Origin of the sequence: Kitasatospora sp. NPDC087315, from assembly GCF_044744345.1 — a bacterium.
In the GTDB taxonomy this organism is placed as follows: domain Bacteria; phylum Actinomycetota; class Actinomycetes; order Streptomycetales; family Streptomycetaceae; genus Kitasatospora.
Window position 1 is genome coordinate 97,881 of the sequence record NZ_JBIUYD010000026.1, and the last position, 48,048, is coordinate 145,928.

Annotated in this window: 31 protein-coding genes and 1 pseudogene; 14 read left to right on the forward strand and 18 right to left on the reverse strand. The window is 74.5% G+C overall.

Going from position 1 to position 48,048, the window contains the following annotated elements; all coding sequences use genetic code 11:
- Window positions 1–128 precede the first annotated feature (128 nt).
- The 4 genes from ACIO5D_RS31155 to ACIO5D_RS31170 all read right to left on the reverse strand — a co-directional run bounded on the left by ACIO5D_RS31155 (window position 129) and on the right by ACIO5D_RS31170 (window position 6,327).
- A complete protein-coding gene (locus ACIO5D_RS31155) occupies window positions 129–1,028 on the reverse strand; it encodes a Gfo/Idh/MocA family oxidoreductase (RefSeq protein ID WP_363611577.1) in 900 nt (299 codons plus the stop codon).
- Between the two features lie 171 nt (window positions 1,029–1,199).
- A complete protein-coding gene (locus ACIO5D_RS31160; RefSeq protein ID WP_400655279.1) occupies window positions 1,200–2,837 on the reverse strand; it encodes an amidohydrolase in 1,638 nt (545 codons plus the stop codon).
- Window positions 2,838–2,926: 89 nt separating this feature from the next.
- Window positions 2,927–4,510, reverse strand: coding sequence for an APC family permease (locus tag ACIO5D_RS31165; RefSeq protein ID WP_363611576.1), 1,584 nt, complete (start codon window positions 4,508–4,510; stop codon window positions 2,927–2,929).
- Between the two features lie 368 nt (window positions 4,511–4,878).
- Entirely contained in the window at window positions 4,879–6,327 is a 1,449-nt protein-coding gene (locus ACIO5D_RS31170) for a carboxylesterase/lipase family protein (protein ID WP_400799272.1), read from the reverse strand.
- 523 nt (window positions 6,328–6,850) lie between these two features.
- Between ACIO5D_RS31170 and ACIO5D_RS31175 the strand changes: the two genes are divergently transcribed.
- On the forward strand, window positions 6,851–7,621 hold the full coding sequence (locus ACIO5D_RS31175; protein ID WP_400655273.1) for a TetR/AcrR family transcriptional regulator: 771 nt from the start codon (window positions 6,851–6,853) through the stop codon (window positions 7,619–7,621).
- A gap of 59 nt (window positions 7,622–7,680) precedes the next feature.
- Here the strand turns inward: ACIO5D_RS31175 and ACIO5D_RS31180 are convergent, their stop codons facing one another.
- The gene (locus ACIO5D_RS31180) at window positions 7,681–8,022 is read right to left on the reverse strand and encodes an IclR family transcriptional regulator C-terminal domain-containing protein (protein ID WP_400799315.1); all 342 of its coding nucleotides are present in this window, start codon (window positions 8,020–8,022) and stop codon (window positions 7,681–7,683) included.
- Between the two features lie 22 nt (window positions 8,023–8,044).
- Window positions 8,045–8,380, reverse strand: a pseudogene (locus ACIO5D_RS31185) (amidohydrolase family protein); the annotation flags it as partial.
- On the opposite strand from ACIO5D_RS31185, the gene ACIO5D_RS31190 reads away from it, so the two are divergent.
- The 3 genes from ACIO5D_RS31190 (at window position 8,325) to ACIO5D_RS31200 (ending at window position 10,415) form a co-directional block, all read left to right on the forward strand.
- Window positions 8,325–8,753: a hypothetical protein gene (locus ACIO5D_RS31190; RefSeq protein ID WP_400799275.1), complete on the forward strand. Its 429-nt coding sequence runs from the start codon at window positions 8,325–8,327 to the stop codon at window positions 8,751–8,753. The pseudogene ACIO5D_RS31185 and the gene ACIO5D_RS31190 sit on opposite strands and share 56 nt — an antisense overlap.
- A complete protein-coding gene (locus ACIO5D_RS31195; RefSeq protein ID WP_400799318.1) occupies window positions 8,754–8,921 on the forward strand; it encodes a PaaX family transcriptional regulator C-terminal domain-containing protein in 168 nt (55 codons plus the stop codon). It begins immediately after the preceding gene.
- A gap of 96 nt (window positions 8,922–9,017) precedes the next feature.
- A complete protein-coding gene (locus tag ACIO5D_RS31200; protein ID WP_363611530.1) occupies window positions 9,018–10,415 on the forward strand; it encodes an FAD-dependent oxidoreductase in 1,398 nt (465 codons plus the stop codon).
- Between the two features lie 181 nt (window positions 10,416–10,596).
- Here ACIO5D_RS31200 and ACIO5D_RS31205 read toward each other — a convergent pair whose 3' ends face one another.
- From ACIO5D_RS31205 to ACIO5D_RS31215, 3 genes are all read right to left on the reverse strand, one after another.
- The gene (locus tag ACIO5D_RS31205) at window positions 10,597–11,553 is read right to left on the reverse strand and encodes a rhomboid family intramembrane serine protease (protein WP_363611528.1); all 957 of its coding nucleotides are present in this window, start codon (window positions 11,551–11,553) and stop codon (window positions 10,597–10,599) included.
- Between the two features lie 261 nt (window positions 11,554–11,814).
- Entirely contained in the window at window positions 11,815–12,501 is a 687-nt protein-coding gene (locus ACIO5D_RS31210) for a ribonuclease H (RefSeq protein ID WP_363611526.1), read from the reverse strand.
- Between the two features lie 170 nt (window positions 12,502–12,671).
- Window positions 12,672–13,535 (reverse strand): alpha/beta fold hydrolase, encoded by an 864-nt coding sequence (locus ACIO5D_RS31215; protein ID WP_363611524.1) that lies wholly within the window; start codon window positions 13,533–13,535, stop codon window positions 12,672–12,674.
- 53 nt (window positions 13,536–13,588) lie between these two features.
- Between ACIO5D_RS31215 and ACIO5D_RS31220 the strand changes: the two genes are divergently transcribed.
- Window positions 13,589–14,188: a TetR/AcrR family transcriptional regulator gene (locus ACIO5D_RS31220; protein WP_363611573.1), complete on the forward strand. Its 600-nt coding sequence runs from the start codon at window positions 13,589–13,591 to the stop codon at window positions 14,186–14,188.
- A 266-nt stretch (window positions 14,189–14,454) separates the two neighbouring features.
- Here ACIO5D_RS31220 and ACIO5D_RS31225 read toward each other — a convergent pair whose 3' ends face one another.
- The 3 genes from ACIO5D_RS31225 to tdh all read right to left on the reverse strand — a co-directional run bounded on the left by ACIO5D_RS31225 (window position 14,455) and on the right by tdh (window position 17,879).
- A complete protein-coding gene (locus ACIO5D_RS31225) occupies window positions 14,455–15,366 on the reverse strand; it encodes a LysR family transcriptional regulator (RefSeq protein WP_363611522.1) in 912 nt (303 codons plus the stop codon).
- A gap of 271 nt (window positions 15,367–15,637) precedes the next feature.
- The gene (locus tag ACIO5D_RS31230; protein ID WP_363611520.1) at window positions 15,638–16,831 is read right to left on the reverse strand and encodes a glycine C-acetyltransferase; all 1,194 of its coding nucleotides are present in this window, start codon (window positions 16,829–16,831) and stop codon (window positions 15,638–15,640) included.
- Window positions 16,832–16,850: 19 nt separating this feature from the next.
- Complete coding sequence (gene tdh / locus ACIO5D_RS31235) at window positions 16,851–17,879, reverse strand: L-threonine 3-dehydrogenase (protein ID WP_363611518.1); 1,029 nt, start codon at window positions 17,877–17,879, stop codon at window positions 16,851–16,853.
- A gap of 510 nt (window positions 17,880–18,389) precedes the next feature.
- Between tdh and ACIO5D_RS31240 the strand changes: the two genes are divergently transcribed.
- On the forward strand, window positions 18,390–21,431 hold the full coding sequence (locus ACIO5D_RS31240; protein ID WP_400799321.1) for an AMP-binding protein: 3,042 nt from the start codon (window positions 18,390–18,392) through the stop codon (window positions 21,429–21,431).
- Between the two features lie 239 nt (window positions 21,432–21,670).
- Window positions 21,671–23,194, forward strand: coding sequence for a serine hydrolase domain-containing protein (locus tag ACIO5D_RS31245; RefSeq protein ID WP_400799278.1), 1,524 nt, complete (start codon window positions 21,671–21,673; stop codon window positions 23,192–23,194).
- A gap of 81 nt (window positions 23,195–23,275) precedes the next feature.
- Here the strand turns inward: ACIO5D_RS31245 and ACIO5D_RS31250 are convergent, their stop codons facing one another.
- The 4 genes from ACIO5D_RS31250 to ACIO5D_RS31265 form a co-directional block, all read right to left on the reverse strand.
- Window positions 23,276–26,527, reverse strand: a complete 3,252-nt coding sequence (locus ACIO5D_RS31250) for an amino acid adenylation domain-containing protein (protein WP_400799280.1) — start codon at window positions 26,525–26,527, stop codon at window positions 23,276–23,278.
- On the reverse strand, window positions 26,524–32,208 hold the full coding sequence (locus tag ACIO5D_RS31255; protein ID WP_400799282.1) for an amino acid adenylation domain-containing protein: 5,685 nt from the start codon (window positions 32,206–32,208) through the stop codon (window positions 26,524–26,526). Before ACIO5D_RS31255 ends, ACIO5D_RS31250 begins: the two co-directional genes overlap by 4 nt.
- Window positions 32,209–32,344: 136 nt before the next feature.
- A complete protein-coding gene (locus ACIO5D_RS31260; RefSeq protein ID WP_400799284.1) occupies window positions 32,345–35,404 on the reverse strand; it encodes an amino acid adenylation domain-containing protein in 3,060 nt (1,019 codons plus the stop codon).
- A 424-nt stretch (window positions 35,405–35,828) separates the two neighbouring features.
- Window positions 35,829–36,890 (reverse strand): ATP-dependent DNA ligase, encoded by a 1,062-nt coding sequence (locus tag ACIO5D_RS31265; RefSeq protein WP_400799286.1) that lies wholly within the window; start codon window positions 36,888–36,890, stop codon window positions 35,829–35,831.
- 66 nt (window positions 36,891–36,956) lie between these two features.
- On the opposite strand from ACIO5D_RS31265, the gene ligD reads away from it, so the two are divergent.
- The 3 genes from ligD to ACIO5D_RS31280 all read left to right on the forward strand — a co-directional run bounded on the left by ligD (window position 36,957) and on the right by ACIO5D_RS31280 (window position 39,564).
- The gene (gene ligD, locus ACIO5D_RS31270) at window positions 36,957–37,964 is read left to right on the forward strand and encodes a non-homologous end-joining DNA ligase (protein ID WP_400799288.1); all 1,008 of its coding nucleotides are present in this window, start codon (window positions 36,957–36,959) and stop codon (window positions 37,962–37,964) included.
- 74 nt (window positions 37,965–38,038) lie between these two features.
- Window positions 38,039–38,689, forward strand: a complete 651-nt coding sequence (locus ACIO5D_RS31275; RefSeq protein ID WP_400799290.1) for a GNAT family N-acetyltransferase — start codon at window positions 38,039–38,041, stop codon at window positions 38,687–38,689.
- The gene (locus ACIO5D_RS31280) at window positions 38,686–39,564 is read left to right on the forward strand and encodes an aminoglycoside phosphotransferase family protein (RefSeq protein ID WP_363611502.1); all 879 of its coding nucleotides are present in this window, start codon (window positions 38,686–38,688) and stop codon (window positions 39,562–39,564) included. The genes ACIO5D_RS31275 and ACIO5D_RS31280 overlap by 4 nt, the downstream gene beginning before the upstream one ends.
- Before the next feature lie 13 nt (window positions 39,565–39,577).
- Here ACIO5D_RS31280 and ACIO5D_RS31285 read toward each other — a convergent pair whose 3' ends face one another.
- A complete protein-coding gene (locus tag ACIO5D_RS31285) occupies window positions 39,578–40,759 on the reverse strand; it encodes an 8-amino-7-oxononanoate synthase (RefSeq protein WP_363611500.1) in 1,182 nt (393 codons plus the stop codon).
- Between the two features lie 257 nt (window positions 40,760–41,016).
- On the opposite strand from ACIO5D_RS31285, the gene ACIO5D_RS31290 reads away from it, so the two are divergent.
- Complete coding sequence (locus ACIO5D_RS31290; RefSeq protein WP_400799324.1) at window positions 41,017–43,509, forward strand: DEAD/DEAH box helicase; 2,493 nt, start codon at window positions 41,017–41,019, stop codon at window positions 43,507–43,509.
- Between the two features lie 132 nt (window positions 43,510–43,641).
- On the opposite strand, the gene ACIO5D_RS31295 is transcribed toward ACIO5D_RS31290, so the two are convergent.
- Window positions 43,642–44,463, reverse strand: coding sequence for a hypothetical protein (locus ACIO5D_RS31295; RefSeq protein WP_363611496.1), 822 nt, complete (start codon window positions 44,461–44,463; stop codon window positions 43,642–43,644).
- 225 nt (window positions 44,464–44,688) lie between these two features.
- Here ACIO5D_RS31295 and bioB point away from each other — a divergent pair, with 225 nt between their 5' ends.
- The 3 genes from bioB to bioD are packed head-to-tail and all read left to right on the forward strand — an operon-like array spanning window position 44,689 to window position 47,951.
- Complete coding sequence (gene bioB, locus ACIO5D_RS31300) at window positions 44,689–45,894, forward strand: biotin synthase BioB (RefSeq protein WP_400656760.1); 1,206 nt, start codon at window positions 44,689–44,691, stop codon at window positions 45,892–45,894.
- 21 nt (window positions 45,895–45,915) lie between these two features.
- Entirely contained in the window at window positions 45,916–47,220 is a 1,305-nt protein-coding gene (locus tag ACIO5D_RS31305) for an adenosylmethionine--8-amino-7-oxononanoate transaminase (protein ID WP_363611492.1), read from the forward strand.
- Window positions 47,217–47,951 carry a dethiobiotin synthase gene (gene bioD, locus ACIO5D_RS31310; protein ID WP_363611490.1) on the forward strand — a complete coding sequence of 245 codons (735 nt, stop codon included), beginning with the start codon at window positions 47,217–47,219 and terminating at the stop codon, window positions 47,949–47,951. Before ACIO5D_RS31305 ends, bioD begins: the two co-directional genes overlap by 4 nt.
- Window positions 47,952–48,048: the final 97 nt, after the last annotated feature.

A 48,048-nucleotide genomic window follows, 5' to 3' on the forward strand; every position in this document is an offset into this window, starting at 1 on the left:
CGCGGGGGGGGGCCCCCCCCCGGGGGGCGGGCGGGGGGGGGGGGGCGGGGGGGGCCCCCCCCCCCCCCCCCCCCCCCGGGGCCCCCGGGGGGGGGGGGGGGCGGGGGGGGGCGGGCCCCCCGCCGGTGTCAGGCGGACTCGATCCGCTCGACGATCAGCTCGCACAGCTCGTGGGTGCGCAGCGCGTCGCGGGCGGTGAGGGTCTTTCCGGCCCGGAGGGCCTCCAGGAAGGACTGCACCACCTGCTCGATGCCGCGTTGGCGGGCCACCGGGACCCAGTCGCCACGGCGGCGGACGGTGGGCTGGCCGCGGTGGTCGATCACCTCGGCGAGGTTGACCACCTCGCGCTTGGAATCCGCGCCGGAGACCTGGAGGATCTCCTCGGTCGAACCCGAGACGCGGTTCATGATGCCCAGCGCCGTGAAGCCCTCACCGGCGAGGGTGAGGACGACGTGCTCCACCAGACCGTTGCGGGTGCGGGAGCGGACGTCCACGTGCTCGATCTCGCCGGGCACCAGGAACCGCAGGGTGTCCACCACGTGGATGAAGTCGTCGAAGACCAGGGACCGGGCCGCCTCGGGCAGGCCCTCGCGGTTCTTCTGCAGGACGATCAGGTCCCGCGGGCGCTCCTTGGCGAGCAGGTAGCCCGGGGCGTGGCGGCGGTTGAAGCCCACCATGAGCGAGCGGCCGGTGCGCTCGGCGAGGTCCACCAGCCGGCGGGCGCCGTCCAGGGTGTAGTCGAGCGGCTTGTCCACGTAGACGTCCACGCCCGCGGTGAGCAGCTGCTCGACGATCGGGACGTGCTGGTCGGTGGCGGCGTGCACGAAGGCGGCCCGGATGCCGGAGCCGATCAGCTCACCGAGGTCGGTGAAGCGGTGCCCGGCGGCGATCCGGTAGGTCTCGCCGAGGCGGTCGAGCTTGGCCCGGTCCCGGGTCATCAGCCGCAGGTCCAGTCCGGGCAGGGCGGTGAGGACCGGCAGGTAGGCCTTCTGCGCGATGTCGCCGAGGCCGATCACCCCGACCGGCAGCACGGCATCGGGAACGGCGGTCTCACTCATGGAAGCTCCTGCTACGGGACGGACGGTCATCAGGCGGATCCACCCTACGCGTCGGGCACCGGCGACAGCCGGGGCCGTCCTCCGCACGTGTCACGTGCGGAGGACGGGGCGGGCGAGGGGCCACGGCCGGGACGCCGGACCTCACTCGGCCGAGTGCACCAACGCGCCCCCCGTATAGGTCCGGAGGACCCTGGCCTCGCAGATCTCCTCCGCCGGCGCGGCGAAGACGTCGCGGTCGAGCACCACCAGGTCCGCCAGCCGGCCGACCCGCAGAATCCCGGTGTCGTCCAGGCCGTTGACGTGGGCCGAGCCCGCCGTGTACGCGGCGATGGCGCTCGCCAGGTCGAGGCGCTGCTCGGGAAGGAAGACCCGGCCGTCGGTGGCTTCGGGCTCCATCCGGTTGACCGCGACGTGCAGGCCGGCGATCGGGTCGGGGCTGCTGACGGGCCAGTCGCTGCCGGCCGCGAGCGTGGCACCGGCCCGCAGCAGGGAACCGAACGGGTACTGCCAGGCCGCGCGTTCGGGACCGAGGAAGGGGATGGTCAGCTCGTCCATCTGCGGCTCATGGGCGGCCCACAGCGGCTGGATGTTGGCGATCGCGCCGAGCCGGGCGAAGCGTGGCACGTCGTCGGGGTGGACCACCTGCAGATGGGCGAGGTGGTGCCGGGTCGCGCGGCGGCCGTTGGCGGCCCGAGCGGCCTCGACGGCGTCCAGCGCTTCGCGCACCGCGCGGTCGCCCAGCGCGTGGAAGTGCACCTGGAAGTCGAGCCCGTCCAGCTCGGTGACGTAGGACCGCAAGGCCACCGGATCGACGAAGCTCAGACCGGAGTTGGCCGTGGCGCAGCCGCAGGCGTCCAGGTACGGGCTGCCCAGGGCCGCGGTGAAGTTCTCCGCGATGCCGTCCTGCATGATCTTGACCGAGTCCGCCCGGAAGCGGCCGTGGCGCAGCGCCGCCCGCCGGGCGACCAGCTCCGGGATCTGCTCCGCGCCCCGATCGCGGTCCCACCAGAGGGCGCCGGTGACCCGGGCGGTGAGGGAGCCGTCCCGGGCGGCGGCGAGGTAGGCGTCCGAGGGGTCGGGCTGACCGTTGAACTCGCCGAGCAGGGCGTCCTGCCAGCCGGTGATGCCGAGCGAGTGCAGCAGCGCCTGGGCCCGCAGCAGCCCGGCCAGCCGTTCGGCCGCGCTCGTCGGCGGGACGAGCCGGGCGACCAGGCCGGTGGCGCCCTCCTGGAGGACGCCGCTGGGCGTGCCGTCCTGCTCCCGCTCGATCCGGCCGTCGGCCGGGTCCGGGCTCTGCCGGGTGAGACCGGCGAGTTCGAGCGCGCGGGTGTTGGCCCAGGCGCCGTGGTGGTCGCGGTTCAGCAGGTAGACCGGGCGGTCGGGGACCACGGAGTCGAGCAGTTGCCGGGTCGGCAGGCCGCCGTCGAAGCTCTCCATCGACCAGCCGCCGCCGGTGATCCACGCCCGCTCGGGGTGGGTATCGGCGAACTCGCGGACGCGCCGGAGGTACTCGTCGACACCGGTGGTGCCGGTGAGGTCGCACTGGGCGAGCTCCACGCCGCCGTAGACGGCGTGGATGTGCGAGTCCTGGAAGCCCGGGAGCAGCAACTTGCCTCGCAGGTCGATCACTTCGGTCTTCGGGCCGATCAGCTCCCGTACCTCGTCGTGGCCGACGGCCGTGATCCGCTCCCCGGTCACGGCGAGGCTGCTCGCCCGGGTCCGGGCGGAGTCCCCGGTGTGGACGGGACCGTGGGTGAATACCAGGTCTGCCTGGTGCATGGACGTGCTCCAACTGGGGTCGGCGGTCTTCGGGGGGACCGCGGTGGGAAAGGGCGGCGCAGCGCGCGGACGGGACCGCGCAGCGTCCGTCAGACGGTGCGGGCCGAACTGCCGCTGCCGGCCGGGATGTCGGCGGCGAGCGGGCCGTCGTCGCCGGCCCGGCTGTCGGCACCGGCCCGGCTGTCGGCATTGCCCGCTCCGAACCCGGCGGTGAAGTACGGCGATCGGCGGTGCCAGCGGGCCCAGGCGGCGGCCAGCAGGCCGGAGCCGACCATCAGCACCGGGATCAGCAGCTCGAACCAGCCGTTTTCCGCGGAGAGTTCGAAGTGGTCGGCCGAGTCGTAGAAGCTCCAGGCGAGGTATCCGCCGACGCCGAGCAGGGTGGCCGCGCCGAGCAGCGGGGCGACGACCGCCCGCAGCGCCTCGACGGGCGAGGTGCGCAGCAGGGACCGGAAGCGGACGGCGGCGGCGACGGCGGTCAGGGCGTAGTAGAGGGCGACGACGATGCCGATCGCGTTGACCGTGGCGGAGATCAGCGAGCTGACGGTGGGAATGACCAGCGACAGCAGGGCGAGGGCGGTGGCGATCGCCGTGACCAGCAGGGTGCCCGCGGCGGGGGTCCCGTGGCGGGGGTGCAGGCGCGTCCAGACGGGTCCGAGGGTGCCGTCGCGCCCCATCGCGAACATTCCGCGCGCGGTGGGCACGACGGAGGCCTGCAGCGAGGCCATGGCCGAGAAGGTCAGGGCGATCAGCGGCAGTGCGGCGAGCGGCTGGTCGGCGAGCCGGTTACCGAAGTACGTCAGGCCCTGCGCCCCGTTGCCGACCAACTCGTCGATGGGGAGAACGCGCTGGAAGGCGGTGCCGGCGAGCACGAAGAGCAGCATCATCACGGTGAGGGCGATGAAGCCGCCGCGCGAGGCGTCGCGCGGGTCGCGGACCTCCTCGCCCACGCTGAAGACCGACTCGAAGCCCCAGTAGCAGAACACCGCGAGCACCATGCCCTGGGCGAGGGCGTGGAACGAGGGGATGGCCAGCGGATTGAACCAGTCGAGCGAGAAGGGCTGGTCGCCGGCGAACAGGCCGTATCCGCAGAAGCCGAGCAGCACGACGTACTCGAAGATCAGCAGGTACTTCTGCAGCCGGGCGGCGAGGTCGAGCCCGCGCACCGCGACCAGCGCCGACGCGATCAGCACGACCATGCCGAGGGCGGTGCACTGAAGGGTGGAGTCCGGGCTCAGGGACAGGCCCGCGACACTGTGCACGTCGGCCGCACCGAGCAGCTGGATCAGCGCGGATCCGGTCACCGTGGTGGTGTAGGCCATGAACACGACCGTGCCGAGGATGTTGACCCAGCCGGTCAGGAAGCCCAGCCAGGGGTTGAGGGCCGCGCCCACCCACCGGTAGCTGCTCCCGGCGTCGGGGTCGACCCGGTTGAGCCGTCCGTAGCCGCCCGCGATGGCGAGGACGGGCAGGAAGGCCAGTCCCATGATCGCCGGCAGGTGCAGACCGACGATGCCTGCCATCAGACCGAGTCCGATGCCGATACTGCTGGTGGCCGCCGTACTCGATGCGGCGAGCGCCACGGCGCCGCCGACGCCCAGCGACCTGCGCAGTGCGGGCCGGGTGGTCCCGGTGGTCCGGGTTCTCGGGTCTGGGCCCGCGTCGTTGAGCAAGTTTGCCAACGGGTCACCGCCGTCTTCGTGGGGGGGTCGGCCGAACGGGCCGGTGGCAAGCCATGCAACCCGCAAGCCCTTCACAGGTCAATGCTGTTGTCATAAGCGCGCCCGTGGCCGAGCGGGTGACTCCCGAACCGCGGCGGCGACGGAGAAGACCGAGCCGACGCGCAGGCGCCGACGGGCCGGTGGACCGAGGCCGGGAAGACACGACCGCGCCCGTCCCGCTCCGGTTGCCTCAGGTGGGGCGGTCGACTGTGCCGGCCCCGGCCCCTCCTCGCGATCAGGGCGAGCAGCAGACCGGGCGGCCCGGACGGGAGGCAGGTCCCGAGCTCCGGGCCGCACGTACACTCCCCCGGTTCCCCGCGTCAGAGGAGCCAGATCTCCCGGACGGCGCGCAACGGGTCGCGCTCCACCCGGGGTTCGACACCCCATCGCATGGTGGCGCGCCCGTCCCGGTACGACGGCCAGGCCGCCCCCGGGTCGAGGTCACGGACGAAGGCGACCCAGGCGCCGTGGACGGCGTCGGCCAGCGCCTGCGGCGGGTGGGCGCCGAGGGCCGCCTCGGCTCCCTCGGCGTCCAGCAGGTCGAAGGCGAAGGGCAGGTCGATGCAGTGGTAGGCCTGCCCGGTGCGACCGGGAGCGGTGCCCGACCAGTCGAACTGGTAGAGCCAGGTGGGGCGTTCGCCCTCGGACCGGGCGTCGGCGGCCGCCAGGGCGGGGGCGCGGAACAGCCAGTCGGTGATCGCCTCGCCGCCGCCCGCTCCCGGGCGCTCGGTGAGGAAGCGCGCGGCACGGCTGTCGTCCAGTCCCAACTCGGCGAGCAGGCTGATCAGTTCGGCCTCCGTCGGGGAAGCGCCCTGCTCCGCCGGGGCCGCGAACTCGTGCGCGGTGAAGCCGAGCAGCAGCGGCACGTCCACGTCGGCCAGCGCCTCCTGCACCGGCACCGGGACCAGCTCGCCATCGGCGAAGGGCGCGAGGAGCAGCGCAGGCAGCCCGTCCCGTCCCTCACCGGGGGCGTCCAGCGCGTCCTGGAAGGCCAGCAGCTCCGCGTCGGTGGCGTCCCGCAGGGCGGCCGCCGTGGCGGGCACCCCCGTGCGGTCGGCGAACAGCTGGGTGGCGGACTCCGCGCAGGCGCGGTCCTGCGGCCGCATCACCGCGCCGGAGGCCGAGATCGCCGCGCGGAACAGCCCCCGGGCGGCTGGGGTCGCGAGCAGCGTCTGGACGGCGCCGCCGCCCGCCGACTGCCCGGCGACGGTGACCTTCGCCGGGTCGCCGCCGAAGGACGCGATGTTGTCGCGGACCCACTCCAGCGCGGCGATCCAGTCCCGCACGCCCCGGTTGTCGGGGGCGTCCGGCAGGTGCAGGAAGCCCTCGATGCCGAGCCGGTAGCCGATCGAGACCACGACCACGCCGTCCCGGTTGAAGGCCGCGCCGTCGTACCAGGGGCTGGCGGAGCAGCCGGCGACGAAGCCGCCGCCGTGGATCCAGACCAGCACCGGCAGGCCGGCGGCCGGGGCGGGATCCGGGGTGAAGACGTTGAGGTTGAGGATGGACCCGCCGGGGATGGTCGGCTCGGGGATGGTGGTGACCTCGCCGAACGGGCGGCGCTGGGCGGTCGGCCCGTAGGCGGTCGCGTCCAGCACCCCGGTCCACGGCCGGGGCGGTACGGGCGCGGCGAACCGCAGGTCGCCGACGGGCGGCTGGGCGTACGGGACGCCGAGGAAGCGGACGCTGCCGCCGGCGCGGCGCTCGCCGCGCACCGGGCCCTGGCGGGTCGGGACGACCGGGTGGTCCTGCGGTCCTGCGGTGGTCATGCTCTGCTCTTTCCGCTGGGGGTCACGGGCTCGGGGCCCCGCGTTGGGGTCACGGGCGCGGGGCCTCGTGCTCGATGTAGTGCCGGAGCCGGTTGAGCTCCTGGGGGTCAACCGTGCGGACACCATAGGTGCGATCGGCGGTGACGGGGGTGACGGAGATGCGGCCGTCCCGCAGCAGGGCGGTGGCGTCGGCGCCCGGGGCGGTCTCGGTGCTCGCAGACGCCGAGCGTGATGTCGAAGCTGTCGGATCCGCTGGGCTGCCGGAGAGCCGGCCGGGCCGTCCCGCACGACCTGCTGCTGGTCCGCGCCAGCGAGGACGCCTCCGCCGCCGACACCCCCCCCGGTCAGCACGCTCAGCCTCCAGCCCGCCCTCGTCGCGGAGAAGGGCATCGAGCTGCTGATGGCCGCCCTGGAGAGCGGCAGCCGGGAACCGACCGGCGCGCTCGTCCCCACCCTGCTGGAGATCCGGCCCTCCTCCGTCCGGCCCTTCCTACGTCAAGGACGTTGACATAGCCTTCCCGGCATGAGCGAACGCGTAGTCCCCGAGCCCCAGCGGCGGCGCAGGCGGCCCACCAAGCAGGGTGTCGTCCTCTCCGCGCAGCTGATCGTCGACACCGCGCTCCGGCTGATCGGCCAGCACGGCGCCGAAGCGCTCACCGTACGGCGGCTCGGCGCCGCGCTCGGCGCCGACCCCAGCGCCGTCTACCGCTACTTCCGCAGCACCGACGACCTGCTGCTCGCCGTCGCCGACGAACTCATCGGCCGCGCCCGGGCCGGCTGGCAGCCCACCGGCGACTGGCGCGCCGATCTGCGCTCCCTCGGCCTGCGCATCCACTCCGCCTACCAGGCCCACCCGCAGGCCGCCCTGCTCGCCGCCCACCGCACCACCGGCCGCACCCACGAGATCGCCGCCGTCGAAACCCTCCTCGGAATCCTGCGCGCGGCGGGCTTCCCCGACCCCGAGGCCGTCCGGATCTACCACGCCTTCGTCGACCAGAGCCTCGGCTTCGCCGCCCTCGACGCCGCCGCCCTCGCCCTGCCCGTCGCCGCCCAGACAGCGGACCTCGAGGTCTGGCAGGCCTCCTACGCCCGCCTCGACGCCACCACCCACCCCCACATCGCCGCCACGGCCCACCTCCTCGCCACCGACATGCGCCGCAGCGGCTACCCCTACGCCCTCGACCTCCTCCTCGACGCCGCCGCGGCCCGCCTCCCTGCGGCGGGCACGCGGCGGAGCCGACTCGAAGCACCGGGGCCGTCCGGCAGCCAGGAGGCCCGCCGAACAGGACCCTGATCGCGTCGCCGACGCTGCCGACCGTGCCATCCGCGGCACGGAGACCGCCCTACGGCGAGTCAGGGGATCGGCGGTCCGGACCAGCGGCGGACGGTGGCGAGGTCGGCGGTGATGGCGGCGGCGGTTTCGCGCAGCGGCGGGAGGAGGATCGCGCGGGTTTCGGCGGGGGTGCCACGGCCCGCGTGGAGGGCGACGTTGACGGCGGCGACGACGTGGCCGTCGTGGACGGGGACGGCGAGCGAGCGCAGGCCTTCTTCCAGTTCCTGGTCGACCAGGGCGCGACCGTCGCGGGCGGCGGAGGTGATGGTGGCGGCGAGGGCGGCGGGATCGGCCACGGTGGCGGAGGTGAACTGATGGATCGTCATGTCGCCGAGCCGGGAGGCGCGTTCGGATTCGGTCAGCCCTGGTTGCGCATGGGCCTCCTCACCTCCCGTCGAGGCCGAGCAGCCGGGCCGCGTTCTCCTTGAGGATCTTCGGGCGGACCTCGTCCTTGACCGGCGGCGCGGCGAAGTCGGCGGCGACGTCGTCCACGTCCATCGGGTTGGAGTACTCGAGCCGGATGCCGCCGCCCCCGGGCGCGCCCGCGCCGATCCCGGTCTGGCCGGTGTGGAAGACGGCGATCGCACCGGCCTCCTCGATGGCCTCGTACAGCGGGCAGGAGAGCCGGTCATTGGGGTGGAAGGCCTGGATACTGGGGTGGAACTTGAAGCCCTTCACCCCGAACTCCTCGACCAGGGGCCGGATCTGGCGCACCGGCGCCGTCAACCGGGAGTGGGACGGCACCTGGACGGTGGTCGGTTTCTCCCTCCCCGGGGCCTGGCGTCGCGAACGGCACGACCTGCGCTCCCGGCTGGTCCGGGGCGGGCTCGCCCCGCTGCAGAGTGGCCTGTGGACGGCGCCCGGCGAGGTGGACGTGGCCGCCCTGGTCGAGGGGCTCGGGCTGGAGGGCCACCTGCGGGTCTTCCACGGCCGGGCCGCCGCCCCCACCGAGGCGGCCGGCCTGCCGGCCGCCTTCGACCTCGCCTCGACCGCCGTCGGCTACCGCGCCTTCCTGGCCCGCTGGGGCGGCGCCGAGCCCGGCACCCCGGCCGAGGACGACCTGGCCCGCCGGCTCCTGCTGCACACCGACTGACTGGACCTCGTCCGGGGCGATCCGCACCTGTCGGCCGGGCATCTGCCCGCCGACTGGCCGGCCGAGGCCGCCGAGCGGCTGTTCCGCGACCTGGCGCACCGCTACGAGCCGGGGGCCGAGGCGATCGCCGCCGAGATCCTGAACCGGATCGAGGTCCCGGCGGCGTGAGGCTTATGTCAACACCATTGACGTTGAAAGCGGCCCGGCGGTCTGATGACCGTATCCAGAGGCCCTGACCCTCCATGCACCGAAGGAGCCACCGCCATGGCCGACCCCGTCCGCGCCCTCCAGGACACCCAGCCCGTACCGTTCTGGCTCGACGACCCCGGCCGTCCCACGGCCGCCTCCGCCCTGGTCGGTGACGTCCGGTGCGACCTGCTGGTGGTCGGCGGCGGCTACAGCGGGCTGTGGACGGCGCTGATCGCCAAGGAACGCGACCCCTCACTCGACGTGGTGCTGATCGAGGGGCAGGAGATCGGCTGGGCCGCCTCCGGGCGCAACGGCGGGTTCTGCGAGGCCAGCCTCACCCACGGCCTCGCCAACGGGCACCAGCGCTGGCCGGGCGAACTCGCCACGCTGGAGCGGCTCGGCGCCGCCAACCTGCAGGCCATGGAGGACACCGTCAAGCGGTACGGCATCGACTGCGACTGGGAGCGCACCGGCTCACTCGTCGTCGCCACCGAGCCCTACCAGGTCGACGGCCTGCACGAGTTCGCCGAACTCGCCGCCCGCTACGGCGGCACACTCGACTTCCTCGACCGCCAGGCCGTCCGCGCCGAGATCGACTCCCCCGCCTTCCTCGGCGCCCTGTGGGACCGCGAGGGCGTGGCCATGGTCAACCCCGCCCGCCTCGCCTGGGGCCTCAAGCAGGCCTGCCTGGACCTGGGCGTCCGCATCCACGAGCACACCCGGGCCACCGCGCTGACCGACTCCCCGCGCGGGATCACCGTCCGCACCCCGTACGGCCGGGTCGGCGCCCGGCGCGTCGCCCTCGCCACCAACGCCTTCCCCTCGCTGCTGCGCCGCCACCGGCTCTACACCGTGCCGGTCTACGACTACGCGCTGATGACCGAGCCGCTCAGCGAGGAACAGCTCGCCTCCGTCGGCTGGCGCAACCGCCAGGGCTTCGCCGACAGCGCCAACCACTTCCACTACGTCCGGCTCTCCGCCGACAACCGCATCCTGTGGGGCGGGTACGACGTGGTCCACCAGTTCCGCAGCCGGGTCCGGGCGGAGCGCGACCAGCGGCCGGAGACCTTCGCGACACTCGCGGGGCACTTCTTCCAGACCTTCCCCCAGCTGGCCGACGTCCGGTTCAGCCACGCCTGGGGCGGTGCGATCGACACCTGCACCCGGTTCAGCGCCTTCTTCGACCTCTCGCACGGCGGCCGGGTCGCCTACGCCGCCGGCTTCACCGGCCTCGGCGTCGGCGCCACCCGCTTCGGCGCCGAGGTGATGCTCGATCTGCTGGCCGGCGAGCGCACCGAGCGCACCGCTCTGGAGATGGTCCGACGCAAGCCGGTGCCCTTCCCGCCCGAGCCGGCCCGCTCGATCGGCATCGGCATCACCCAGTGGGCGCTCACCCGCGCCGACGCCGACAACGGCCGGCGCAACCTCTGGCTGCGCACCCTCGACCGGTTCGGCCTCGGCTTCGACAGCTGACAGCTGACAGCTGACAGCTGACAGCTGACAGCACGGACGTTCCTGAACGTCGCCCGGCGGTTCCCGACCCGCCGGGCGACCGATCGTGGTTTCTCGACGCGATCTGTCGACCCCGCCCGGGAGGCGTTCGGGTCCGGCCACCGGCCGACCCCGCCCGCCGCCGAACCACCCGTACGGCCCGTCAGCCCCAGGGGGAGGCGGCGGACAGCTCGGAGGTCTTGCCGACCACCAGCAGTACCAGCACGGCGAGCACCACCAGGACCCCGGCCGTCTGCACCGCCGCCCGGCCGGTACGGGGCGCGAAGACCAGGGCGGCCCCCAGCGCGCCGCCGGCCAGCAGTCCGCCGAGGTGGCCCTGCCAGGAGGTGTAGCCGGCCGAGAGCACCAGCCAGAGCAGCGAGCCCACCAGCTGGCGTCCGCCGCCGAGCGGATCGTGGTGCATCCGCCGGGTCATCAGGAAGTACGCCCCGACCAGGCCGAAGATCGCCCCGGACGCGCCCAGCGAGGCCTGCTCGGGCGCGACGACGTACCCGAGGACGGAGCCGCCGAGAGCGGCGGTCAGGTAGAGCGCCAGGAAGCGGGTCCGGCCGAGCTGATGCTCGATCACCCGGCCGAACAGCCAGAGCGAGTACATGTTCAGCAGGATGTGCGCGATGCCGAACCGCCCCTCGGTGGCGGGCAGGTGCATGAAGGCCGAGGTGATCAGCCGGTACCACTCGCCGTGCGCGACCCCGGCCTCGTGGAAGCCGGGCGGCAGCACCCCGCCCTCGACGACGTACAGGTGGCCGTCCGGCCCCAGCACTCCCTGGCCGAGGTTCTCGAAGCGCTCGACCACCCAGGGCCGGACCAGCTCCAGCAGGTACACCAGGACGTTCACGCCGATCAGCAGGTACGTCAGCACCGGCGTGCTGACGAGCCGTCCGCCGAAGACCGTCCGGGCCTGCCGGACGCTGCGCTGCCCCTCCCTCACGCACTCCGGGCACTGGTGGCCGATCGGCGCGTCCCGCATGCAGTCGGGGCATATGTAGCGCTCGCACCGGGTGCACCGGATGTACGACTCCCGGCGGGGATGCCGGAAACAGGTGGTGGGCGGCGTCTCGGGGGCCTGCGGCCCCTCGGCGACGGGTACGGCGTCCATGGAAAGTGGGCTCCGGGATCCTGACGGCGGGTTGCGCGGCCGCGACGTGGCGACCGCGACCCGATGGCCGCGGCTTCGCGGCGATGCAGCGAACAAGATAGCGAAACCGCGCAGGTGACGGCGGAGCAGGGGCCGTCACGATCCGCCGGCGGGCCCTCGGGCGGCGTCGGCCCGCCGGGGTACGGCGGGCTCAGGTGCTCAGGTCCCCCTACCTGCCGTCATGCCGGTGACGACGCCCCGGGTACGGCCGCTGGCCGGGGCTCAGGCCTGCGCACCCGCGCACTGCGGGTGTCCCCAGCCGGTGCCGACCTTGGTGATCGTGTCGCCCTTGGCGTAGGGGCGGGTGCACGCGCACGTCCCGGGGTATCGCGCGGACAGCGTCCTCGGAGCGCCCGAGGACGTCCTCTTCGCCGCGGGCGAGGAGGCGCGGCGCCCGCCCCGCGGCGCCGGGGCCGGAACGGGATCCGGTACCGGGAGGTCGGCAGCGGTGCCACCGGCACCCTCCTGGGTACGGGCGGCATCGCTGGCGGCCTTGTCGGCGACCGCGTTCAGCGGGTCGCCGTTCACCTGGTGGGCGGGGACGTAGACGAAGGTGACGTCGCGCCCCTCCAGGAGCGCGTCGATGCGCTGGATCAGCTCGCGGTTGGCCACCGGCTTGCCGGCCGCGGTCTTCCAGCCGTTGCGCTTCCACGCCGCCAGCCACTTCGTCGCCGCGTCGCGGGTGTACGTGCTGTCGAGACGGACCTCCAGCGGCGCGGCGGGATCCGTCGCGGCCAGCAGTCGCTCCAGCGCGGTCAGCTCACCGACGTTGTTGGTGCTGTGCCCCAGCGGACCGGACTGCCAGCGCTGGGGAGCCCCGGCACTGTCCGCAACCACATAGGCCCAGGCCGCCGGGCCGGGGTTGCCCTTGGCGGCTCCGTCACAGGCTGCGATGACTCGTTCGACCATGCACCGATCATGCCAGGCCCGGCACCCGCCTCGAAAACAGGGGCCACCAACCCCGCCCGCGCACCCGAGGACCGCGGCCGAAAGCCCGATCCGGGCGGCACTGCCGCGACGGGGGCTCCCGGCCGGCCGCGGCTCATCGGCGGCGGCCCGCCGGGACCGGCCCGGTGGCACTACCGTCCGGCGGTGTGGAGGATGCGGTCGGCCACCAGGTCCGGCCGGTCGGTCGGCAAGGCGTGGCCGGCGCCGGGCACGATCTCCACCCGGGCGGAGGGGACGAGCCGGCCGAGGCGGTCGGCGACCTCGCGCGCGTCGTGCATGGCGCTGCGCGCCCCGAGCAGGAACAGCGCGGGGACACGCAGGCGGCGCAGTTCCTCGTCGGAGAAGACCGGGGGCACCGGGAGTGCGCGGCGGAATCCCATCGACGCCCGCAGCAGGCTCATCAGTTCGCTCTCCAGGATGGCGCTGTTGCCGACCAGGCGGGCCAGCCGGGGGCGGAGCGGGCGCGGCGCGGCCGCGGCGAGTCCGCCGGCGACCAGCCAGGCGTAGAACCGGGGGCCGGTGCCGGCGAAGCCCGCGGGGTCCAGCAGGGTGAGGGAGGCGACCCGGCCGGGGCGGTGGATCTGGTGGTTGAGCGCCAGCCAGCCGCCGTAGGAGCAGCCGACGACCTGGGCGGCCGTCACCTCCAGTGCGGCCAGGAGTTCGTCCAGCCAGTCGGCTCCGTCCCGGCCGTCGCCGATCGGGGCGGTCTGCACGCTCGCGCCCGGCTCGCCGATCGCGTCGACGGCGATGACCGGGCGGTGCCGAGCCAGCACGTCGATGTACCGGTACCACATCAGCGCGTTTCCGCCCGAGCCGGGCAGCAGCACGATCGGCTCGCCGCTCTGCGGGCCGGTTCGGTAGACGCGGGTGGTCCCGAACGTGGTCGGAAGGTCCAGCGCCGTCCGGGGCCCGGGCCACAGGTCCGCCAGAGTCCGCTCGTAGGCGGCCCGAAATCGGTCCCTGGCCTGGTCGTTCCTGAACTGGCTGATTCGCATGATACGTGTGTATCACGACATGATACGGGTGTACCAGGGAGGTGCACATGAACGTGCGGGTCGATCACGAGGAACGCAGACGGCAGATCGCCGAGGCGCTGTTGCGCATCGCCGACACCCAGGGTCTGCAGTCGGCCAGCATGCGGGCGGTCGCCGCCGAGGCCGGCGTCTCCCTGCGGCTGGTGCAGTACTACTTCGCGACCAAGGAAGGGCTGCTGCTGGACGCGCTGGACCGGCTCGGCGCCCAGATCCAGGCCCGCATGGCGCAGTGGATCGGCGCGGCGGGCTCCCCGCCCACACCACGCGGCCTGGTGACCGCGGTCCTGTCGAGCATCCTGCCGACCGATCCGGAGAGCCGCCGGATCACCAGGACCTACGCCGCGTACTACACGCTGGTGCTCAGCGATCCCGAAGTGCTGGAGAAGCACGGGACGGCCCAGCCCGACCTGCTGGAGGGCTTCCTCGCCAAGCAGATCCGCGCCGCCCGGCAGGCCGGGGAGATCGACCCCGGCAAGGACCCCGAGATGACCGCCGCCGGACTGCTGGCCCTGGTCAACGGCCTGGGCTCAAGCGTGCTCGGCGGCCAGCGCACCGGCGACGCCGCGCTGGCGATCCTCACCCATCACCTGGACGAGCTGTTCCGATCGCCCTGAGCCGGGACAGCCGACCACCCGCCCACTGGGCCCGCCCCTTCCGGCTGTTCCTCGGCCGATGCCGTCCGGCAGCGGAACGCCGTGGTCCAGCATCCGCTCCGTCACCGCACGCCGTTCATCGCCGTCCTCCATCAGCAGGACCATGCGGGTGATCCGGTTGAAGATCGTCGGGATGTCGACGATCCCGCCCCGGCGGAGAACCCGGCCGGGCTCCGACCCGTCCCAGAGGTAGGCGCATTCCTCGATGTCAGCGAGGGTCCCGTCGTTCACCCGGTGGCCGCCGCCGCCTCGGCCAGGGCGTCCAGCACCGGACGGATCAGCGGGTGTCCGTCCGCCCCGGCCCGGACCGCGGCGAAGACCCGGCGGGTCGCGAGGGCGCTGTCCACCGGCCGCACCGCGACCTGGCCGAGGTCCACCCCGCGCAGCGCGGAGCGCGGCACCAGGGCGACACCGGCACCGGCCGACGCCAGCGCGACCACCGCGCGGAAGTCGTCCGAGGAGTGCACCAGGCGTGGCTGGAAACCCGCGTGCTCGCAGGCCAGCAGGACCACGTCGTGGCAGGGGTTGCCGGGGTAGGGGCCGATCCAGGGTTCGGCGGCGAGGTCGGCGACGGCGATCGGGCCCCGGCCGGCCGCCAGCGGGTGGGCGAGCGGCAGCACCGCCTCGAACGGTTCGGCGTACAGCGGCACGCGGGTGAGCCGGGCGTCGTCGGCGCGCGGCGCGCCCCGGTACTCGACGGCCACGGCGAGGTCGGCCCGCCCGTCGAGGACCATCGGAAGGCTGGCGTCCCCCTCGGCGTCCAGCACCTTGAGGCGGACGCCGGGCGCACGGGTCACCAGGGTGCCGATGGCGGGTGCGAGGACGAGGGCGATGCCGGTGGCGAAGGAGGCGACGGTGACCTCGCCCGCGACGCCCGCGCTGTAGGCGGCGAGGTCGGCCTCGGCACGTTCGAGCTGGGCGAGGACGGCGTCGGCGTGACCGAGCAGGATCTCCCCGGCGGCGGTGAGCCGGACGCCCCGTCCCTCGCGGGCGAGCAGGTGGTGGCCGGTCTCCTGTTCCAGGGCGGTCAGCTGCTGGGAGACGGCGGAGGGGGTGAGGTAGAGGGCGGCCGCCGCGGCGGTCACGGTGCGGTGGTCCGCCACGGCCCGCAGGGTCCGCAGCCGTCGTGCGTCGATCACGGGCCAATTCTGCCAGTGCGGCGCGGCCCGCCCTCCCCGGAGTGGAAAGTCGGCCGGGACGACTTCTCACTCCGGGGCAGGAGGGTGGGGCAGGTGGTCTGGTGTGCCGTGCGGCGGAGGCGGGCTGGTCCAGCCTCCGCCGCACGGCGGCTTGGGGCCCGCGGCGCGTCCGGTTCCGAGCGGACGGGCCACGGGCGGTCCGGTGGGGCGCACCCGGCGAAGGGCGCCCGGGCGCCAAGCCGAGCCGAGCGGAGCCGCCCCGGGTGGGGGGCTACTCCCCCAGGGCCGCCCGGGCGTCGATGAAGGCGGCGACGGCGCGCTCGACGTCCTCGGTGGAGTGGGCGGCGGACAGCTGCACCCGGATCCGGGCCTGGCCGTGCGGGACGACCGGGAACGAGAACCCGATCACGTACACGCCGCGCTCCAGCAGCAGCTCGGCGAGCCGGCCGGCCCTGGCGGCGTCGCCGATCATCACCGGGGCGATCGGGTGGTCGCCGGGCAGGATCTCGAAGCCGGCCTCGGTCATCCTGGACCGGAACAGCGCCGTGTTGGCGGCCAGCTGCTCGCGCAGCTCCGTCGAACGCTCGACCAGGTCGAGCACCTTCAGCGAGGCGGCGGCGATCACCGGGGCGAGCGAGTTCGAGAACAGGTACGGCCGCGAACGCTGGCGCAGCAGGGCGACGATCTCCCGGCGGGCGGCGACGTAGCCGCCGGAGGCACCGCCGAGGGCCTTGCCGAGGGTGCCGGTGATGATGTCGACGCGGTCCAGCACGCCGTGCAGCTCGGGGGTGCCGCGCCCGTTGGGGCCGACGAAGCCGACGGCGTGCGAGTCGTCCACCATGACCATGGCGTCGTAGCGCTCGGCCAGGTCGCAGATCTCGCGCAGCGGGGCGACGTAGCCGTCCATCGAGAAGACGCCGTCGGTGACGATCAGCCGGCGGCGGGCGTCGGCGGTCTCCTTGAGCTGCTGTTCGAGGTCGGCCAGGTCGCGGTTGGCGTAGCGGTGGCGGCGGGCCTTGCAGAGGCGGATGCCGTCGATGATGCTCGCGTGGTTGAGCGCGTCGGAGATGACGGCGTCCCGCTCGTCGAGCAGGGTCTCGAAGACGCCGCCGTTGGCGTCGAAGCAGGAGGAGTACAGGATGGTGTCCTCCTGGCCGAGGAAGGCCGAGAGGCGGTCCTCCAGCTCCTTGTGGACGTCCTGGGTGCCGCAGATGAAGCGCACCGAGGCCATGCCGTAGCCCCAGCGGTCCAGCGCCTCCTTGGCCGCGCCGATCACCTCGGGGTGGTCGGCCAGGCCGAGGTAGTTGTTGGCGCAGAAGTTGAGCACCTCCCCGGGGCGCCCGCCGGTGGTGACGGTGACGGCGGCGCTCTGCGGGCTGCCGATCACCCGCTCGGGCTTGAAGAGGCCGGCCTCGCGGATCTCGTCGAGGGTGGCGGCCAGGTCGTCGCGCACGTTGTCGAACACGGTGTCTCCCTACAGAGTGTCAGACGGTCCAGTCGAGGATGACCTTGCCGCAGCGGCCGCCGGCGGCGTCGTCGAAGGCGGCTTCGAAGTCGGTGGCGGCGTACCGGCCGGTGATCACGGGGTTGAGGTCGAGGCCGCCCTCCAGCAGGACGGACATCGCGTACCAGGTCTCGAACATCTCGCGGCCGTAGATGCCCTTGATGGTGATCATCGAGGTGACGATCGAGGCCCAGTCCACCGGGAACTGCTCGGCGGGCAGGCCGAGCATGGCGATCTTCCCGCCGTGCGTCATGTTGGCGATCATCGACTGCATCGCCTCGGGGCGGCCGGACATCTCCAGGCCGACGTCGAAGCCCTCGCGCAGGCCGAGCTGCCGCTGGCCCTCCTCGATGGTGTGCTCGGCGACGTTCAGCGCCAGCGTGACGCCGACCTTGCGGGCGAGGTCGAGGCGGTACGGGGAGACGTCGGTGATCATCACATTGCGGGCGCCGGCGTGCTTGGCGACGGCGGCGGCCATGATGCCGATCGGGCCCGCGCCGGTGATCAGCACGTCCTCGCCGACCAGCGGGAACGTCAGCGCGGTGTGCACGGCGTTGCCGAACGGGTCGAAGATCGCGGCGACGTCGAGGTCCACCGGCACCCGGTGCACCCAGACGTTGGCGGCGGGCAGGGCGACGTACTCGGCGAACGCGCCGTCCCGGCCGACGCCCAGGCCGACGGTGTTGCGGCACAGGTGGCGGCGGCCGGCCAGGCAGTTGCGGCACTTGCCGCAGACCAGGTGGCCCTCGCCGCTGACCAGGTCGCCGACGGCGATGTCCGCGACGGCCGCGCCGACCTCGGCGACCTCGCCGACGAACTCGTGGCCGAGGACGAGCGGGGTGGTGATGGTCTGCTGCGCCCAGCCGTCCCAGTTGCGGATGTGCAGATCGGTGCCGCAGATGCCGGTGCGCAGCACCTTGATCAGCACCTCGCCGGGGCCGATGGCAGGCGTGGGTACGTCCATCAGCCAGAGCCCTGGCTCGGCCTTCTGCTTGACGAGTGCCTTCACTGCGGCGGCTCCTGACGCACGAGGGGGCGGCCTGGTGTGGGCAGGCCGGCGGGGCCCGGCGGGGTGGCTGCTCCTGCCTCCGTCGCACCGGGCATGGAGCAATCTGCCTGGTGGGAGGGGGTGCGGTCCATCGAGGAATTCTTAAGGGCCGCCACAGCTGGGCTAAACGATCGTGCCCGAGCCCGGCCCGGTGGGCGGTGCGGCGTGCCGGGCGGCACCCGTTCGGCGGAGCGCCCGACGGCGCGCCCAAGGGAGCGCCCAAGGGGCGAGCGACGAGTGGGCGGCGGGCGCCCGGAACCGTCCGGGGGCGAACTTCCTTGGCCGTGAAGATCCTTGACGATGTGTAGTGAGGTGTAGCGCACGGCTTCACGGCTCCGCTACGGTCTGGACCAGTCGGCGACCCGGGAGGCCCGCGGTCGCACCGCCCCGCAGCCGGCCATCCCGGGAGTCGTCATCAACGCCCAGAGCACCGCCCGCACCGCGCACCCGCCGCTCACCCTCCCCGATCTGCTGGACCACCGGGCAGCCCGGCATCCCGAGCGGGTGGCCCTGCTGGTGCCGGGCGGCGGCTCCCTCACCTACGGGCGGTGGCGGGAGCGGGCGGTACGGACGGCACACGGGCTGGCCCGGGCCGGGGTGCGGCCGGGCGACCGGATCGCCCTGCTGTTCGCCAACCGGGAGTGGGACGGGTACGCCGTCGCGTTCCTGGCCGCCCACTACGCCGGGGCGGCGGCGCTGGTGATCCGCGAGGACCTGTCGCAGGGCGACACCGACCGGCTGGTCGCGGCCGCCGGGGCGTGCTGGGCGATATCCGGCGACTCGCCCGGGGAGGGCCGCGGCGCCGCCGCCGGGCTCGCCTCGTTCCGGCTGGACGCGCTGACGGCCGCCGGTGGTCCCGGCGGGGAGCCGCCACACCGGCCGGCGCCCGGGGACGTCGCCCAGGTGATCGGCACCTCCGGCACGACCGGCGCGCCCAAGGGCGTGCGTGCCGCGCACGCCAGCCTCACCGCCGGGCTGGTGGCCGACCCGCGGCCGCGCCCGTACGCCCACTCCCGGTTCGCGGTGCACGCCTTTCCGATCGGGACCAACGCCGCCCAGGTGGTGCTGGTGAACGCGCTCACCGCGCAGCCGGCCACGATCTGCCTGCCCCGCTTCGACGCGGAGGAGTTCGGACGGGTGGTGGAGGAGTACCGGGCGGGCACCGTCTTCCTGGTTCCGTCGATGGCCGTGGAGCTGCTGAACTCGGGTGTCGCCGGGCGGCGCGACCTGGGCGGCGTGCTGCTGGTCAGCTGTTCTGCCGCGGCGCTGCCGGGGGCGGTGGCCGCCGGGCTGGCCGCCGCGCTGCCGAAGGCCACCCTGGTCAACACCTACACCTCCGCCGAGGCCTCGCCCGCCCAGATCTCGGCCATCGTCGACACCCGCAGGCCCGGCTCGGTGGGCCGCCCGGCCGATCCGGCCGACCTGCGCGTCCTCGGCGCCGACGGCGAGCCGGTGCCACCGGGCGGCACCGGGGAGATCTGGCTGCGCCAGCCAGGACCGCCGCGCGGGTACGTGGGCGCGGCCGAGCGGTCGGAGGCGGTCTTCCGGGACGGCTGGGTGCGGATGGGCGATCTCGGCCGGCTGGACCAGGACGGTTTCCTGTACCTGGTGGACCGGGAGAGCGACATCATCAAGTCGGGTGCGCTGAAGGTCTCCACGCTGCGGATCGAGGAGGCGCTGCACGAGCACCCGCAGGTCGCGGACGCGGCGGCGCTGGGCGTGCCGCACCCGGTGATGGGCAGTGTGCCGGTGGCCGCCGTGGTACCGGCGGCGGGCGGGCTGGACGTGGACGCGCTGCGGCTCTTCCTGGGGGCCCGGCTGGCCCGGCCCGAGCTGCCGGTGCGGATCCTGGTGACGGACGGGCTGCCGCGCAACCCCAGCGGCAAGGTGGTGAAGCACGAGCTGCGGGCCCGGTTCACGGAGCCCGCGGCGGACGACGGCGCCGGAACCGCGCCCGCGACGGACCGGGAGGTGGCGCTGGCCGCGCTCTGGCGGCGGGTGCTGGGGCGGCCGGTGCGCGCGGTCGAGGAGGAGTTCTTCGCGCTCGGCGGCGACTCCTTCCGGGCGGTGCAGCTGGCCGCCGCGATCTCCGCCGAGTTCGGCGTGACGGCCGGCACGGCGCTGGTCTTCGAGCGGCCCTCGCTGCGGGCCCAGGCCGCCTGGCTCGGCGAGGCGGGGGCGGCCGGACCGGTGGAGCCGGTACGGGAGCACACCGAGGTGTCACCGTTCCTGCGCGCGCTGCGGGCGCAGCCCCACGAGGTGCCGCTCACCGCGCAGCAGGAGAACTTCCTGCGCTGGATGGCCGAGGCGCAGGGCCGCAACGTCGGCTCGGTGGCCGTGGTGTTCCGGGTGACGGAGGCGCTGCGGACGGATGTGCTGGCCGAGGCGCTGCGCGAGGCGGTCCGGCGGCATCCGGCGCTGCGTACCCGGTTCGTGCCGGTGCCGGACGCCGGGGAGGGCGTGGTGCGGACGGTGGTGGACGAGGAGCCGCGGGCGGACGTGCTGCTGGTGGAGGCGCCCGGGGAGAGCGACGAGCAGGTCTCGGCGCGGCTGATCGCCGAGCGGGACCGGCTGACGGACCTGGCCGAGGGGGCGATGACCCGGCTGGCGGTGGTGAGCCGGGGACCGGAGGAGCACATCGTGCTCCTCGCGGTGCACCACATCGTCGCCGACGGCTGGTCGGTGGGGGTGCTGCTGCGCGAGCTGGGTGTGCTGTACTCGGCGCTGCGGCGGGGCCGTCCGGTGCCGGCGCCCCGGCCGGGCCCGGCGTACCGCGAGCTGGTGGAGTGGTCGAACGGGCACTGGCCGGTCTCGCGGGCGTACTTCGGGCGGACGCTGGCGGGGGCGCCGGAGGCGATCGACCCGTTCCCGGGCCGTCGGGTGACCGAGACGGTGCTCAGTGACGCGCACCGGTTCACGGTGCCGGCCGACCGGGCGGAGGCGCTGCGGGCGCGGGCGGCGGAGCTGGGCGCGACGCCGTTCCTGGCGGTGGCGGCGGTGTGGAGCGGGCTGCTGGCGGTGCGCAGCGGGCAGCCGGACCTGGTGCTGATGACGCCGGTGCCGGGGCGGCCGCGGCCGGAGGCCGAGCGGGCGGTGGGGTGCTTCGTGCAGTCGCTGCTGGTGCGGGTGGACGCGAGCGGTTCCCCCGGTTTCGCCGAGCTGCTGGACCGGGTGCGGGCGGCCTCGACGGGCGCACTGGACCACCAGCTGTACCCGTTCGCCGAGTTCAGCCCGCGGGCCCCGTTCGCCGCCTGGCTGCGGTACGAGAGCTGGAACGCGCCGGCGCAGCTGCCGGGGGTGGCGTGCGAGGAGTGGGAACTGCCGCGCAACACGACGGTGCCGTGGCCGCTGCCCGGCGGGGACCTGCACGTGCCGGAGCTGATGGCGGCCGAGCAGCCGGACGGGAGCCTGCGGTGCTGGCTGCGGTACAACGGGTACGCGTTCCCGGCGGCGGCGATCGCGGAGCTGGCCGGGGAGTTCGAGGCGGCGCTGGCCTCGGCGGCGGGCTGCTGACCGGCGGTCCGGGCGGGGTGCGGCGGGGCCCGCCCGGGGGTGGGGCAGGGGACTCTGGGGGAGAACGGCGCGGGGCGCCAGCGGGGTTGGGGCACTCGGCTGAGCGGTGGGTCCGTTCGGGCCAGCGGGTCGGCGGCCGCCGCGCGGGGCGGTCGTGGCGCGCATACGGTGGCGATCGCTCCCCCACGGCCTCGTGGAGCGCCGCTCCGGGGCCGTCCGGCCAGAGAGGCGCCTCGAACATGACGACGAAGAAACGACGGCCGCACTCCGCCGCTCCCCGCCCCGGCGGGCGGGTGACCGCCGCCGCGCTGGCCCTGACCGGGCTGCTGGCGGGTGCCGGCTGCTCCGGTGACCCGCAGGCGGCCGCCCCGGGCGGGCCGGTGGTGACGGCCGTTCCGGCGGCGGTCAGCCCGACGGCGCCGAGTCCGACGGCGGTGAGCCCGTCGGTGTCGTACCCCGCCGGCTCCCCCGGTTCCCCCGGCAGCGGTTCCCCCGGTGGCACGGGCTCTCCCGGTGCCACCGGCTCCCCCAGTGCCACGGGTTCGGCGAGCCCGTCCGGTTCTGCCAGCCCGTCCGGTTCGGCGAGCCCGTCCGGTTCAGCCAGCCCGTCCGGTTCGGCGAGCCCGTCCGGCAGCGCCGGCCCGTCCGGTTCTGCCTCCGCGTCGGGCGGCGGCGTGGTGGCGCTCACCCCCGACGTCACCGCGAAACTGGACGACGCGGTCAAGCAGGTGCTCAGCCAGGCGTCCGTGCCCGGTGTGATCGTCGGTCTCACCACCCCCGGCGGCAGCTATCAGCGGGCCTTCGGGGTCTCCGACAAGGTCGCGGGCACGCCGATGGTCACCGGGCTGAACATGCGGATCGGCAGTGTGACCAAGACGTTCACGGTGACCGGCCTGCTGCGGCTGGTGGACGCGGGCAAGGCGGGGCTGGACGACCCGGTCTCCGCGTACGTCCCGGACGTGCCGAACGGGGACGCCATCACCCTGCGGCAGCTGGCCGGGATGCGCAGCGGCCTCTTCCCGTACACCTCGGACCCGGACTTCACGCAGGCCGTGATCGGCGATCCGAACCGGGTCTTCACGCCGCAGCAGTTGCTGGCGTACAGCTTCAAGCACCCGGCGAACTTCGCGCCGGGCGCGCGGTTCGAGTACTCCAACACCAATACGGTGCTGCTCGGCCTGGTGGTGGAGAAGCTCAGCGGGCAGTCGCTCGGCGACTACCTGAAGCAGCAGGTGTTCGACCCGGCCGGGCTGAACCGGACGGTGTTCCCGACGGACGCGTCGTTCCCGCAGCCGCACGCGCGCGGCTACACCAACCAGACGCCGGACGGGTCGGTCACGGACGCCACGGACTGGAACCCGTCCTGGGCGTGGGCGGCGGGGGCGGTCATCTCCGACCTGTCCGATCTGCAGGCCTGGGCGAAGGAGTTGGCCACCGGTTCGCTGCTGAGCCCGGCGACGCAGGCCGAGCGGCTGAAGTCGCTGCCGACCTCGTCGGCGGACATCGGGTACGGCCTGGGCGTGTTCTCCAACCACGGGTGGATCGGGCACAACGGCTCGCTGCCGGGGTACCAGAGCCTGACGGTGTATCTGCCGCAGGCGCAGGCCACGCTGGTGGTCCTGCTGAACACCGACATCTCGTACCAGGGCGAGGAACCGTCGACCCTGTTCGGGCAGGCGATCACGAAGATCGTCTCACCGGGGAACGTCTACTCCTTCCCGCCGGCCACCGCCTCCAACTCGCCGTCGCCCGAGGTGGCTTGAGTCCGGTCGTGAAACTTCGGCCCGGCCCCCCGGCACCGAGGGGCCGGGCCGCAGTACGCCGGGCCGCGGGCGCCGGGCCGGCTACCCGGCGAGCCGGCCGGCCGCCTCGGCCTCGGTGAGGGCGTCGATCTCGGCGATCAGCAGGGCCTCGATCCGGGCGGCGAGGGCCGCCGCGACGGGGCTCTCGAAGACGTCGCGGATCGGCACGTCCAGGCCGACCCCGGCCCGGATGCGGGCGGCGACCCGGGTGACCAGCAGCGAGTCGCCGCCGAGTTCGAAGAAGTCGTCCAGCACGCCTACCCTGGGCACCCCGAGCACCTCCTGCCACAGCTCGGTGACCAGTTGCTCGGCGTCGGTGCGCGGTGCCAGGTACTCGCGGCCCGTCCCGGCGGCCGGGTCGGGCTCGGGCAGTGCGGTGGTGTCGAGTTTGCCGTTGGCGGTCAGCGGCAGCCGGTCGAGCGGGACGACGGTGTCGGGGACCATGTAGGCGGGCAGCCGCAGGGCGAGGTGCTCGCGCAGTTCGGCGGGCCGGAGCGCGGCACCCGGGCGGGGGACGGCGTAGCCGAGCAGCCGGCGCCCGTCGCGGACCACGACGGCGGCGCGGGCGACCGCCGGGTGGGCGGTCAGGGCGGCCTCGATCTCGGCGGGTTCGATCCGGTAGCCGCGGATCTTCAGCTGGTCGTCGGCGCGGCCGAGGTACTCCAGCTGCCCGTCGGCCCGCCAGCGGGCCCGGTCGCCGGTGCGGTACATGCGGGCGCCGGGCGCCGGGTCGGGGGCGTAGCGGTCCGGCGGGAACGAGGCCGCGGTCAGCTCGGGCCGGTTCAGGTAGCCGCGGGCGAGGCCGGTGCCGGCGATGTACAGCTCGCCCTCGGAGCCGGCCGGGAGCAGGGCGCCGCGCTCGTCGAGCACGTAGAGGCGGACGCCGGGCAGCGGGCGGCCGAGCGGGGGCCGGCGGGTCTCGTCGGGTGCGCCGAGTTCGGCGGCGGTGACGATGACGGTGGCCTCGGTGGGGCCGTAGGTGTTGACCAGCCGGACGGTGTCGCCGTGCCGGTCGCGCCAGCGGGCGACGGTGTCGGCGCGGGCCTCGGAGCCGCCGAGCACCAGCAGGCGCAGGGCGGCCGGCCAGGGCGCCTGGTCGTCAAGCGAGACCAGCTCCTGCCAGTAGGCGGTGGGCAGGTCGAGCACGGTGACGGAGGCGCCCTGGGGGCCGCGCAGCAGGTCGGGCAGGGTCCGGCCGCCGCCGGGGAGCAGCACGACGCAGGCGCCGGCGGAGAGGGCGGGCCAGAGTTCCTCGGCGTGGGTGTCGAAGCCGATGGAGGCGAACTGGACGATCCGGTCGGCGGGTTGGAGCGCGTAGCCGTCCGGGCCCGCCATCCAGTCGACGCGGGCGGCGAGCGCGGCGTGTTCGACGGCGACGCCCTTGGGGGTGCCGGTGGAGCCCGAGGTGTAGAGGACGTAGGCGAGGCCGGCCGGGTCGGACGGGGCGAACGGCGCGGGCGGCCCGGCGGTCCCGTGGGCGGTCCAGTCGGCGGGCGGCGCGAGGGTCGGCACGCCCAGGTCCGGCCGCGGTCCGCCGGTGGTGAGGAGGAGGGCGGCGTCGGCCTCGTGGAGCATCAGGCGCTGCCGCTCCTCGGGGTGGGCGGGGTCGAGCGGGAGGTAGCCGGCGCCGGCCTTCCAGATCGCCAGCAGCGCGGTGACCAGGTCGAAGGAGGGCGCCATCCGGACCGCCACCGCCCGGCCGGCCACCGGTCCGAGCAGGCCGGCCAGCACGGTGGAGCGGTGGTCGAGTTCGGCGTACGTGAGGTGCTCTCCCTCGCACTCCAGGGCGGGCGCCGAGGGCCGGGCCACGACCTGCTCGGCGAACCGCGTCAGCACCGGCCGGGCCGCGTCGGGTGCCTCGGGCGCCGCCGGTACGGTGGGCCCGGTGCCGAGGGCGAGCAGGGTGGCACGCTCCTCCGGACCGATCAGCCAGTCGCCGTGCAGCGGGAGTTCCGGATCGCCGACGACCCGCGACAACAGGGTGCGGCAGCGCCGGCCGAGCGCCTCGACGGTGGCGCGTTCGAAGACCTCCCGGTCGAAGCAGAAGGAGAGCGCCATCCCGCCGTCGGCGGTGCGCCAGCTGTCCAGCAGCAGATCGGTCTTGGCCTGCTCGAAGCCCGAGTCCATGCTCGCCGTGCGGACGCCGGCGGGCAGCGACGGCTCGCCGCTGCCGTCGGCCAGTTCGTACTGGCTCTGGTGGACGAAGACGGCCTGGTAGAGCGGCCCGGCGCCGGCCTCGGCGGGCAGGCCGAGGTGGGCCGCGACCCGCTCGACGGGCACGTCCTGGTGGCCGAGCGCGGCGAGCGTGGCGGAGCGGACCCGGCGCAGGACGGTCCGGAAGTCCGGCTCGCCGGTGAGATCGGCGCGGATCACCGCGGTCCTGCTGAAGTAGCCGAGCAGCGGCTCGTACGCGGTCTCGTTGCGGCCGGCCAGCGGGGTGCCGACGACGAAGTCGTGGCTGCCGGTCCAGCGGGCCAGCACGCTCTGGTAGGCGGCGAGCAGCACCATGAACGGGGTGCAGCGCTGTTCGCGGGCCAGCCGGTCGAGTCCGGCGGTGAGCGCGGGGTCGAGGTCCACGGTGAGGAACCCGGCCGGGTGGGCCGGTTCGGCGGGCCTGGGGTGGTCGAGCGGCATCCGCAGGGTGCCGGTGCCGGCCAGCCGCTCGGTCCAGTAGCGGAACGCCTCCTCGGCGGCCCCGCCGTCCGCCCGGGCCCGTTCGGCGCGGGCGAAGTCGCCGTACTGGAGGTCGAGTGGCGGCAGGCCGGCGGGCGCCTCGCCGATCGCCTCGCGGTAGAGGGCGAGCAGCTCGCGCCACATGGTGCGGAAGGACCAGCCGTCGGAGACGATGTGGTGCAGGACCACGCAGAGGGCGTGCTGCCGCTCTCCGGCGCTGATCAGCGCGGCCCGCAGCGGCGGCCGGGCGGCGAGGTCGAACGGCGCGTTGACGAACGGGCGGCAGGCCTCGGTGAAGTCCTGCTCGGTGGCGCCGTCCGGGAGTTCGACCCGGACGAGGTCGATCTCGGCCGGGGGCTGGACGAGTTGGGCGGGCTCCTCGCCGTCGAGCGCGAAGCGGGTACGCAGGATCTCGTGCCGGGTGGTCAGCCGGTGGAGCGCGGTACGCAGGGCGGCCGGGTCGATCGGGCCGGTCCAGCGCCGGTTGAGGTACATGTTGAACCCGGCGTCGTCCGGGTGGAGTTGCTGGAGGAACCAGAGCCGGCGCTGCTCGTCCGTCAGCGGGTGGGTGGCGACGGGGCTCGGCGCGCGGTCGGCGCCGTTGCGGTCAGGGCCGGTCATCGGGCGACCTCGTTCTCGGGGTGGTGCACGGCCGCGACGGTGGCGGCGGCCATGGCGACGGGCTCGGCGGCGGACCGGCCGACGGGCTGGACGGCAGGCTGGGTGGTGGGCTCGACGGTGGGCTGGAGAGTGGACCGGGCGGCGGACTGGGCGGCGGGCCGGGTGGTCTGCCGGACGCGGGCCTGGACGGCCTCCAGGCCCACCAGGTCGTCGGACTCGGCGTCCGGCACCTCCTGGTCGAACCGGGCGAGCACCGGGATGCAGAGGCAGATCAGCGCCAGGGCGGCCATGGCCAGGCCGAACACCAGGTAGAGCAGGCCGATGCCGCGGCCCTCGCCGGTACCGATGACCTGGCCGACGGTGGAGGCGAGCGCGCCGTCCTCGTCCATCAGCGGCTGGAGCAGCTTCGGCCCGAACGGCGCCACCAGCGCGAACCCGACCGGCAGGGTGGACCAGGCGACCATGGTGTTGACGGCGATCACGCGACCGTGGAAGCGCAGCGGCACCTTGGTCTGGATGATCGTCGCGTAGACGCCGTTCACCAGCGCCAGCCCGTACGTCATGCCGAACGCCCCGAGGGCGACCACCAGGATCGACGGGTGCAGGCCGGTGACCAGGCAGGCGGCGGCCAGCGCGAGGGTGGAGAGGAGCACGCCGCGCAGCCGCAGGTGGCGCGGGCCGCCCCAGACCAGCAGGGTGATGCCGCCGAGCACGGCGCCGGCGCCGGCCGCCGTCGAGACCCAGCCGGCCGCCGAGAGCGGGGCGAAGGAGAGCACCAGCGGGGTGGTGAGCAGGAACAGCGGCGAGAGGAAGATGTTCAGCACCGCGAAGAAGAACAGCATCGCCCGGAAGTGGCGGCTGCCGAGGGCCCGGTGGAAGCCGGCCCGGATCTCGGCGCCCACGCTCTCCCGCCGGCTGAAGGCCATCACGTCCGGGAAGCGGACCGCGAGGGTGATGCCGGTGGCGACGACATAGCTGGTCACGTCGAGGGTGAGGATGCCGCCGAGGCCGATCGCGGAGAGCAGGCCGACGGCGAACAGCGGGACGAGGAACTGGGCGAAGCCGAACGCCATCTGGACCACGCCGTTGGCCCGGCCGAGGAAGCGCTTGGGGACGAGTTGCGGCACCGCCGAACCCCAGGCGAGGCGTTGGAAGGTCAGCGCGGTGGAGAGCACGCCGATCAGGACGTAGGAGTGCCAGACCTCCAGGCCTCCGGAGAGGTAGAGCGCGAGCATCACCGCCTGGGTGGCGCCGGCCGCGATGTCGCCGTAGAGCATGATCCGGCGGCGGTCGCCCCGGTCCACGATGGCGCCCGCGATCGGCGCGGCGAGGATGCCGGGGACCAGGCCGAAGGCGGCCAGCAGTCCGAACTGGGCGAGGGAGCCGGTCTTGAGGTAGATCCAGATCGGCAGGGCGAACTCGGTGAGCGCCGAGCCGATCATCGACACCTGCTGCCCGGAGGCGACGGTGAGGAAGCGCCGCATGGTCGGGCGGATCGGCGCGGCCTTCGGTTCGGCCTCGGTCCCGGTCCTGGCCTCGGTCCCGGTCTCGGTCCCGGGCGCCGGGGCCTCGGCGTCCCGCGAGACGCCGGCCAGCCACCAGGTGGAGTCGTCGGCGCGGCGGTGGGCGTCCTCGGTGCCGGCGGCGACGGAGCGGTGGACGGTCGTGATGATGTCGGCCAGCTCGGCCGCGCGGTACTTGAGGTAGAAGTGCCCGGCCTCGTCCAGCACCACCACGGCGGTGGTGCCGGTGATCCGGTGCCACTCGCGGAACCGCTCCTGGTAGAAGTCGGTCGCCGGGTCGCGGTCACCGCAGACGGCGATGACGGGCGCCTTGATGGTGCCGCCCTCGCTCTCGAACAGGCGGGTGAAGTACCGTTCCGCCTCCTTGGTCCCGACCCGGCGGTTGCGCACGATCAGCCGCAGCTGCTCGGCCTCCACCTCGTCGGTGTCCAGACCGGCGGCGGCCAGCGCGTTGATCATGCCCTGGTCGCTGCGCCACTTGTCGGCGAGTTCCGCGAACCACTCGCCCACGGCCGCGCCGCGCCCCTGGGGGCGGGCGAAGGGGAAGATCCCGCCCAGGTGGACGGCCTCGATCTCGCGCCCGGCCGCCTCCACCTGGCGCGCGATCTCCACCGCCAGCCGCACGCCGACGCCGCAGTGGCCGTAGAGGACGACCCTGCCCTCGACGTTCTCGATGATCTCCTGCGCGCAGAGGGCGGCGACCTCGTCGGTGTCCATCGCCTCCTCGCCCAGTTCGTGGCCGGGCACGGCGATCGAGTGCAGCGCCCAGTCCTCGGGCAGCGCGTCCGCCAGCGGCTTGTAGATCAGCGCGCTGCCACCGCCGTACGGTGCGCAGACGACGCTGCCCGCCGTGCGGCGGCGCTCCGGGGTGAGGCGGTGCAGGAGCCGGCGCGGGCCGCGGTCGGCCTGCGGATCGCTCACCAGTGCGGCGAGCTGACGGACCGTCGGGTACTTGAAGAGGTCCATCACGCCGACCGGTGTCGGCAGCTCCGGGAACGCCCGTCTCAGCCGCGCGACCACCTGGGTGGCGAGCAGGGAGTGGCCGCCCAGCTCGAAGAAGTCGTCCAGCGCGCCGACCCGTTCCACGTCCAGCAGGTCGGCCCACATGGCGGCGATCAGCGTCTCGGCCTCGCCGTCCGGCTCGACGAACGCGCCGCTCACCGGGCCGTCCTCGGGTTCGGGCAGCGCCTTGCGGTCCACCTTGCCGTGCGCCTGGAGCGGGAAGCCCTCCAGCGACACGTACCGGGCCGGGACCATGTAGTCCGGCAGCACGTCCAGCAGGCGGGCCCGCAGTTCGGCGGGCACCAGCGGCTCGGGGTCGCCGGGCCGTTCCAGGTAGGCGACCAGGTTCTGCTTGACGCCCTCACCGCGGGCCAGGACGACGGCCTGGGTGACGCCGGGCAGTTCGGTCAGCGCCGCCTCGATCTCCCCGGGCTCGACCCGGTAGCCGCGCACCTTGATCTGGTCGTCGCTGCGGCCCAGGTAGTCCAGCGCGCCGTCCGCGCGCCAGCGCGCCAGGTCGCCGGTGCGGTACATCCGCCCGCCGGGCGGGCCGAACGGGTCGTCGACGAAGCGCTCCCCGGTCAGCTCCGGGCGGCCCAGATACCCGCGCGCCAGCCGGTCACCGCCCAGGAACAGCTCCCCGGTCCCCCCCGGCGGCACCGGCTGGAGCGCCTGGTCGAGGACGTAGCAGCGGGCGCCGGCGAGCGGCGTGCCGATCGGCGTGCTCCCGTGCCCGGCCGCCGCGCCGGCCACCACCTCGTGCACGGTGATCCCGACCGTCGCCTCGGTCGGACCGTAGTGGTTGAACACCGCGCACCGGCCGGGCTGCGCCAGTTCCGCGGCCCACGCCCAGGACGACGCCTCCCCGCCCAGCACCAGCGCCCGGCGCGGCAGCAGCCGCTCCACCGGCACGTCCGCCGTCAGCGCCGCCAGGTGCGAGGGCGTCATCTTGAGATAGTCGATCCCCAGCGTCTCGACGGCGTCGGCGAGTTCGACCCCGGCGATCCGGCGCGGCAGCAGATGCACCCGTCCTCCGGTGGACAGCGCCAGGTAGAGCATCGTGATGCTGAAGTCGAACGACAGGGACTGCAGCAGTCCGTAGGAGGCGTCCGGCTCGACCCGCAACCGCTCCCGCACACCCGCCAGGTAGTTCAGGATCTGCCGGTGCTGCACCGCCACGCCCTTGGGCGTCCCGGTCGAGCCCGAGGTGTAGATCACGTACGCCAGGTCGTCCGGCCCCGAGACCTCCGCCAGCGGCCCGTCGTCGCCGGTGAGGTCGTCGACGTCGGTCAGCACCTGGGCACCGGAGTGGTCGCCGAAGCGCTCACGCAGCACCGAGTCCGTGACCAGCACCCGCACACCCGCGTCCGCCACCAGGTGCGCCAGCCGGGCCGGCGGCTGCTCCGGGTCCAGGGGCAGATAGCCGCCACCGGCCTTCAGCACCGCGACCAGCGCCACCGCCAGCTCCGGCGACTGCTCCAGGCAGACCGCCACCCGGTCGTCCCGGCCCACCCCCAGCGACCGCAGCCGCCGGGCCAGCCCGTTGGCCCTGGCCTCCAGCTCCCCGTACGTCACCACCCGGTCCTCGAAGACCAGGGCCGGCGCCGCCGGTGTCCGCGCCGCCGTCCCGGCCAGCAGGGCCGTCAGCGTCGCCGGACCGCCCTCCGGCAGCTCCGGGCCGACGGCCCACCGCTCCAGCACGTCCCGCCGCTCCCCCGCCGTCAGCAGCGGGAGCCGGGAGACCGGCAGGTCGGGGTCGGCGACGGCGGCGGTGACCAGCAGCTCGAAGCGCTCGGCGAGCCGCTGGACGGTGACGTCGTCGAAGAGGTCGGTCCGGTAGGTGAGGAGGCCGTAGAGCCCGCCGTCCTTCTTCTCCCGCATGTAGAGGGCGAGGTCGCCGTGGGTGGTGGTGGCCTCGTACCCGAAGCCCTCGGAGTCGAGCGCCGGGGCGGCGCCTGCGGCCGCGCGGTCGCCGTAGTTCTGGAACGCGAACGTCACCTGGAAGACCGCCGAGCGGCTGACGTCCCGCTCGACCTCCAGGTCCGCCACCATCTGCTCGAACGGCACCTCCTGGTGCGCGTACGCGTTCAGCGTCGTCTCGCGCACCCGGCCGACCAGCCGTCCGAAGCCCAGCTCCTCGTCCAGCCGGGCCCGGATCGGCAGCATGTTGACGAAGGCCCCGACCACGCCTTCCAGTTCGCGGTGGAGCCGGCCGGCCACGGCCGAGCCGATCGCGAAGTCCCGCTGGCCGGAGTGTCTGCCGAGCAGGACCTGGAGCGCGGCCATCAGCACCATGTACGGGGAGGCCCCGTACGCGCGCGACAACTCCCGGACGCCGTTGGCCAGTTCCTCGCCCCAGTGGAACTCCAGCGCGGCGCCGTCGAAGGTGAGCAGCGGCGGGCGGGGCCGGTCGGTGGGCAGTTCCAGCGCGGGGACGCCGTCGAGTTCGGCCCGCCAGTAGTCCCGGGAGGCGGCGAGCGGGCCGTTCTCCAGCCGGTCCCGCTGCCAGCGGGCGTAGTCACCGAACTGGACCTCGAGGGCGGGGAGTTCCGCCGGGGTGCCGTGCGCGTGCTGGGCGTACAGGGCGTCGATCTCGCGGTTCAGGATGTCGATCGACCAGCCGTCGCAGATGATGTGGTGCATCACCAGGGCGAGGACGTGGTCCTCCTCGGCGATCCGCACCAGCAGGACGCGCAGCAGCGGCCCGGCGGCGAGGTCGAAGGGTTCGGTGACCAGGGCGCCGATCTCGTCGGCCGCGCGCCGTTCGGGGGCCGGGTCGGCGGAGGCGTCCAGGAAGCGGGCGGGGAAGGGCGCGGGGTCGGCGATGCGCACCTCGGCGGTGCCGTCCTCGGTGGTCGGGAAGGCCATCCGCAGGCCCTCGTGCCGGGCCACCAGCCCGGTCAGCGCCGCGTCCAGCGCGGCCCGGTCGAGGGGGCCGCGCAGCCGCCGGGCCGGCGCCAGCGCGTACGCCGTGCTGCCGGGCGCGAACTGCTCCATGAACCAGAGCCGTTCCTGGCCGCTGGAGAGCGGCGGAACCGTCCCGGCGGGCCGGGGGTCGACCGCTCTGGCGGGCGCGGCGGAACCGCGCAGGCGCTGGGCGAGCAGGGCGCGCTTGGTCGCGGACCAGTCGGCAGGCAGGTCCTGGGTATCGGTCATCGGTATTCCATTCGGGCGCACGGCGGGGAAGCGGACCGTGTGAGGCGGGCGGAACGTGCGTCGGGCAGGGGCGGGCGCCCGGGTGGGCGACGGCGGGCCGCGGGGCCGGCCGTCGCCCACCCGGGCCGCCCCGGGATCAGAGGTGCTCGCGGACGGCGGCGGCGATGCCGGCCGGGGTCGGGACGTCGAAGAAGACGTCGAAGGCGAGCTCCACGCCGAGCGCGGCGCGGATCCGGGCGCTGATCTGGATGATCGTCAGTGAGTGGCCGCCGAGGTCGAACAGGTCCTCGTCCGGGCCGAGGTCGGGCAGGTCCAGCACCTCGGACCAGATCCGCAGGACGGTCGCGGTCACCTCGTCGAGGGCGTCGCCCGGGGCCTGCCCGGGGTCGGTGGCGGCCGGTGTCTCGCGGGGCGGGACGGGCAGGGCACGGCGGTCGAGCTTGCCGTTGGGGGTGAGGGGCAGCCGTTCGAGGGTCAGGAAGCGCTGCGGGATCATGTAGCCGGGCAGGGTGCGGAGCAGGTGCTCGCGCAGTTCGGCGGGGGCCGGCGCGGCGGTGCCGGGGGCGGGGACGAGGTAGCCGGCGAGGAAGGGCTCGCCGGGGTTCTCCTCGTGCACGGCGGTGGCGGCCTCGGCGACGGCCGGGTGTTCCAGCAGCGCCGCCTCGATCTCGCCGAGTTCGATCCGGTGGCCGCGGATCTTCACCTGGTCGTCGATCCGCCCCAGGAAGGCGAGCTCACCCCCGGTCGTCCAGGCCGCCAGGTCGCCCGTCCGGTACAGCCGGTCCCCCGGCCCGCCGAACGGATCCGTCACGAAGCGCTCCGCGGTCAGCTCCGGGCGCCCGAGATAGCCCTCCGCGACGCCGTCACCGCCCAGATACAGCTCACCCGCCACGCCCACCGGCACCGGGCGGCGCCGCCCGTCCAGCACATACGCCCGGGTGTTGGCGATCGGCCGCCCGATCCCCACCGATTCCGGCTCCGCCGCGACCTCCGCGCACGTCGACCACACCGTCGTCTCGGTCGGCCCGTACACATTGAACAACCGGCCCACGGCCGCCCGCAGCTCCCGCGCCAGCGGCAACGGCAGCGCCTCGCCGCCCACCAGGGCCGTCACACCCCCCGGCACCGGCCCGCCCGCCAGCAGCACCCGCCAGCCCGACGGCGTCGCCTGCACATGCGTCACCCCCTCCCCGGCCACCAGCGCCCGCAGCCCCGCACCGTCCACCGCCAGACCCCCGGCCGCCACCACCAGCCGGCCGCCCGTCACCAGCGGAAGCCACAGCTCCAGACCCGAGATGTCGAACGACAACGACGTCAGACCCAGCCACACGTCCCCCGCCCCCGACCCCAGCCGGTCCGCGAACGACGTCAGCAGGTTCACCAACGCCCGGTGCCCCACCGCCACCCCCTTCGGTCGCCCCGTCGACCCCGAGGTGTACAGCACATAGGCGACGTTCCCCGGCTCGGTGCGTACGGCCTCGCCGCCGCCCCGGGCGTCCGCGAGGCGCAGCACGGCCGGGGCGGCGGCGGCCACCTCGGGTGCGGGCTCGCCGTCGGTGAGCAGCAGGGCGGCGCCGGAGTCGGCGAGGACGAACGCCAGCCGCTCGGCGGGGTAGCCGGGGTCGAGCGGCAGGTAGGCGGCGCCCGCGGCGTGGACGGCGAGCAGCGCGGCCGGCAGGTCGGCGGTGCGGTCGAGGTGCAGGCCGACCAGGTCGCCGGGCCGGATCCCGGCGGCGGTCAGCGCCTGCGCCAGGTCGTCGGCGCGGGCGATCAGCCGGCGGTAGGTGAGGTGGGTCCCGCCGGCGGTGACGGCGACGGCCTCCGGGGTGGCGGCGGCCTGGGCGCGTACCAGGTCGAGGGCGGTGCGGTCGGCCGGGTAGGCCCGGGCGGTGTCGTTCCAGGCCTCGGTGACCAGGTGGTGCTCGGCGGCGTCCAGCAGCGGCAGCGCGTCGACCGCGGTGTCCGGGTCGGCGACGGCGGCGGCCAGCAGGGTGGTGTAGTGGCCGGCGATGCGCTGAGCGGTCTCGGGGGCGAGCACCGACGGGTCGTACTGGAGGGAGAAGTCGATGCCGTCGGTGGTTTCGACGGCCTGGAGGTGCAGGGTGTTGCGGGCGGTGCGGTTGTACACGGCCCAGTCGGTCCGCGCGTCGGTGCCGGCGAACCGGGGCTCCCGGTCGGTCCTTCTCCGGTAGCCGAGGGAGACGGGGGCCAGGCCGATCCGGGGGGTGAGCCCGCCTACGGCCGTACCGAACGGCACGGTGCGGAAGGGGTAGCCGCCGCGCAGTTCGGCGCGGACGGCCCGGGCGTGGTCGGCGAAGGGTGCTTCGGCGGGCAGGCCGGTCGGGGCGTGCACGGGCAGCTCGTTGACGAACGGCCCCAGCTCACCGGCCTGTTCGGGGGTGCGGGTGGAGAGCGGGGCGGAGACCGGCACGGCCTCGCCGCCGTACCGGCGCAGCAGGGCGTGCAGGGCGGCGAGGACGAACTCGAAGACGGTGACGCCGGTTTCCCGGGCGGCCGCGTCCAGGGCCGCGCGCCCGGCGGCGTCCAGCCGGTGGCCGACGGCCTCGCCCGGCCCGGCGGCGGTGGTCGCGCGCGGGGCTCCGGGGAGCACGGGTTCGGTGGCGGCGGCCCAGCGCGGGCCGTACCGGTCGGCGGCGCGCCGGACGAGGTCCGGTGCGGCCGGTGCCGGTATCAGTGCTGGTGCTGGTGCCGGTGGGCCGGGGAGGGTGGGGGTGGCGCCGGACAGGGCCTCGCCGTAGGCGGTCGCGAGGTCGGCGACCAGGATGTCCTTGGAGTTGCCGTCGAAGACCGCGTGGTGGGCGACGACCAGCAACTCGGCGGCCCCGCCGGGCCCGTGGTAGAGGGTGAACCGCGCGAGCGGGCCGGTCTCCAGGTCGAAGGGGCGGGCGGTCTCCTCGGCCAGGCGCTTCTCCAGACCGCCGATGGCGTCCGCGGAGGCGTCCACCAGCTCCAACCGGGCTTCCCGGTCGGCCGGTTCGAGCACGACCTGTCCGCCGCGCTCCACCAGCCGCGCCGAAAGCGTCCGGTGACGTCGCGTCACGGCGTCGACCGCGCGGGCGAGCGCCTCGGCGTCGATCCGGTCGAAGGAGATCCGGACGGGCATGTGGAACGCCTCGCGGGCGAGGCCCAGCCGCTCGGTCAGCCAGATCCCCTGCTGGGCGGGCGAAGCCGGCACAGCGGGCGATACGGGCGGTGCCGGAGCGACAGGGTCGGACGCGGGGAGGAGTTCAGGCATCTGCGGCTCGCTTCGACAGTCGGAGAACGGTGCGGGGCGCGCACCCGGACGGCGACAACGATGGCGACCCCGGGCTTGTTGACGGCACGGCCGCCGGGTGGTGTCCGGCCCGCCCCCGGGACCGGCCGACAGGCCGCTGCGGCCCGGCCCGCCCGGCATCCCAGGATCACCCCCCTGATGCGCCGAAACGGATCCGGTCTTCCCCCCGTGAAAGACCAATGGCCCAGACCTGCCGAGAGATTCGCATAGACCCCATGCCCCGTCAAGGGTTGTCCACGCACCCGCCGCAGGCCGTCATGTACGCGCCCAACCTGCGGGGATGCCCGTTCGGGCCACCCGAACGGGCGGCTTCACTGACAAGCCGTCAACTCCTCATCACCTGGGCGAGATCGTAGGAAACCGGCTCCTCCAGCTGCTCGTAGGTGCAGCTCTCCGGCCGCCGGTCCGGGCGCCATCGGCGGAACTGCGCGGTATGCCGGAAACGTGCCCCCTCCATGTGGTCGTACGCCACCTCGACCACCCGCTCGGGCCGCAGCGCCACCCAGGAGAGGTCCTTGCCGCCGGTCCAGCGGCTCTGCGCACCCGGCAGCCGGGCGCCGGCGTGCGCCGCCTCCTCCGCCCAGGCTCCCCAGGGGTGGGCGGAGGCATCGGTCATCCGCAGCGGTGCCAGCTCCTCGGCCAGCTCCCGGCGGCGCGCCATCGGGAACGCCGCACAGACGCCGACGTGCTGCAGGCGCCCCTGCGCGTCGTTGATGCCGAGCAGCAGCGAGCCGACCACCGGGCCGCTCTTGTGCTCTCGGTAACCGGCCACCACGCAGTCGGCGGTGCGCTCGTGCTTGATCTTGAACATGGTCCGCTCCCCCGGCCGGTACGGCTGGTCCAGCGGCTTGGCCACCACCCCGTCCAGCCCGGCCCCCTCGTACTGCGCGAACCAGGTCCGCGCCACCTCGCGGTCCAGGGAGGCGGGCGCGGTGAACACCGGGTCGGTGGCGCCGGCCAGCGCCGCCTCCAGCGCCGGACGCCGCCGCGACAACGGCTCGTCCAGCAGCGCGGCATCACCGAGCGCGAGCAGGTCGAAGGCGACGAAGGAGGCCGGCGTCCGCTCGGCCAGCAGCCGCACCCGGCTCGCCGCCGGGTGGATGCGCTCCAGCAGTTCCTCGAACCGCAACCGCCCCTCCCGGGCGATCACCACCTCGCCGTCCAGCACGCAGCGCGGCGGCAGCTCCCGCCGCAGCGCCTCCACCAGTTCGGGAAAGTACCTGGTCAGCGGCTTTCCGGTACGGCTGCCGAGCTCCACCTCGTCGCCGTCGCGGAACACGACGGTGCGGAAGCCGTCCCATTTGGCCTCGTACTGCATCCCCGGCGGGATCTCGGCCACGGACTTGGCGAGCATCGGCGCCACCGGCGGCATCACGGGCAGGTCCATGGCTCCGATCCTCGCGCGCACGGCCACCGGGCGCGCGTCGGGCGGACCCCGCCTAGCGTGAGAGGCATGGGCTCAGCCGTGGAACTGGATGTCGCCGGGCGCAGCGTCCGGCTGTCGAACCCGGACAAGGTGTACTACCCGGAGCGCGGGTTCACCAAGCTGGACGTCGCGGAGTACTACCTGGCGGTCGCCGACGGCGTGCTGCGCGGGCTGCGCGACCGGCCGACCACGCTGCAGCGGTTCCCGGACGGTGTGGAGGGCGAGTTCTTCTACCAGAAGCGCGCGCCCAAGAGCCTGCCCGAGTGGCTGCCGACGGCCCGGATCAGCTTCCCGAGCGGGCGGTCGGCCGACGAGATCTGCCCGACCGAGCCGGCCGCCGTCCTCTGGGCGGCCAACCTGGGCTGTCTCACCTTCCACCCCTGGCCGGTGCGGCGCTCCGACACCGACCACCCGGACGAGCTGCGGATCGACCTCGACCCGCAGCCCGGCACCGACTTCCGCGACGCCGTCCGGGCCGCGCACGAGCTGCGCGCGCTGCTGGAGGAGTACGGGCTGCGCGGCTGGCCGAAGACGTCCGGCGGCCGCGGCCTGCACGTGTACGTGCCGCTGGAGCCGCGGTGGACGTTCACCGACGGCCGGCACGCGGTGATCGCGCTCGGCCGGATGCTGGAGCAGCGGATGCCGGGGCGGGTGACCACCGCGTGGTGGAAGGAGGAGCGCGGCGAGCGGATCTTCGTGGACTACAACCAGATGGCCCGGGACCGGACCATCGCGTCGGCGTACTCGCTGCGCGCCCGGCCGCGTGCGACGGCCTCCACGCCGTTGCGCTGGGAGGAGCTGGACGACGCCGTACCGGAGGACTTCGACCTGCGGACGGTGCCCGCCCGGTTCGCCGAGGCCGGCGATCCGCAGGCCGGGATGGACGGCGAGGCGTACCGGCTGGACGCGCTGCTGGAGCTGTACGAGCGGCAGCTGCGGGACGACGGCCTCGGCGAGCTGCCGTATCCGCCGGACCACCCCAAGGCGGCCGGGGAGCCGCCCCGGGTGCAGCCGAGCCGGGCCAGGAAGCGGTGAGCCCGGCGCCGGCCCGGCGGTGATCACGTAGGCTGACGCCCTTCGGGGGCCGGTGGTGGCGGAGGGGTGCGGGAATGGGCGGGCGCGGGCTGCGGGAGATCCTGGCCGACGCGGCGAAGGGGGCGTTCCCGCCGCCGGACGGCGGGGTGACGGTGGTGCCGCAGCCGTCGCCGCGCGAGGCCGGGGTGCTGTCGTTCTCCGCCCATGCGGTGGTGTTCACCGACGAGGACCCGGCCTGGGTGCGGGGCGTGCTCGCCGCCGTGCCGGGCGATCCGCTGGCCGCCCCGCTCTGTCCGCCCTTTCTGACGGCGTTCACCGAGCGCACCGGCCGGGTGGCGGGCAGCATCGACCTGCTGACGGTGGCGGGCCGGCTGCCCGGTGTGCCGCCGCTGCCGCTGGAGCCGGTCACGGACCGGGAGCACCCCCGGGTGGTGCGCGCCCTGCGCTACCGGGAGGACGTGCGGGTGTTCACGGTGGACGGCGGGGTGCTGGTCCTGGGGCGCGGGGTGGCCGGGCGGTGGGAGGGCGCGATCGAGGTCGGGCCGCGGGCGCGCGGCCGGGGTCTCGGGCGGGCGCTGGCGCTGAGCGCCCGGCACCTGCTGCCGGAGGGCGAGTGGATCTGGGCGCAGCAGGCGCCCGGCAACGCGGCGAGCGTCCGGGCGTTCCAGGCGGCCGGCTACCGCCCGGTCGGCGCGGAGACGCTGCTGGTGGCGGGGCGCCCGTGAGCGCGGAGCGGTTGTCCGTGGTCCCGGACGGGGTGCGGGCCCGGCTGGCGGTCCGGTTCGGGCCGTCCGCCGAGGCGTGGTGCGAGGCGCTGCCGGCGCTGGTGGACGGGCTGGCCCGGCGCTGGGGCCTGACGGTCCGGGCGGCCGGCGGGGGCGGGACGGCCCGGGTCTTCCGCTGCGCGCGGGCGGCCGGGGACACCGTCTGGCTGAAGCTCACCCCCGACCCCTCGGTGGCCGCGCAGGAGGCCGCCGCGCTGCGGGCGTGGGCGGGGCTGCCCTCGGTGGTGCGGCTGCTGGAGTACGACGCGGCGTCGAGCGCGCTGCTGCTGGCGGACGTCAGGCCGGGTTCGACGCTGCGGGAGCGCGCCTGGCGGCCGGCGGAGGTCGCGCCGCTGCTGGCCGCGCTGCGGTCGGTTCCCGTGGCGGGACCGGCGGGCGGGTCGGTGCTGTCGCCGTTGGCCGGGCGGGTGGACTTCCTGTTCGACCTCACCGAGCGGCGGGCCCCGGGCGCGGTGCCGGCCCGGGCGCGGGCGTCGGCGCTGGACCTGGCGGCGGGCGGTCCGCTCGCGCTGGTCCACGGCGATCTGCACCCGGGCAACGTCCTGGACGGCCCGGCCGGCCCGGTGGCGATCGACCCGCGGCCGTCCCTCGGGGATCCGGACTTCGACCTGGTGGACTGGGTGATCGACGGTGTCACCGACCGGCCCGCCCTGGAGGAACGGATCACCGGCCTGACCGCCCTCGTCCCCGGCTCCGACCCGGAGCGGGTGCTCGCCTGGTGCCGCGCCACCGCCGTGCTCATCGCCGCTCCGCGGGCGGCGGCGGGCCGACGCGACGCGGGGACGGCGTTCCTGCTGGAGCTGGCCGGGGTCTGACCGGGCCGACGGGCTACCGGGTGGGTGCGGTGGCCGCGACGATCCGCACCGCGTCGGCGATCTGGGCGTCCGTCAGATCGCCGCGCGCGGTGAGGCGCAGCCGGGAGACGCCGTCCGGGACGGAGGGCGGGCGGAAGCACCCGACGGCGAGCCCGGCCCGGCGGCAGTCGGCGGCCCAGGTGACGGCGGCCTCGGGGCCGGGGGCGCGGACCGACACGACGGCGGCGTCCGGGGTGGAGGCGTGCAGGCCCGCGGCGGCGAGCCGGGTGGCGAGCGTGCGGGCGACCTCGCGGGCGCGGTCGGCCCGGTGCGGTTCGGCGCGCAGCAGGCGCAGCGCGCCGAGGGCGGCGCCGGCGGCGGCCGGGGCGAGGCCGGTGTCGAAGATGAAGGTGCGGGCCGTCTCGGTGAGATGGCGGATCACCCGGCGCGGGCCGAGCACCGCGCCGCCCTGCGCGCCGAGCGACTTGGAGAGGGTGACGGTGGCGACGGTGTCCGGCTCCCCCGCGAGGCCGGCGGCCGCCAGCGCCCCGGCGCCGCCGGGGCCGAGAACGCCGAGCCCGTGTGCGTCGTCCACCAGCAGCGCGGCGCCGTGCGCGCGGGCGGCGGCGGAGAGTTCGGGCAGCGGGGCGGCGTTGCCGTCCACGGAGAACACGGAGTCGGTGACCACCAGGGCCCGCCGCCGGGCGCGTCCGGCGAGGACGGCGCGGACGGCGTCCGGGTCGCTGTGCGGGGCGCGGTGGACGTCGCCGCGGGCGAGCCGGCAGCCGTCGATCAGCGAGGCGTGGTTGTAGGCGTCCGAGACGATCAGGGTGTCGGGGTCGGTGAGCGCGGTGAGCGCGGCGAGGTTGGCGGTGTAGCCGGAGGAGAACACCAGCGCGGCCTCCGCCCCGCAGAACTCGGCCAGCTCGGTTTCGAGTTCGGTGTGCAGGGCGGTGGTGCCGGTGACCAGCCGGGAGCCGGTGGCGCCGCCGCCCCAGCGCAGGGCGGCGTCGGCGGCGGCCCGGGTGACGGCCGGGTGGCGGGTCAGCCCGAGGTAGTCGTTGCCCGCGAGGTCGAGCACCCGGTCCTCGGCCGGCCGGCTGCGCAGGGTGCGGGTGAGGCCCGCCGCGGCGCGCAGGCCGGCCGCCTCGTCGAGCCAGTCGAAGACGGCGGCGGGGGCGGCGAGGTGCGGTTCGGACACGGTGCGGTGAGCCATGGCGGCACTCTGGCACGCGCGCCACGGGCCGGGCAACGTGCGCCGGGGTACACGCCGGACCGGCCGTTCCGTCCGCGGGTGGGGGGTCCTGGCCGCCGTCGGCCGGCGGACCGTACGGAGGGCGATCGCCGGTGAGCGCCGCGAGGGCCTCGGTCCGGTGGACGCCCCGCCCGCCGTTCCCGCCCGGTGAGCGGCCCCGGGCTTTGCCGGGGACTACGGCGACCAGGCAAGATAGCGGGGTGACCCTCCTTGATCTGATGCCGAAGCCCGCCACACCCGACGCGCTGTACGAGACGTTCGCCGTCTGGGCGCAGGAGCGGGGGATCGCGCTGTACCCGGCCCAGGAGGAGGCGCTGATCGAGCTGGTGTCGGGGAACAACGTGATCCTCGCGACGCCGACCGGGTCGGGCAAGAGCCTGGTCGCGGCCGGGGCGCACTTCGCGGCGCTGGCCGAGGGCAAGCGGACCTTCTACACGGCGCCGATCAAGGCGCTGGTGTCGGAGAAGTTCTTCGACCTGTGCAAGATCTTCGGCACCGAGCAGGTCGGCATGATGACCGGCGACGCGAGCGTGAACCCGACCGCGCCGATCATCTGCTGCACGGCCGAGGTGCTGGCGCAGATCGCGCTGCGCGACGGGCGGCGGGCCGACGTCGGCCAGGTGGTCATGGACGAGTTCCACTTCTACGCCGAGCCGGACCGCGGCTGGGCCTGGCAGATCCCGATCCTCGAACTCCCGCAGGCGCAGTTCCTGCTGATGTCCGCGACGCTCGGTGACGTGCGCCGCTTCGAGGAGGACCTGACCCGCCGCACCGGCCGGCCGACCACCGTGGTCCGCTCCGTCACCCGGCCCGTCCCGCTGTTCTACGAGTACCGCCGCACCACCCTGCACGACACCCTGGAGGAGTTGCTGAAGACCGGTCAGGCCCCGGTCTACGTCGTGCACTTCACCCAGAAGGAGGCCGTCGACCGGGCGCAGTCGCTGATGAGCATCAACATGTGCTCGAAGGCGGAGAAGGACGCCATCGCCTCCCTCATCGGCAACTTCCGCTTCACCACCAAGTTCGGCCGCAACCTGTCCCGGTTCGTGCGCCACGGCATCGGCGTGCACCACGCGGGGATGCTGCCCAAGTACCGCCGGCTGGTCGAACGGCTCGCGCAGGCGGGCCTGTTGAAGGTGATCTGCGGAACGGACACCCTCGGTGTGGGCGTCAACGTGCCGATCCGCACGGTGCTGTTCACCGCGCTCTCCAAGTACGACGGTGTGCGGGTCCGGATGCTGCGCGCCCGGGAGTTCCACCAGATCGCGGGCCGCGCCGGACGGGCCGGGTTCGACACCGTCGGACAGGTGGTCGCCCAGGCGCCGGAGCACGTGATCGAGAACGACAAGGCGATCGCCAAGGCGGGCGACGACCCCAAGAAGAAGCGCAAGGTCGTCCGGAAGAAGGCCCCCGAGGGCTTCGTCGGCTGGACCGAGGAGACCTTCGACCGGCTGATCGGCGCCGATCCCGAGCCGCTGGTCTCCCGCTTCAAGGTGAGCCACGCGATGCTGCTGTCGGTGATCGGCCGACCCGGCAACGCCTTCGAGGCGATGCGCCACCTGCTCACCGACAACCACGAGGACCGCACCGCCCAGCGCCGGCACATCCGCACCGCGATCGCCATCTACCGCTCGCTGCTGGAGGGCGGCGTGGTCGAGCGGCTGCCGGAGCCGGACGCCGAGGGCCGGATCGTCCGCCTCACCCTGGACCTCCAGGAGAACTTCGCGCTCAACCAGCCGCTCTCCACCTTCGCGCTGGCCGCCTTCGAACTGCTCGACCCGACCTCGCCCTCGTACGCGATGGACGTCGTCTCGGTCGTCGAGGCGACCCTCGACGACCCGCGCCAGATCCTCGCCTCGCAGCAGAACAAGGCGCGCGGCGAGGCCATCGGCGAGATGAAGCGCGACGGCATCGAGTACGAGGAGCGGATGGAGCGCCTCCAGGAGATCACCTACCCGAAGCCGCTGGAGGAGCTGCTCACCCACGCCTACGAGGTGTACCGGCGGGCGCACCCGTGGATCGGCGACCACCAGCTCCAGCCGAAGTCGGTAATCCGCGACCTGTACGAGCGGGCGATGACCTTCACCGACTACGTCGGCCACTACGAGCTGGCCCGTACCGAGGGCATCGTGCTGCGCTACCTCGCCGGCGCGTACAAGGCGCTGGAGCAGACCGTCCCCGACGACCTCAAGACGGACGACCTCAAGGACGTCATCGCCTGGCTCGGCGAGCTGGTCCGCCAGGTCGACTCCAGCCTGCTGGACGAGTGGGAGCAGCTGGCCAACCCGACCGAGCCGCAGGCGGCGGAGGTCACCCTGGACGACAAGCCGGCGCCGGTGACGGCGAACGCGCGGGCGTTCCGGGTGCTGGTGCGCAACGAGATGTTCCGCCGGGTGGAGCTGGCGGCGCTGGAGCACTACGACGCGCTCGGCGAGCTGGACGGCGAGAACGGCTGGGACGGGGACCGCTGGGCGGACGCCATGGACGGGTACTGGGAGGAGTACGACGACCTCGGCACCGGACCGGACGCGCGTGGCCCGAAGATGCTGCTGATCGAGGAGGAGGACTCCGCCTGGCGGGTCCGGCAGATCTTCGACGACCCGGAGGACGACCACGACTGGGGCATCAGCGCCGAGGTCGACCTGTACGGCTCGGACGAGGAGGGCCGGGCGGTGGTCCGGATCACCGCCGTGGACCGGCTGGGCGGCTGACGCCCGGAGGACGGAACGGAAGCGGGGGCTCGCGCACAGGCGCGGGCCCCCGCTGTTGTCGGATCATCAGCCCTGTTCATCGGCTCCGCTCATCGGCGCTGCCCGGATCACGGCCCCAGGACGCGGCCACCGTCACATCCAGATGAACGGCAGGCCCACCGAGTAGGAGATCGCCCGGGTCGCCTCTTCCAGCGCCTGCTCCGAGCCGGCCGCGGCGGTGGACGCCGCACCGGACGGGGTGGCGCCGCCGGAGGCGGTGGCCGTCGCGGTGCGGCCCTCGCCGGGGCGCGAACTGGTGACGGTCACGTAGTGCCCGACGGCCTCGACGCGGGGCTCCGAGCCGGGCTTGGCGGTACCGGCCGGCTGCGCGGGGGCGGTGGTGGCGTCCTGCAGGATGAAGGCGAGCGCGCCCGGCTTGGCCCGCAGGGCCTCGGTGGCCCTGGTGGCGGTGGCCTGGTCGGGGAAGCGCAGCACGGTGACGCTGCTGAGCACCGCCTTCTCCTGGCCGACGAAGCTGACGGTGAGATAGCCCTGGCAGCCGCTGTCGCGCAGCGGGTCCTGGGTCCGGTCCTGGAGCGCCTCGGCGCAGTCGACACCCTGCCGGACGCCGGAGCGCTTGCCCTTGTAGGCGCCGACCTCGACCAGCCGCTGGGCGGGGAAGTAGGTGTCGACGTTGAGGCCCTCGGGGTCGGTCACGGTGCGCGGCGGCGGTGCGCCGACCACCCGCGGCGTCTTGCTCGCGTCCTTGCTGGACGGGCCGAGGCCGGGTATGAAGTCGCCGGGCGTCGGGCGGGTGATGATCCAGCCGCCGGCCGCCACCACACCGACCACGACGATCCAGCCCACGGCCCGGCGGGCACTGATCCTTCTCCCCCGGTACGCTCCGGCCGGCGTGCCGGATCCGTGCTCTTCCTGCTCTCCCGATGACGGGGTGCGCTCCCCCTGCGTGGTCATGGCGCAGATTCTAAGCAGTACGCGGGTGGCGCAGATCACGGGGGCGGCCGTTGACGATCATCATCCGCTACCGACGGGTAACGGGCCGCACCGGCCGCGGCTCGCCGACGTGACCAGCGCCACTACCGTGAGCTGCGACACTGTGACAACTCGCACATCCTCCCCTGGATCTTCTGGTGGGTTTGCTCTGGCGTCGCTCACGGACCAGCAGGCAGGATCAGGCCCATGGATCTGCTCGATACCCTCACCGCCAAGGGCCTGCGCGGCGAAACCCCCACCCGGGAAGAGGCCCTGGCCGTCCTCGCCACCACCGACGACGAGCTGCTCGACGTGGTCGCGGCCGCCGGCCGGGTGCGCCGGCGGTGGTTCGGCCGCCGGGTGAAGCTCAACTACCTGGTGAACCTGAAGAGCGGGCTCTGCCCGGAGGACTGCTCGTACTGTTCCCAGCGTCTGGGCTCCAAGGCCGAGATCCTCAAGTACACCTGGCTGAAGCCGGACCAGGCCGCCGACGCGGCCAGGGCCGGGGTCTCCGGCGGCGCCAAGCGGGTCTGCCTGGTGGCCAGCGGCCGCGGCCCGACGGACCGTGACATCGACCGGGTCACCGACACCATCGCCGCCATCAAGGGCGCCGACCCGGCGGTCGAGATCTGCGCCTGCCTGGGCCTGCTCTCCGACAACCAGGCCGAGCGGCTCAAGGCGGCCGGCGCCGACGCCTACAACCACAACCTCAACACCTCCGAGGGCACCTACGGCGACATCGCCACCACCCACACCTACGCGGACCGGGTGGACACCGTGCGGAAGGCGCACGGCGCGGGCCTGTCCGCCTGCTCCGGCCTGATCGCGGGCATGGGCGAGACGGACGCAGACCTGGTGGACGTGGTCTTCGCGCTGCGCGAGCTGGGCTCGGACTCGGTGCCGGTCAACTTCCTGATCCCGTTCGAGGGCACCCCGCTGGCCAAGGAGTGGAACCTCACCCCGCAGCGCTGCCTGCGCATCCTGGCGATGGTCCGCTTCGTCTGCCCGGACGTCGAGGTCCGGATCGCCGGCGGGCGCGAGGTGCACCTGCGCTCGATGCAGCCGCTGGGCCTGCACATCGCCAACTCGATCTTCCTCGGCGACTACCTGACCAGCGAGGGCCAGGCCGGGCAGGCCGACCTCGACATGATCAAGGACGCGGGCTTCGAGGTCGAGGGCGCCGGCGAGGCCACCCTGCCCCGGCACCGCGCGGACGTCACGGCCCCGGCCGGCTCCTGCGGCACCGCCCCCGGCGCCGCCGTCTCCCCCTGCGGCACCGGCGGCGGCTGCGGGCCCTGCGGCGGCCACGGCGACGAGCCCGCCGCCGAGGAGGACCAGAACGACGAGCCGCGCAACGGCCTCGTCCGGGTCCGCCGACGCGGCGCCGGCACCGAACTCGCGCCCAACGCCTGACGATCCGGGGGAACCCTCATCATGACCCAGCTGTCCGCGGACACCCTCCTCGCGCTCGACCGGGCGCACGTCTGGCACCCGTACGGGCCGATGCCAGGCACCGCCACCCCGTACGTGGTCGAGTCCGCGTCCGGCGTCCGGCTGCGGCTCGCCGAGCCCGTCGCGGGCGGCCGGCGCGAGCTGATCGACGGGATGTCGTCCTGGTGGGCGGCGATCCACGGCTACGGACACCCGGTGCTGGACGAGGCGGTGCGCGAGCAGCTGGGCCGGATGAGCCATGTGATGTTCGGCGGGCTCACCCACGAGCCCGCCGTCCGGCTGGCCGCCCGGCTGGTGGAGATCACGCCGGAGCCGCTGCGGCACGTCTTCCTGGCCGACTCCGGGTCGGTGGCCGTCGAGGTCGCGATGAAGATGTGCCTGCAGTACTGGCAGTCCGTCGGCCGCCCGGAGAAGCGGCGGCTGCTCACCTGGCGCGGCGGCTACCACGGGGACACCTTCCACCCGATGTCGGTCTGCGACCCGCAGGGCGGCATGCACCACCTGTGGGGCGGCGTGCTGCCCGACCAGCTCTTCGCACCGCAGCCGCCGGCCGGCTTCGACGCCCCGCTGGACACCGAATACGCCGACCGGTTCGACGAACTGATGGAGCGTCACGCCGGTGAGCTGGCCGCGGTGATCGTCGAACCGGTGGTGCAGGGCGCCGGCGGGATGCGGTTCCACTCCCCGGCCTATCTGCGGATGCTCCGCGAACTCTGCGACCGCCACGGCGTGCTGCTCGTCTTCGACGAGATCGCCACCGGGTTCGGGCGCAGCGGCGCCCTGTTCGCCGCCGACCACGCGGGCGTCTCGCCGGACGTGATGTGCCTGGGCAAGGCGCTGACCGGCGGCTATCTGACCATGGCCGCGGCCCTGTGCACGAGCGAGGTCGCGGACGGGATCAGCCGGGGCGAGATGCCGGTGCTGGCGCACGGCCCGACGTTCATGGGCAATCCGCTGGCCGCCGCCGTCGCCAACGCGTCGATCGACCTGCTGCTCGGGCAGGACTGGCAGCTGGAGGTGAAGCGGATCGAAGTCGCCCTGCGGGACGGCCTGGCGGGCGCGGCGGACGCGCCCGGGGTGCGGGACGTCCGGGTGCGGGGGGCGATCGGCGTCGTACAGCTGGACCACCCGGTGGACGTGGCGGCGGCCACCGAGGCGGCGGCGCGGGAGGGCGTCTGGCTGCGCCCCTTCCGGGACCTGATCTACACCATGCCGCCCTATGTGACGGGGGACGAGGACGTGGCGCGGATCTGCGCCGCCGTGACGGCCGCGGCGGTGGCCGGATGAGCGCCCGGATCCTGTTCGTCACGGGCACCAACACCGAGGTCGGCAAGACGGTGGCCACGGCCGCCGTCGCCTCCGCCGCCCTCCAGGCGGGCCTGCGGGTCGCGGTGCTCAAGCCTGGGCAGACCGGCGTCGGCCCGGGCGAGCCCGGGGACGCCGAGGAGGTGGCCCGGCTGGCCGGCCGGCTGACCACCCGCGAACTCGGCCGCTACCCGGAGCCGTTGGCCCCGGACACGGCGGCCCGCCGGGCCGGGCTGCCCCGCGTCTCGCCCGAGCGGGTGGCGGCCACCGTCGCGGAGCTCGCCGAGGGCCACGACCTCGTCCTGGTCGAGGGCGCGGGCGGCCTGCTGGTCCGCTACGACGACGAGGGCCGCACCCTGGCCGACCAGGCCCGGGCCACCCGCGACCGCGGCCTGCCGGTGGCGGTGCTGCTGGTGGCCACGGCCGGTCTGGGCACGCTCAACATCGTCGCCCTCTCGGCCGAGGCGCTGGCCGCCCGCGGCCTCGACCTGCTCGGGGTGGTCATCGGCGCCTGGCCGGACGCGCCCGGCCTCGCCGACCGGTGCAACCTCGCCGACCTGCCGCGCTCGGCGGGCGCGCCCCTGCTCGGCGCGCTGCCCGAACGGGCCGCCGGCGCCGGGGACTTCGCCGCCCTGGCGCTCGCCTCGCTGGCCCCGGAGCTGGGCGGCCGGTGGGACGCCGAGGAGTTCGGCCGGGCGCACCGGCCGGCCTAGGGCCAATGCCGGTGACTTTGTGGTCGGTGTCTCGTTGGTTGTGGTGTGGCGAGGGTGGGGCAGGTCAAGTCGCCTGCGGATGAGCGGATATCGGACC

Excerpts from the sequence above, each read along its gene's own strand:
- ACIO5D_RS31160 (WP_400655279.1), bottom strand. The coding sequence starts at position 2,837 with ATGCACCAGGCAGACCTGGTATTCACCCACGGTCCCGTCCACACCGGG.
- bioD (WP_363611490.1), top strand. The coding sequence starts at position 47,217 with ATGAGCGCCCGGATCCTGTTCGTCACGGGCACCAACACCGAGGTCGGC.
- ACIO5D_RS31285 (WP_363611500.1), bottom strand. The coding sequence starts at position 40,759 with ATGGCTCACCGCACCGTGTCCGAACCGCACCTCGCCGCCCCCGCCGCC.
- ACIO5D_RS31170 (WP_400799272.1), bottom strand. The coding sequence starts at position 6,327 with ATGACCACCGCAGGACCGCAGGACCACCCGGTCGTCCCGACCCGCCAG.
- ACIO5D_RS31210 (WP_363611526.1), bottom strand. The coding sequence starts at position 12,501 with ATGGTCGAACGAGTCATCGCAGCCTGTGACGGAGCCGCCAAGGGCAAC.
- ACIO5D_RS31265 (WP_400799286.1), bottom strand. The coding sequence starts at position 36,890 with ATGGACCTGCCCGTGATGCCGCCGGTGGCGCCGATGCTCGCCAAGTCC.
- bioB (WP_400656760.1), top strand. The coding sequence starts at position 44,689 with ATGGATCTGCTCGATACCCTCACCGCCAAGGGCCTGCGCGGCGAAACC.
- ACIO5D_RS31295 (WP_363611496.1), bottom strand. The coding sequence starts at position 44,463 with ATGACCACGCAGGGGGAGCGCACCCCGTCATCGGGAGAGCAGGAAGAG.
- ligD (WP_400799288.1), top strand. The coding sequence starts at position 36,957 with ATGGGCTCAGCCGTGGAACTGGATGTCGCCGGGCGCAGCGTCCGGCTG.
- ACIO5D_RS31175 (WP_400655273.1), top strand. The coding sequence starts at position 6,851 with ATGAGCGAACGCGTAGTCCCCGAGCCCCAGCGGCGGCGCAGGCGGCCC.
- ACIO5D_RS31275 (WP_400799290.1), top strand. The coding sequence starts at position 38,039 with ATGGGCGGGCGCGGGCTGCGGGAGATCCTGGCCGACGCGGCGAAGGGG.
- ACIO5D_RS31200 (WP_363611530.1), top strand. The coding sequence starts at position 9,018 with ATGGCCGACCCCGTCCGCGCCCTCCAGGACACCCAGCCCGTACCGTTC.
- ACIO5D_RS31305 (WP_363611492.1), top strand. The coding sequence starts at position 45,916 with ATGACCCAGCTGTCCGCGGACACCCTCCTCGCGCTCGACCGGGCGCAC.
- ACIO5D_RS31290 (WP_400799324.1), top strand. The coding sequence starts at position 41,017 with ATGCCGAAGCCCGCCACACCCGACGCGCTGTACGAGACGTTCGCCGTC.
- ACIO5D_RS31205 (WP_363611528.1), bottom strand. The coding sequence starts at position 11,553 with ATGGACGCCGTACCCGTCGCCGAGGGGCCGCAGGCCCCCGAGACGCCG.
- ACIO5D_RS31215 (WP_363611524.1), bottom strand. The coding sequence starts at position 13,535 with ATGCGAATCAGCCAGTTCAGGAACGACCAGGCCAGGGACCGATTTCGG.
- ACIO5D_RS31250 (WP_400799280.1), bottom strand. The coding sequence starts at position 26,527 with ATGACCGGCCCTGACCGCAACGGCGCCGACCGCGCGCCGAGCCCCGTC.
- ACIO5D_RS31245 (WP_400799278.1), top strand. The coding sequence starts at position 21,671 with ATGACGACGAAGAAACGACGGCCGCACTCCGCCGCTCCCCGCCCCGGC.
- ACIO5D_RS31255 (WP_400799282.1), bottom strand. The coding sequence starts at position 32,208 with ATGACCGATACCCAGGACCTGCCTGCCGACTGGTCCGCGACCAAGCGC.